The sequence below is a fragment of the Tabrizicola sp. genome (assembly GCF_030694085.1).
Classification (GTDB): domain Bacteria; phylum Pseudomonadota; class Alphaproteobacteria; order Rhodobacterales; family Rhodobacteraceae; genus Tabrizicola.
On the sequence record NZ_JAUXZE010000032.1, the window covers coordinates 109,084 to 150,535 of the forward strand.

Below are 41,452 nucleotides of genomic sequence, written 5' to 3' on the forward strand. Positions count from 1 at the left end.
AGCTGTCCACTTGCGCCAGAAGCGAGGTTGGCAGCTGCACGAAACGCACGCCCCGGCGCAGAATGGCGGCGGAAAAGCCCACCAGATCGCCGATCACGCCGCCGCCAAGTGCCAGGACCACGTCCTTGCGTTCCACCTTCTGTTCCAGAAGCCATTCGGTGCAGCGGGCCAGGTTTTCCCAGTTCTTCGTCCCCTCGCCCGGCGGCAGTGCCAGAGCGGTCGAAGCGATGCCTTCGGCCTGTAGCGCCGATTGCAGCGCAGGCAGGTGCAGGGCCGCGACGGAATCTTCGGTCACGATGGCCACGCGCTGCCTTCGCAGAAGGGGCGCGATCTCGGTCCCGGCACGGGCCAGGAGGCCATGACCGATCCGCACCTGGTAGGAGCGTTCGCCCAGGTCAACCGCAACAGTGTTCAAGATCAGACCTCCAGCACGTCGGGCCGTGTTTTCAGCGCCTCGACCACGCGGGTCGCCATCTCGTCGACGGACCGTTCGGCAGCACTTTCCACCACGATGTCGGCCATCGCATAAAGCGGCTGGCGGGCCTCGTAAAGCGCGCGCAGCGTCTCGCGCGGGTTGGCGGTGCGCAAGAGGGGCCGTGTCGTCTTGTGGCGGACGCGCTGCCAGAGCAGTTCCAGGTCCGCCTTCAGCCAGACCGAAACACCGACGTCATGGATCAGCGTGCGATTCGCAGGCGCCAGGAAGGCCCCGCCCCCGGTCGACAGCACGCAGGGCGTTGCGCGCAGCAGGCGGTTGATCACTTCGCTTTCTCGGGCACGAAAGAAGGGCTCGCCGTCGCGTTCGAAGATCTCGGCGATGGAACGGTTGGCGGCGCGGACGATCTCTTCATCCGAATCCTTGAAGGGCACGCCCAGCTGTCGGGCGACCGCGGTGCCGACTGCGGTCTTGCCGGCCCCCATCATTCCCACAAGAACAACCGTCTTGACCAATCGCATGGCACACCGTTCCTCTGGCCCCGCGGGCAAGGACTTGCCGACGGGAAAACTTTCCCCCTCAATGGCGTGAAGTCTTCCCCAATGCTATATAGATTTGCAATGGCATCTGCCGCGCCGGGGCCATAACCGGGCGTGCGCAGCAACAATAGCCGGGCGGAACAAGCCGTCCGGGACGTTCGAGGAAGGGCTAGGCGATGGGTCGGATCATCAAGGCGTTGGTGGTGCTGGTGATTTTGGGCTTCATCGGCTTGACGGGCTATGCCTATCTGGGCGATCTGTCGCCGGTTCAGGGCGAAGTGAAGAAGCCTGTGGTGTTGAATGCGGACTAGTGCGGCGGGGGTTCTTTCGCTTCTGATGCTGGGGGGACCGGCGGCAGCCCAGGATACGGGCGGCCCGCTTTCGGCCATCGACTGGCTGTCGCAGTCCGTCGCCACCCCTGCCACGGCAGGCACTGTCGCCCCGTCGCTCGACGAGCCTCCGGTCACCGAAGCGGGCGGCGCGCTGCCCGCGACGGTCACGACGTCGTCGCTGGACGGCCCCTCGCCCGACGGGGTCGGGCTGATCGCGCCTGCCGTGTCCGGGCTGCCGAAGGACCTTTGGGGCGCGGGCCTGACGCGCGAGATTGCCGAGCGACTGGTCACCCATCCAGACGACGACCTGCCCGCGTTGCGCCAGTTGTTCCTGACGATGCTTCTGGCCGAGGTCGCCGCCCCGGTCGATGCCGGGGGCCGGGGCGAGCTGCTGCAGACGCGGATCGACAAGCTGCTTGCGATGGGCGCGCTGGAGCAGGCGGCGGCGCTGATCGAGGCGGCGGGGGACACAACGCCGGACCTCTTCCGCCGGTCCTTCGACGTGGCGCTGCTGACCGGCGCCGAGGACCGCGCCTGCGAGTCGATGGCGAATGCGCCGCACCTTGCGCCCACCGTCCCGGCGCGGATCTTCTGCCTGGCGCGGTCGGGCGACTGGGATACGGCGGCGCTGACGATACGGACCTCGCGCGCCTTGAACCAGATTTCCGCGGATCAGGAGGCCCTGCTGTCGCGGTTTCTGGACCCCGACCTCTTCGAGGGCGAGCCGGTGCCCCCGGCGCCAAGCCCCGTCACTCCGCTGGACTGGATGATCTATGCCGCCATCGGAGAGCCCTTGCCGACCGAGGGGCTGCCCATCGCATTTTCCTATGCCGAGATCGGTCCCCGCGCCGGCTGGAAGGCCCGGATCGAAGCGGCCGAGCGGCTGACCCGGGCCGGGACCATCCCGCCGAACGTGATCCTGGGGCTTTACACAGAACGCGATCCTGCCGCCTCGGGCGGGGTCTGGGACCGGGTGGCGGCCTTCCAGGCCTTTGATGCGGCGCTGACGGCGGGCGATGCGACGCGGGTCGCGGCCGCTCTGCCCGTGGTCTGGGAACGGATGCAGGAGGTCGAGCTTGAGGTGCCCTTTGCCACGCTTTTCGGCAAGGCGCTTCAGGAGGTGCCACTGACCGGCGAAGCGGCGGCCATCGCCTTCCGGGTCGGGCTACTGTCGCCGCAGGCCGAGATGGCCGCAAGAAGACACAGCCCCGTCAATGCCGAGGACGCCTTCCTGATGGCGCTGGCGGTCGGCGACGCAAAGGAAGCGGTGCCACCTGACAGCCTGGCGCGGGCGATCCAGGCCGCCTTCCGCGAACCGACTCCGTCAACCGAAGCGCAGGCGCTTCTGGACGAGAACCGCAAGGGCGAGGCGATCGTCGTTGCCATCGACAACATTGCGCGCGGGGTCCAGGGCGATCTGCGTGGCGTCACCGAGGGCCTGTCGCTTTTGCGGGTTGCGGGCCTGGAGGCGGTCGCGCGGCGCACGGCGCTGGAGCTGATGATCCTGGAACGGCGGGGCTGAGGCATGGCGGATGCCGAGGCGAGCCGCTGGATCTCGACCTTCCTGGACGCCTGTGCTGCGGAACTGGGGGCAGCGCGGAACACTCAACTGGCCTATGGCCGCGACCTGGTGGATTTCGCCGACTGGCTTGCGCGGCGCGGCATGGGTTTTGCCGAAGCCGGTCGCGAGGCGGTGGAGGATTACCTGGTTCACTGCGACGCGCAGGGCCTGTCCAAGGCGACCCGCGCCCGGCGGCTGTCGTCAATCCGCCAGCTTTACCGCTTTGCCTTCGAGGAAGGCTGGCGCCAGGACAACCCTGCCCTGCGGCTGACGGGTCCGGGCCGGGCCCAGAGCTTGCCGAAAACCCTGACCGAAGCCGAGGTCATCCGGCTGATGGAGGCCGCCCGTACCCGCGGCCGAAATCCGGTGGACCGGCTGCGGGATACGGCACTGTTCGAGTTGCTCTATGCCACCGGCCTGCGGGTGAGCGAGTTGGTGGGACTGCCCGTCGCCGCAGTGCGCGGCAATCCCCGGATGATTCTGGTGCGCGGCAAGGGCGACAAGGAACGGATGGTGCCTTTGTCCGGCCCGGCGCGCACGGCGTTGGCCGACTGGCTGGCGCAGCGGGACGCCGACGACGATGCAGGCCGCAAGGCGGGCCGGACCCCGTCGCGCTTCCTGTTCCCCGGCGAGGGGCGTGAAGGTCATCTGACGCGGCAGCATTTTCATAGCCTGGTCAAGGACGTGGCCGTTCTGGCCGGGATTTCCCCCGCGCGCGTGACGCCGCATGTCTTGCGCCATGCCTTCGCGACGCATCTTCTGGCCAATGGCGCGGACCTTATGGTGATCCAGACGCTGCTGGGCCACGCCGATGTTGCCACGACCGAGATTTATACGCATGTCCTGGATGACCACCTCAAGGACCTGGTCCTGACCAAGCACCCCCTGGCCCGCAAGAGCTGAACCCCGGAAAGACCCGATGCCCGACTCTGCACTTGATACCGCCTTCTGGCTGACCGTTGCCGCGATCCTGGCGCTGCTGGTGATGTCCGCGTTCTTCTCGGGCTCGGAAACGGCGCTGACGGCCGCGTCGCGCGGGAAACTGAAAGCGCAGGCCGACCGTGGCTCACGCGGGGCGAAGGCTGCGATGGTGGTGACCGAGGACCGCGAGCGGATGATCGGCGCGCTGCTTCTGGGCAACAACATCGTCAACATCCTGTCGGCCTCGCTGGCGACGGCGCTGTTGACGCGGGTCTTCGGCGACAGTGGCGTGGCGCTGGCCACCTTGGGGATGACCGCGCTGGTGCTGGTCTTTGGCGAGGTGATGCCGAAAACCGTGGCAATCACGTTTCCTGAAGGATTTGCGACCCGCGTCGCCCCGGTCATCGGGGTGCTGATCCTGATCTTCTCGCCCATCGTCGCACTGGTCCGGCTGCTGGTCCGTGGGATGCTGCGGCTGTTCGGGCTGAAGACCGAGGAGGGAAGCGCGATGCTGGCGCTGCGCGAGGAGATCGCCGGGGCCATCGCGCTTGGCCATTCCGAGGGCGCGGTGGAGAAGGAGGACCGCGACCGGCTGCTGGGTGCCCTGGACCTGTCGCACCGGACGGTGGACGAGATCATGCGCCATCGCCGCCAGATCGAGATGATCGACGCCGACTTGCCACCGGGAGCGATCATCACCCGGGTCCTCGCCTCGCCCCACACCCGGCTGCCGATCTTCCGGGACAGTGACGACAACATCCTGGGCGTGGTGCATGCCAAGGACCTCTTGCGCGAGGTGGACCGGCTGGTCCGGGGCGAAGAGGGTCTGGGGATCGAGGCGCTGGACATCGTGAAGGTGGCGATGAAGCCCTATTTCATCCCCGACACGACGGCTCTGGACGAACAGATGCGCGAGTTTCTTGCCCGCCGGACCCATTTCGCGCTGGTCGTCGACGAATATGGCACGCTGCAGGGCCTGATCACGCTGGAAGACATCCTGGAAGAGATCGTCGGCGACATCACCGACGAATTCGACGTGGTGCGCAAGGATTCAGGGTTGACCCAGACAGACGACGGGGCCTGGCTGATAGACGGGGCGATGACCATCCGCGACCTGAACCGGGCGACCGACTGGCGGCTGCCGGACGAAGAGGCGAACACACTGGCGGGCCTTGTCATCCACGAAGCGCAGATGATCCCCGCCGAGGGCCAGGTCTTCAGCTTTCACGGTTTCCGCTTCGAGGTCGTGGGCAAGCGCGAGAACCGGATCACCCGACTTAAGCTGCGCCGCCTTTGACGCGGGGGGAGACGCGGGGGGACAGGCCCGCGACCCAACCGTCCAGCGTCAGGACCAGGGCCGCCCAGTCGGTGTATTCCTTGTCCTTGCCAGGGTCGACCTGTTCGCCCTTCTGATCGGCGATCCGCCGCATCGCCCAGGCGCGGAAGAAGTCGTATTCCGAGAACCTGAACGCCCCCGCGACATGTTCGACACGTCCCGGGGTCCAGCCGGTGTCGGCCTCGAACTCGGCCAGGCAGCGGCGCAGGCCCGCCCAGTCGTCGGGGTCGTTCCCGGCAGCGGACAGCGAGACGGCCAGAAAGAGCGTCGGCATCAGGGCCAGAGCGGCGGCCTGATCGGTGGCGAAGCGGGCAAGCGACTTCTGATAGCCTCCGGCATGAAGCGATCCGGCAAGGACCGCACCATCGAAGCGGGCGAGGTCAAGGCCTTCGGTGTCCTGGGCGTCCAGCAGTTCGACGGAATGGCCGGTGGCCGCCAGTCGGTCGGCGGCGAAGCGGGCAATCTTGCGGGTCTGGCCGTCCGTGGTGGCATAGACGATGACGAGATACATGGGCGCCTCCTGTCTGGGTGGTGCCCGTCTATCGCAAAGGACGGACAGCCGCCCTGATCCGTGTCAACTCAGGCCGACCGCGCCATCGCCGCCGGGCGCTTGCCTTCGGCCCAGGCGGCCACGGCTTCGCCGAAGGCCTGAAACAGCGGCCGCGAGACGGGATCGTTGCCTGCGTTCCATTCCGGGTGCCACTGGACCGACAGGGTGAAGCCCGGCGCGTCCTTGACATAGATCGCTTCCGGGGTGCCGTCGGGCGCGTGGCCGTCGATCACGATCCGGCATCCGGCGCGCGCGATCCCCTGGCCGTGCAGCGTGTTGGTCATCACCTCGCGCGCGCCCATCAGCTTGTGAAAGACCCCGCCCTCGGTGAAACTGACGGTGTGGCGAAGCGCGAAACATTCCTCCAGCGTGCCCTCGGGCGGCATGCGGTGGTTCATCCGGCCGGGAAGGTCGCGGATTTCGGGGTGGAGCGTGCCGCCAAGCGCGACGTTCACCTCTTGAAAGCCGCGGCAGATGCCAAGGAAGGGCTGGCCCCGGTCGACACAGGCGCGGATCAAGGGCAGCGTGATCGCATCGCGGCCCCGGTCGAAGGCGCCGTGGGCGGGGGTTTCCTCCTCGCCGTATTCGCTGGGATGGACGTTGGGGCGGCCGCCAGTCAAGAGGAAGCCGTCACAGAGGTCCAGCAGTTCATCGACCGCGACATAGCGCGGGTCCGATGGGATGATCAGCGGCACGGCGGCTGCAACCTCGGCCACCGCAGCCGTGTTCATCGTCCCGCTGGAATGGGCGGGATAGCTGTTGTTGATCAAGTAGCTGTTGCCGATGATCCCGACGACGGGACGGTGCCGCTTGTGCTTGGTCACCTGCACTGCCTGCCTTTCCTGCGTAAGTCACGCAAACATACGCCCCCGCCCCCCGGTCGGAAAGGGGGAGAAGCCGCCCCGTGCCGCACAGATCGGCGTCCGTCGTGCACAGATGGGGAACAATGGGCAGGCTGCTGCATTTCCGCTCACGCCGAAATGAGTTTCCTTCCCCGATGGGAAGGTGGGATCACGGTCGCGTCTGAATAAGGAGACATACCATGTTGAAGCACCTCATCCTCGCTGTCAGCCTTGCCAGCCCCCTGCCCGTCCTTGCGCAGGAAACCGGGCACGAGGGACATATGATGGGCGACAAGAGCCCGGCCTCGATGGCCTTCATGGAGGCCAACGACCGGATGCACCAGAACATGATGATGGAGTATACCGGCAATGCCGATGTCGACTTCATCAAGGGCATGATCCCGCATCACCTGGGAGCGGTCGAAATGGCGAAGATCGTGCTGGAGCACGGCACCGATCCCGAGGTGAAGAAGCTGGCCGAGGAAATCATCGCGGCGCAGGAAACCGAGATCAAGTGGATGACGGAGTGGCTGGCCAAGAACGGCGGCTGATCCGCTTGGCTTTGGGCCGGTGATGTGGTCCCCTTCCGCGCAAACGGAGGGGACCCATGCATATCCTGATCCTTGGCGCGGCGGGCATGCTGGGCCGAAAGCTGACGGCGGCGATCACGGGTGGCGCGCTGGCCTTTGACCGCCTGACGCTGGCGGATGTGGTTGTGCCCGCCTCGGTCGTGGGCGGGACGTCGCTGGCGGTGAACCTGACCGGGGCCGGGGCTGCAGAGCAGCTGGTGCAGGACCGGCCGGACCTGATCTTCCACCTTGCCGCCGTCGTCTCGGGCGAGGCAGAGGCGGACCTGGCCAAGGGCTATGCCACCAACCTTGACGCCTCGCGCGCCCTTTTCGATGCCATCGCGGCGCAGCCCGGCTACTGCCCGCGCGTGGTCTTTGCCTCGTCGCTCGCCGTCTTTGGTGCGCCCTTCCCGAAGCTGATCCCGGACGATTTCCACCTGACTCCGCGCACAAGCTATGGCACGCAGAAGGCGATGACCGAGCTTCTTCTGTCAGACTATTCGCGCCGGGGTCTGCTGGACGGGGTCGCGCTGCGCTTGCCCACGATCTGCATCCGGCCCGGCGCGCCGAACCGGGCGGCCTCGGGGTTCTATTCCTCGATCCTGCGCGAGCCGTTGAACGGGCTGCCTGCCACGCTCCCCGTCCGCGATTCCTTAAGGCACTGGTTCGCCAGTCCCCGCGCGGCGACGGGGTTCTTCCTGCGGGCGGCGACGCTGGACACTTCCGCCCTTGGCCCCTCTCGCGCGCTAAGCATGCCCGGCTTGTCCGCCAGCATCGCCGAGATGATCGAGGCCCTGCGCCGGGTCGCCGGGCAAAAGGCGGTGGACCTGATCACCTACGCCCCGGACCCGGTGATCCAGGCCATTGTCGAGCCCTGGGCCGAGGCCTGCGCCGCCACCCGGGCCCGTTCCCTGGGCTTCACCGCCGAGACCAGTTTTGACCAGATCATCCGCATCTACCTGGAAGATGACCATCCCGGAGGTCTGTCCTGACCGCTCTTGTCGGGAAGCCCGCGTCCGCACGCCCGCTGGTCGGCGTCGCCCTCATGCTGGCGGCGATGGCGATCCTGCCGGTGATCGACGTCTTTGCCAAGAAACTGGGCCAGGCTGGGCTGCCGATCCTGATCGTGGTCTGGGCGCGGGCACTGTTCGGTGGGCTGATGACGCTGCCCTTCGCGCTGCGGGCCGAGGGCGCGCAGGCGTTCCGGCCGGCACAGCCGCTCCGCCAACTTGCCCGCGCGGTGCTGCTGTTCGGGGCGACGTTCCTGTTCTTCCAGGCGTTGAAACACCTGCCCATCGCCGATGCGCTGGCGATCTTCTTCGTCAACCCGCTGGTGATCGTGATCCTGTCGGCACTGGCCTTGCGGGAAAAGGTCGGACCCCGCCGCTGGGCCGCCGTCGCGGTGGGCTTCATCGGCACGCTGGTCATCATCCGGCCCGGCCTGGTCGAGGTGAACCCCGGCACGCTTTACGCCTTGGGGGCCGGGGTGGCGCTGGGGTCCTATTTCGTGATGACGCGGGCGATGGCCGGCGTGGCGGACGCGATGGTGCTGAACTTCCAGACCTCAGCCATAGGGGCGGCGCTGATAACGCTGGCGCTGCCATTCCTCTGGATAAGCCCAACCCTTCAGCAATGGGCGATGCTGGCAGCCCTGGGCGTGATCGCGACCCTTGGCCATGTGCTGATCACCAAGGCCTATGAACACGGCGAGGCCTCCCTGCTGGCGCCGCTGGCTTTCACCGAGATCATCATGGCGACGCTTCTGGGCTGGTGGTTCTTCGGCGATCTGCCCGACGGATGGACCGTGCTGGGCGTCACGATCCTGATCGCGTCCGCAGTCTACATCTCGGTCCGCGAGCGGCAGGTGAAGGCGTAAGGCGGCGCTACAGCGCACCTTTGGCCACCACCTGCGCCGCCGCTGCCAATGCCCCCTGACCATGCGGGATGGCCAGCGCGGACATCCCCGCCTCCATCACCGCCAGCGCGCCAAGGGTCATGTGGGCGTTGACGTGCCCCATATGTGCCACGCGCAGGAAGCCGTGGTAGGCCGGATCGGTCGAAGGTGCCATGCCAAGGCCGATGCCCAGGGTGACGCCGGCCTGTCTCTCGCACCATTCCCGCAGACGCGTGGCGTGGGGGGCACCGAAGCGGGCCGCCGTCACCGACCAGCCGCGATGGGCGGGCTCAGCCACGTTCATCCCGATGGCAGGGTTGCCCGCAGACCAGCAATCGAAGGCGGCCCAGACTGCCGAGGCAAGCGTGTGGTGGCGCTTCCAGACGTTCGGCAGGCCCTCTTCCCCGATCATGTCCAAGGCCTCGCGCAGCCCGTAAAGGTGCGAGGTCGGCGCGGTGCCGTCCCAGATCTGCCAGAACTCCTCGGGCTCGGCACGTGGCCCCCAGGCCCAGTAAGGGGTGGCAAGGTCCGACTTGCCGCAGCGCAGGCGGGCGGCTTCACTGAACCAGACGAAGGCCATGCCGGGAGGCGTCATCAACCCCTTCTGGCAGGCCGCGACCATGACGTCGACGCCCCAGTCGTCCATGCGGAATTCGTCGCAGCCCAGCGAAGCGATGCAGTCCACCGCCAGCAAGGCCGGATGCCCCGCTGCATCCATCGCCGCACGCAGAGCCGGGATGTCGGTCCTGATCGTACTGGCCGTGTCGACGTGAGTCGTCAGGACAGCCTTGATCTTGTGGCCGGTGTCGGCCCGCAACGTGGCCTCGACCCGGTTCATGTCAACGGGAGCGGACTTGCCGAAGTCCAGCACCTCGACCTCGATCCCCATCGCGCGGGCGCTGTTGGCCCAGGAGAGGCCGAACTGGCCCACGGCCAGCACCAGCGCCTTGTCGCCTCGGTTGAAGAGGTTCGCATTCGCGGCCTCCCACCCGGCATGGCCGTTGCCGATGTACATCGCCACATGGCCCGTCGTCCCCGCCACGGCGCGCAGATCGGGCCAGAGGCTGGCCACCATGTCGATCAGCGGACCTTCATAGATGTTGGGCGAGCCCTGGTGCATCGCGCGCAGCACCCGCTCGGGGATCACCGAGGGACCGGGGATGGCCAGATAGGGGCGACCGTTGGCAAGGCTCATGCGTCTCTCCTTCACTTGCCCGTCATGGCTAGGCCCGAGAGCAGGCAGCGTCAATCCGGCGCGGCTTGAGGGTTGCGGCCTTTCGGGCTAAACCCTGCCCATGCACGACGAAAGCCACGCATCGGACACCGACCGTCCCTATTCCTCGCGCGAGCTTTTCCGGCGCTATTTCGGCCTTTATCTGCGGCCGCATCTGGGGCTGATGCTGCTGACCTTCCTGATCATGATGGTCGAGGGATCGACGCTGGGGCTTCTGTCCTACATGCTGAAGCCCCTGTTCGACGTGGTCTTCGCCGAAGGCGGATCGGGCCTCTTGATCTGGGTGGGCCTGGCGATCCTGGGCCTGTTTGTCGTTCGGGCGACCACCTCGGTCGTGGGTCGCTGGCTCTTGACGCGCGTCAACCAGCATGCCGCCGGGGCGATGCAGGTCGATCTGGTGCGCCACCTTCTGACGCTTGACGCAAGCTTTTATCAGCAACATTCGCCCGGCAAGCTGATCGAGCGGGTCCAGGGCGATACGATGGCAGCACAAGGGGCTGCGGTGCTGGTGATCGGCGGGGTCGGGCGCGATGTGGTCTCGCTGATCGGTCTTTTCCTGGTGGCGATCTGGATCGATCCCTACTGGACGGCCGCCGCGATGGTCGGCGCGCCTTTGCTCTTGTTTCCCGCCTACCTGCTGCGGCGCTACCTGCGTCGCAAGGCTATGCTGACGCGCGAACAGTCCGGCCTGCGCGCCACACGGCTGGACGAGATCTTCCACGGCATCCAGTCGGTCAAGCTGAACCGGATGGAGGATTACCAGACCTCGCGCTTTCAGCGCATCATCAACACCATCGTCCGCGCCGAGGTGAAGACCGCGCTTGGCCGGGCAGCGATGCCCGCGCTGGTCGACATCATCACGGGATTGGGCTTTTTCGCCGTCCTGATGCTGGGCGGCGCCGAAGTCGCCAGCGGCGAGCGCACGACGGGCGAGTTCATGTCCTTCTTCACCGCGATGGCGCTGACCTTCCAGCCGATCCGCCGTCTCAGCGATCTGGCGGGCCAGTGGCAGGTGGCCGAGGCCAGCCTGGAACGCGTCTTCACGCTGTTCGACACCCTGCCCGCAGGCACGCGCCCTGCGCAAAGCCGCGCAAAGCCGGCCCCGGGCGCACCTGAAGTCCGGTTCGAGAACGTCAGCTTCACCTACCCCGACCGGCCCGTTCTGGACGGGCTCAGCTTCACGGCCGAGGCCGGCAAGGTCACTGCCCTGGTCGGGTCCTCGGGCGCAGGCAAGTCCACGGTGTTCCAGCTGATTTCAGCCCTGATCGAGCCTCAGTCGGGCCGCATCCTGATCGGCGGCGTGGATGTCCAGGACCTTTCCCTGTTCGATCAGCGCGCGCTTCTTGCCGCCGTGTCGCAGGACGCTGCACTGTTCGACGAGACCTTGCGGGAGAACCTGCTTCTGGGCCGTGACGACCGCGACCCGGCCCGCCTGGTGCAGGTGCTGGACGATGCCGAGGCGTCGGGCTTCGTGGCGGCGATGCCGCTTGGTCTTGACACCCACGTCGGGACCCGTGGTTCGGCGCTTTCGGGCGGGCAGCGGCAACGCGTGGCGATTGCCCGGGCGCTTCTGGCCGACGCGCCGGTCCTGCTCTTGGACGAGGCGACCTCGGCCTTGGACACGCGGACCGAGGCAGCTGTCTCGGTGGCCCTTTCGCGCGCCCAGAAGGACAGGACCACGCTGGTCATCGCGCACCGGCTGTCCACCGTGAAAGGGGCCGACAAGATCATCGTACTGGATCGCGGCCGCCTGATCGAGCAAGGCACGCATGACGAGCTGATGGCGCGCGGCGGGCTTTACGCCCAGTTGCAGGAGGCACAACTGCGTGACTGAGACTTCCGCGCGCCCGGCCCTGCCCCTACACTGCCCGACATGACCCAGGCCGACCGAACCCTCTGGACGCTTTCCGGCAAGGACGCGCTGACGTTCCTGCAGGGCGTGGTCTCGAACGATCTGCGGCCGCTTGAGACGGGTCCCGGCATTGTCTGGGCCGCCCTACTGTCGCCGCAGGGCAAGTATCTGGCCGATTTCTTCGTGGTGCGTCTGCCGGAGGGGCCGCTGCTGATCGACATCGCCGAGTCGCTTGCAGCCGACACCTTGCGACGCCTGACCCTGTACCGGCTGCGCGCCGATGTTCAGATTCTGCCTGCATCGGTGACCGTCAGCCGCGGCCTGGGCGCACCCCCCGAGGGCGCCCTGCCCGACCCGCGTCATCCGGCCCTTGGCTGGCGGCTTTACGGCACCGCCGCAGTGTCCGAGGTGGCGGTCGACTGGGACGCCATCCGCGTCCAGCACCTGATCCCTGAAAGCGGCATCGAGCTGGTGCCGGATGACACCTACATCCTTGAAGCCGGGTTCGAGCGCCTGCACGGAGTCGATTTCCGCAAGGGCTGCTACGTCGGCCAGGAGGTCACCGCCCGGATGAAACACAAGACCGAACTGCGCAAGGGTCTGGTGCGAGTCAAGGTCGCGGGCACGGCTCCTGTGGGGACCGAGATCCTGGCCGACGGCAAGCCGGCCGGCACGCTTTTCACCCAATCCGAAGGCAGGGCCATCGCCTATCTGCGCTTCGATCGCGCCGGACAGTCCATGCAAGCCGCCGGCGCCCAGATTCAACTGGACGACTGACCGACCAGCGGGCTTGACCGCGCGGATGGGCAAGAAAATGTTAACCAAAGGTTGAAAGACTGATGGTCCCCCCCATATGTCGCTTTGTCCGGGAGATCGAGACGACTATATACAGTATAGCCCTGACTAGGCTATGCACTGGACGCATAGCAGTCATTCCAAAAGCGGTCAGCCCGAATCGTGACCGAACCGTTACAACCCACGAACGCCGCGAAAGACAAGAGCAAGAAAAAAGGAAAAACCGATGCGTGACACCATCGACAGCACCGCCTTCAACTTCGAGCAGGGGCAGCGTGCACGCAAACTTTTTGCCGCCGTGGTTCTGGCGGCCCTGGACGACGCCATCGCCGACGACAAGAAGTACGGCAACGGCCCGGACCAGATCGCCCGCTGGGCGCGTTCGCGCGACGGCCGTGAAGTGCTGTCCTGCGCCGGGATCGACCCGAACGAGCGTGTCGTGAAGGGGCTGATGGAGTTCGTCTCGAAGGGCGTGCGCACCTCGGTCGCGCTGAGCCGCGAAGAATCCGAACGGCGTCACGCACTGGAGCTGGAGCAGGCCGAAGCGGCCTGATCCTTGTTGCCACAACGACAGACGCGCGCCCCGACGGGGCGCGTTTTCATTTTTGCTTCGGGGGTTTAGTCCAGGTCCCGCGCCATCAGCGCGCGATTGATCTCGGCCCGGACCAGCTTGCGGACATTGCGCGTGATCCGCTCGCCCAGGTCGCCCTGCAGCTCTTCGCGGATCATCTGCCGCACGATGTCCTGCAACGCCGCCTCGTCCAGGACGGCAAGCGGCGTCCCGTCGGCGTCAATGATCTCGGTCGGCATCCGCTGCGACAGGCTGTCCTGGGTCGTGGCGGGGTCAGGGGTTTGCCCAGGAATGTGCCCGGAGATGAACGGCGCGGCGTCGGTCACCGTATCTGCGTGACGAGCCAGCTCTGGCTTTGGCGTCTGGAACGGGGTGTCAGCTGGCAGGGATTGCGTCGACGCGAGGGCGGCCTGCAGATCGTCCGTCGGTAAAGGCTGTTCAGCGGCGCTTGCGTCCAGAGCTAAGTCGGCAAGGGCCGGATCGGTATCCTCTTGCCGCTCGTCCACCATGCTTCCAGCGGCGAGACCGGCGGCTGGAATTTCAGCCCGGTGCCGAAACGTCGCAAACGGGATCGGCTCAGCCAGTCCGGCTTGGACTTCGGCTTCGGCTTCGACTTCGGCTTCGGCTTCGATCCCGGGTCCCGCCAAATCATCCGTCGGGGCAACCAGCAGGTCGTCCCCAGCGTCGATCGGAACCAGCACCTCGGCCTCTTCGACGCCAAGCGCGACCTCGCCCAGCGGAACGGCTTCGGGCGCTTCCCAGATTTCGTCTTCCCAGTCTGCTTCGATCAGCTGGACGGAATCATCGACCGGGGGATCCGCAGCCGGGGGTGGCGCGGGCTGGATGAGCGCCGGATCCTCGACCTTTTCGTCAAGCACAAGCGGGGCAAGCGGACTGATCTCAGAGACCACACGCAGCGATGGGGTCAGAAGCAGACGGTCGGCGGCAAGGTCGCGGCTGTGACGCCGCGGTGACAGCTCGTTCGAAACAAGCCGCCTCACCGAGGAGACAACATCCTCGATTTCCTCCGAGCTTAAAGGTCCCGCCATCAGGAGCGTCCGCTTGCTTGCGTTTCCTTGGATGTCAACTTAGCGCGCCAAGCCCAAGCAAGGCAACAGAAAACCTGGATTGGCACCGGCGCTGGATCAGTTGCCGATCTTTTCAAGGATGCGATCCAGCTTCTTGCCCTGCGCCGAATGTGCCGGGGCCTTCTCGACCGCGCCGTAATAGGCTTCGGGATCGTAGGTCGGGATGCCCAGTTGCAGATGCTCGACGGTCAAGAGTCCCATCGTCGCCAGCACCTGATAGACAGCGACATAGCGCTGTGCCTCGGCCTCAAGCCGGGCGTTGCGGGCATCCAGAAGCTCCTGCTCGGCGTCCAGCACGTCCAGCGTCGTCCGGGTTCCTGCCGCCGCTTCCTCACGCACGCCGTCGAAGGCTGCCTGCGCGGCACGGATCTGAAGGTCGGAGGCCTGGATCGAGGCGGCGGCGACGGCCAGGTTCGCCCAGGCCACGCCGACATTCTGCAGGACACCCACGGCCGTCTGCTGCAGCCCTGCCCGCGCCGAATCCTTGCCCGCCAGCGCGCGGCGCTGCAGGGAGGACAACCGGCCACCAGCGTATAGCGTCTGGTTCATCGTCAGGCCCAGCGACTGCGACTGCTTGTCCTCGTCATCGGTGCGCAGCGTCGCGCCAAGGCCGATGGTCGGTGCGCGGCCCGCGACGGCCAGATCGACCTGCAGATCGGCCACCGTGACCTGATGCTGCGCCTGGCGGATCGACGGGTGCGTGCCCCGCGCCACCGCCTGCGCTTCTTCCATCGTGCGCGGCAGGGCCGGAGCCTTGGGCAGCGGTGCCAGGTTGCGAGGATAGGCGCCGGTCGCGGCCTTGTAGGCCTCACGCGCGATCATCAGCTGACCCTCGGCCGCCGCCAGAGCCGCGCGGGATGCGGCCAGACGCGCCTCGGCGATCGACACGTCAGTGCGGGTGATCTCGCCCACGTCGAAACGGTCCTGTGCCGCGCGCAGTTCCTGGGTGATGAGCCGCAGGTTGCTTTGCCGCAGCGCCACGACCTCTTGCGCGAGGCGGACATTGACGTAGGACTGCACGGCAAAGAGCAGCACGTTCTGTTCCACGTCGATCAGCGCCTGGCGGGTCGCCAGCACGCTTTCCCGGGCAATCTCGATGCCGATCTGGCGGCGTCCAGCGTCCCAGATCGTCATCTCGGCGCTAAGAGCAAGCGAGGCTGACAGCCCTTCGCTGACCGAAGGCCCAAGAAGCCCCATCACATCGGCCCGCTGCCAGGCCCCCTGCAGGGTGTAGCCCACCACAGGACGCAGCGCCGAGACCGCCTCGGCCACGCCTTCATCGGCGGCGCGCAGGACCGCGCGGTTCTGGTCCAGAAGGTTGGAGTTCTTGTAGGCGGCAATCAGTGCATCGGCCAGCGTCTCGGCCCGTGCCCCCTGTGGTGCCCCAAACCCGACCAGAACCACCACCAACGACAGAAGCCATCCACGCATCTTGTCCTGCCTTGCATATGCCCTGGACCATTGGCCCAGCGAGCGTTTCCTGTGGTCCGTATGGGCGTCAGGCCCAGGCCGGACAGGGCCGCGAGCGGCCTAAAGCGTAAAGCCGCGCGGCTTCGAAAAGCCTGGAAGGACCGGCGCCGCGGCGTTGAAGATCGAGCGCCAGGTCATCTGTCCCGCGGCCTTGTAGCCGATGCGGGCGGTCCCCACCGCATTTTCCATGAAGATCGCGCCAATCCGACCGCCGTCCTTGAGCTGCGTCAGGATCGCCGCCGGGATCTCTTCGACGCCACCTTCGATGGTGATCACATCATAGGGCGCGCATTTCGCCGAACCCTCGGCCAGCGGGCCCGTGACCGTGACGGCATTGTCTACGCCCTCTTCGGACAGGATGCGCTGCGCGTCGGCAGCGAGCCCCTCATCCTCTTCCAGGGCGACGACCGTTTCGGCCAGCCGTGCCATGACCGCAGCCGAATAGCCAAGCCCGCAGCCCACATCCAGCACCAGTTCGGTCGGCTGAATGTCCAGCGCGTCCAGTAGCTTGGCCAGCGTCCGCGCCTCCAGCACCACGCGACCGGGTGCCAGCGTCAGGTTCTCGCCGACATAGGCCGCTTCACGCTTGTCGTCGGGCACGAAGGTTTCGCGCGGGACCGACAGCATCGCGTCGATGATCGGAAACTTGGTCACGTCCGAGGGGCGGACCTGCGTATCCACCATCATCACGCGGCGGGTGGCGAATTCGGCCATTCTGAACTCATCGGTCTGATTGGTTTCTGGGGTCAGTCTTGCCACAGAAGCAAGGGTGCCGCAACCGGCCTTTGGTTCGTTTTCATGCATTTGCCTGTGGTCGGACAGCGCAGGTCAGGCGTCCTGCGCCCCGCCTGCGCGCCAGCTCAAGGCGCGTTCGCCAAGCTGTCGGAACTTGTCCGAAACCTGGGTCAGCCGACCGCGCCATTCCGGCAGGGGGTCCTGATCCTGGGTCAGGCGAAGATGAAGCTGCAGCATGCAGGCCATCGCGAAGGGATCATAGAGCGCGGCCTTTACCGCCCAGCCGAAGACCACCGCCACAAATGGCCCCCCCCACGGGACCCCAGGCAGGACCGCAGCCAGGAACGTCGCTGGCGACAGTGCGGCAAGCGCCACAAGGCCCGCCAGCGCCCAGCCGACCAGCGACAGCCAGACGGCGTTGACCATCAATGGCCTTGCGTTCTGCGTGTAAAGCACCAGACCGTCATGCGCCGCCTCCCATGCGTTTTCCGAGCGGGTTCTGGTCGCATGAGCCAGGACGACGGCGTCGATCAGGCCCAGCGTCAACCGCAGCTCGGTGCCTGAGGCCCGGGCTAGCCGGTCCAGGGCCGTGATCGGCAGGACGTCGACAAGCAGGCCATCCACCAGCGCCGTAGCGGTGCGAATTATCCCACGGACCAGAGTGTCAAGCGCGGACAGGGCCGGAGCGTCACCGAACCGTGTCGCCACAATCGCCCTCGCCAGCGCGACCTGACCACGCCCGAAGGGCAGCGGCCGACGATCCAGCGCCTCGACCAATGCGGCAAGATGCGGTGCCGTTACCCGGTGCAGAAGCCGCCCGCGCAAGGAAGGGACCGCAAGCGCCGCCAGCAGCAATCCTGCGGCCCCGCCCCAGATATCCGCCGACACCCCGACCGGTTCCCCCCAGAGACCCGCGAGCGCATGTCCAGCCACAACCCCGGCAGCCGCTGCCACGACAAGAACAAGCGCCATCACAAGATAGATCGCCGCCCGAAACAGAATGAATGGCCAGGTTCGGATCATCAGACCCAGAGCCCGGAAAATGCTGAACTCCCACATGGCTCCCACCTTGCAAGCCGTTTCAGGGTGCCCCCGGCAGGTCAGCAAGACAAGCCACCAAGACAGAAACAATCTGCTTTCGTTCTGTCACTTAGCAAAGTCTTCAGGAATCGAGTCGATGCTGGCCAAACAGAACAAAGGAGGACCATGATGGCCGCTTCCCGCCTCACACTCGCCGACGAACTCTCCGATATCCGGGCCGAGATTGCCCGCCTGCAGCAGCGCGAAAGCCGTCTGCAGGCCCTGGCCGATGACCTGCCGGTGATCCCGGTCTTCCGTCGCGGCTGGCCGATGATCCGCAAGCAGCCGACCGGCACCACCGTCTCGGCCTGAGGGGCGCCAGACCGCGATCAGACCCCGATCAACCCTCGATCAGTCCACGGACGCGGGCCACGCCGTCAGCCACCAGGCCCGCGTCCCCTCTCGCCTCGACGTTCAGCCGCAGAAGCGGCTCGGTGTTCGAGGCGCGCAGGTTCAGCCGCCAATCCCCGAACTCAAGGCTTAGCCCGTCCGTCCGGTCCGCGGACCGCGCCAGCGGCGCAAGTTCCGCCTCGACGCGTCCGACAACCGCAGGAAGGTCCGTGACACGGAAGTTGATTTCTCCAGACGAAGGAAAGTCTCGCCGCAAGGCACCGACCATCTCGGTCAGGCTGCGCCCCGACTGACTGACAAGGCGGGCCACCATCAGCCAGGGGATCATCCCCGAATCGCAGGCCATGAAGCCGCGGAAGTAGTGGTGTGCGCTCATCTCGCCGCCGTAGACCGCGCCCTCGCGGCGCATCGCGGCTTTCAGGAACACATGCCCGGTGGGCGCAAGGACCGACCGGCCGCCCCCCTTTCGCACGGCATCCTGCACGGCCCAGATCACACGCGGGTCGTGGATGATCGTGGCGCCCGGTTCGTCGACCAGATGCGCCGCCGCCAGCAGCGCCACGACATGTTCGCCATCGACAAAGCCGCCTTCACCGTCGAACAGGAAGCAGCGATCGAAATCGCCGTCGAAGGCCACCCCGAAATCCGCGCCTGCCGCCCTGACCGCCTCGGCCGTCACCGGGCGATTTTCCGGCAGGAGGGGATTGGGGATACCATTCGGAAAGCTGCCGTCCGGGTCATGGTGTATGCGGACAAGGTCCAGCCGCGCGCCTTTGGCCGCAAGCCCCTCGGTCAGCGCATCCAGCGTCGGGCCCGCAGCGCCGTTTCCAGCATTGACTACCAGCCGCAGGGGGCCGATCCCCTGCCCCACCAGTCCCGCGACGTGGTCCACATAGTCCGCGCGCACGCCCGAGCGATCCTCCCGCGATCCGCCGGGGGCGGCCGCAAACGCCTCGCCGCTTTCGGTCAGTGCCCTGATCCGGGCGAAGTCGGCGTCCGGCAGTGGCACCGCGCCACGACCCACCAGCTTCATCCCGTTGTATTCGCGGGGATTGTGCGAGGCGGTCACGCAGATCCCGCCCCCTGCCCCCAGATGCGCGGTGGCGAAATACATCTCCTCGGTCCCGGCCAGCCCGAGATCAAGGACCCGCACGCCCTGCGCAACCAGCCCCGCCGCGACTGCATCGGCCAGCGCAGGCGAACTTTCCCGGCAGTCGCGTGCCAGCACGACGGCATCATCCCCGGTCACGGCGGCAAAGGCCCGGGCGATCCGGTGGGCGATGGTTTCGGTCAGGTCCGTCCCGAGACGGCCACGGATGTCATAGCTCTTGAAGGCGCTCATGCCGGCAAAGGATCATCCTCGCGCGCCGTAGTAAAGCCCCACGACATGCTCGGCCTCGGCGAAGAACAACCAGCGGGCGGCAAGTGCGCCGGCGAGGTGCAAAGTGGTGGCAAGCGCGATCCCCCAGACACCCAAGGGCAGCAGCAGGATCACCGCCGGAAGCACCGAGGCCAGAACGAGCGCCAGCTTGCGCAGCTTCGCGGCATGCTTTCGGCCTACCACGAAGATCATCCCGCGCTTGAGGTAGTTCCCCGCCGTATGCGCGGGGTCCAAGACCGAGGGCACGCCCAGCCGGTCCAGGCCCGTGGCGGTCCCCATCGTCTGCCCGGCGCGCGCAAAGGCGCCATCCCCCACCTGCCAGACCGCCCAGAGCACGACCGCCACCGCCAGAAGCAAGACCGGCGCAATCCGCATCCCGGACAGCATCGCCCCCCCCGCCAGCGCAAAGGTCAGGAACATCACCGGCGTCAGCCAGTGGTGCCAGCGCGGGACGGCCTTGATCTGGGTATAGATCATCGCCGTGGTCAGGACCGTGACCAGCGCCAGAACGCCGCCGATCTGTCCGATCAGGCGCGGCTGGCCAAGGCCGAAGATGTCCGACAGCGCCATCGGGGCCAGGATCAAAAGGGTGACGACCGAGGCCCAGGCCTCGCGGCTCAGCCAGCTTGTCCGCCACTGGGTGAAGGCCTTCAGCGCGTTCTTCGGATTGCCGAGATGGAACGCCGAGGCCATCAGCCCCGCCACCGCCAGCCCGTAGCCCAGCGCCCAGAGGAAGAACGCAGCCCAGCCTGACGGCTGCAGCGCCCCCCAGCCAAGCAGCGCGAGGAAGCCGAAACCCAGGCCAGACAGTGTGGAAAACAGGATGACCGATGGGGCAGGATGCATCTCAGATCTTCCCCAGCATCCGGTCGAGCCAGCCGGCAACTCCGGTGGCCTGTACGTCCAGCAAAGGCGTCAGAGGGTTGGCCGTACCCGGCCCCTTGGCCCGCGGCGGCAGATACTTGTTCACCGGCTTCGTCCCCATGTCCGGCATCAGGTCATAGCCGCCCCGGTCAGCCACCAGCCTTGACACCGTACTTCCAGGGTCCGCGAGATCGCCGAAGTGGCGGGCATTGGTCGGGCAGGTGCGGACGCAGGCGGGCTCGCGGTCTTCTTCCGGCAAGGTCTCATTGTAGATCCGGTCGACGCAGAGCGTGCATTTCTTCATCACCCCCTGATCCGCATCCATCTCGCGCGCGCCGTAAGGGCAGGCCCAAGCGCAAAGGCCGCAGCCGATGCAGGCGTCCTCGTTGACCAGCACGATCCCGTCTTCGGCCCGCTTGTAGCTGGCCCCAGTGGGGCAGACGGTGACGCAGGGCGCATTATCGCAGTGGAGACACGAGCGCGGGAAGGTCACGACCTGCGCGGGGCCATCGGGGACGGCGACCTGATAGGCATGGACCCGGTTCAGGAATGTCCCCGACGGATCGGCGCCATAGGGATCCTGGTCGCTGAGGCCGATCCCGGCGTCATTCCAGCCCTTGCAGGCGGTAACGCAGGCCTGACAGCCGACGCAGGTGTCGAGGTCGATCACCAACCCGAGTTTCTTTTCTGTGCTGCGCGGCAAGGCTGTCATCACTCGGCCGCCCCGCCGGGGACCAAAAGTTTTCGAAAACTTTTGGCAAAATTCTTCGAAGAATTTTGGACCCGGCCGCCACCGGCACGCGGGGGATCGGGAAGGCGCTCAAACATCGGCTCCACCGTCCCGCGCGGGTGATCTTTGGCCGCCACACGCTCGACCCGAACCCGCTGGTCGAACCATGCCGCCTGACCCGTGACGGGATCAGAGTTCGACAGTCGCACGCCGTCCCGGTCGGGCAGCAGTTCCGAGATCAGGTGATTCAGCAAGAAACCCGTCGTCGCCTCGGGTGCATCGGCATCCAGCGCCCAGGCCCCCTTGCGCTTGCCGATGGCGTTCCAGGTCCAGATCGTGTTCTCGTTCAGGGCCGCCATATGCGCCACGGGCACCACGATGGTTCCCGCACGGGAGGAAACCCGCGCCCAGTCGCCATCTTCAAACCCCTGCGCCTGCCAGATCTTCGTGGGCAGGTAGAGGTAGTTCCGCCCCTTGATCTGCCGCAGCCAGGCGTTCTGGCTGCCCCAGGAATGGTACATGTCCATCGGCCGCTGGGTCAGGGCATGGACCGGATAGCCGAAGGCCGCATCCTCGTCGCCGAAGGGGGCGTACCAGATCGGCAAGGGGTGCATCGCCTGTTTCAGGCGGTCTCGCAGGTGGTCGGGGGGCTGGCGGGGGCCGAAGCCCTCGGCGGCCAGTTGAAAGCGGCGCATCGGCTCGGACCAGATGTTGAAGAGATAGGGCTGCGGGGTCTCATACAGCCCCAGCTTGACCGCCCAGTCCTGATAGGCCGCGTTCCAGGGTTTGTAGAAGCTCGCCTCGGCTGGCACATGCGCCTGATAGAAGGCCCCGTTCTCGATGTAGCGCTGCATCTGTTCTGGGTTGGGCGCGCCCCGCCCTTCCACCTCGCCGTTCCCCCGAAAGCCCATCAGCGGCCCAACGCCCGGTCGGCGCTGGTGGTTGACGATATAGTCGGCGTAGTCCTTGAACTTAGGGCTGCCGTCCTCGTTCACCATCCCCGGCAGGCCCAACCTTGCGCCAAGCTCCAGCAGCACCGACTGGAAACAGCGCACATCCCGGTCCGGCTCCAGCACCGGCCAGCGGATCGCATCGCCCGCCGCATCGGGTTCCGAAATCGGGCGGTCCAGCAGCGAAATGCAGTCGTGGCGTTCCAGATAGGTCGTGTCGGGTAGGATCAGGTCGGCATAGGCCACCATTTCACTGGCATAGGCGTCGGAATAGATGATCCGGGGGATCAGATATTCCCCGTCCGGTCCCGTTTCCGTCAGCATCTCCATCACGCGGGCGGAGTTCATCGACGAATTCCACGACATGTTGGCCATATAAAGGAACAGCGTGTCGATCTTGTAGGGGTCCCCGGCGTGGGCATTGGGGATGACCATATGCATCAGCCCGTGGGCCGAGAACGGATTTTCCCAGGAAAACGCCTTGTCGATCCGGGCGGGGCTTCCGTCCGGCAGCAGGCAAAGGTCATCCGGTGACCGCACATAGCCCAGATGCGGGCCGGTCAGGGGCTTGCCGGGCGTCGTGACGAAATGCGGCGTCGGATGCGCCTCGATGGGCTTGGGGTACGGCGGCTTCAGCCGGTAGCCGCCGGGGGTTTCCAGGGACCCGAGGATGATCTGCAGCAGATGCAGCGCGCGGGCGGTCTGAAAGCCGTTGGAATGGGCCGAAATGCCGCGCATCGCGTGGAAACTGACCGGGCGACCGGGCATGTTCGGGTGTTCGTTGCCGCGGAAATCCGTCCAGGGCTGGTCCAGCGTGATCGCCTGATCGAAAGCCACCTGCGCCAGTTCCGCCGCCAGCGCCCGCATGCGGGTCGCCGTCACGCCACAGCGCGCCTCCACCGCTTCGGGCGCATAGTCCGGCTTCAGGTATTCCTCGACCATATGGCGGAAGACCGTCCGGCTGCCTTGCCATTCGGCCCCAAGGTCCGGCTGAACCCCCTTGCCGTCCCACGGGGCCGGGTGGCCCGAGGTCTTGTCGATCACGAAAGGCTGGCTTTCGGCATTGCGGACGAACAGGCCTTTCTCCGCCCCTTCGGCATCGTTGATCAGAAGGGGCGCGTTGGTCCATCGGGCCAGGTAGTCAAGGTCGATCTTCCCCGCCTCCAGCAGGCAATGGATCAGCGACAGGATCAGAAGCCCATCGGTTCCCGGCGTGATCCCGATCCAGTCATCGGCCACCGCCGAATAGCCGGTGCGGATCGGGTTGACCGAGATCACCCGCGCGCCGCGGGCCTTCAGCTTGCCGATGCCGATCTTGATCGGGTTCGAGTCATGATCTTCGGCTACGCCGAACATCACGAACAGCTTCGTGCGGTCCCAGTCCGGCTGGCCGAACTCCCAGAAGGCGCCGCCGATGGTGTAGATGCCCCCAGCGGCCATGTTGACGGAGCAGAAGCCCCCGTGCGCGGCATAATTCGGCGTCCCGAAGTTCTGCGCCCACCAGCCGGTAAGGCTTTGGCTCTGGTCGCGACCCGTGAAGAACGCCAGCTTCTCCGGCGCAGTCTCCCGCAAGGGCTTCATCCAGGCGACAGCGGTAGCGAGGGCCTCCTCCCAGGAAATCTCCTCGAAGGCCCCTGATCCTCGGGGACCAACTCGTCGAAGCGGCGCGCGCAGGCGGCTGGGCGCAGTGACCTGCATGATCCCGCTCGCCCCCTTGGCGCAGAGCACGCCCTTGTTGATCGGATGGTCGCGGTTGCCCTCGATATAGGCGACCTTGCCCGACTTCAGATGCACGTTGATCCCGCAGCGGCAGGCGCACATGTAGCAGGTGGTCTGGCGGATCTCGTCGCCGACCTCCCTCTGAGTCTCCACCCTTGGCTGGTTCACGCGCCCTCCCCGGCCATCCCGGCCTGCGCCTCGCCAGACATGACGGCCTGCGCCTCAAGCGCAATCTGCCGTTCCTCGTCGGCGGGCACAACAAGGATAACGACACGGCTTGTCGTATCGTGCAGCACGGTTTCGTTCCGGGCATTTGCGGAGTGGTCGGGAGATACTCCCAGAAACGAAAGGCCGGACAGGATTTCCTTCCGCATCCAGGCGTCGTTTTCACCGATGCCACCGGTGAAGACCACGGCGTCAAGGCCGCCCATCGCGGCGACCATCGACCCGGCATGGCGCACCGCCCAATAGGCGAAATGCCGAAGCGCGAACCGCGCCGCGTCGCTGGTTGCCGAATGAAGCGCACGCAGGTCGCTGGCCCCGCCAAGACCCAGAAGCCCGCTTTCCCGGTTCAGTATGCGGCTTGCCCGTTCGATCCCGTGAACTTCGGCCAGCCGCAGCACCGCATTGCCGTCGATTTCGCCCGTCCGCGTGCCCATCGTCAGCCCGTCCAGCGGCGAATAGCCCATCGTCGTCGCAACCGAACGTCCGTTCACAATCGCCGCCAGCGAACAGCCATTGCCCAGATGACAGGCCAGAAGCCGCTCTGGCAACGGCCCCCGCGCGCCAAGCATCCGCACCAGCGCCGCATAGCTGATCCCGTGAAAGCCATAGCGACGCAGGCCCCGGTCGCGTTCCAACTGCGGCAGGGCATAGGCCACGGCGACCTCGGGGTTCGTCGCATGGAAGGCCGTGTCGAAGGCGGCATATTGCGGCAGGCCCGGGGCCAGCTTTGCAACAGCCTGAATTCCCACCAGATTGGCCGGATTGTGCAGGGGGGCAAGCGGCACGCAATCCTCGATCTGTCGCAGGACGGGCGGCGTGACCCGGCATGTCGCCGTCAGCCCCGCCCCGCCATGCACCACCCGGTGCGCGGCCGCCGTCAACCGCGACACCGACACCCCGGCCTGGGCCAGCCCCTCGGCCATCGCGGAGGCGTGACCATCGGGCCCGATCTCACCGACAAAGGCCTTCGCCACCTCTCGCCCTGCGTCAAAGAGCTTCAGCTTCAGCGATGATGAACCGGCGTTCACAATCAACCACATCAGATGATCGCCTTGCCCAGACCCAAGGCCGCCAGCCCCGCCAGCAAGAGGATCGCAAAGCGGCGGAACTCTTGCGGATCGGTGCCAAAGAAGTGCCGCCCGCCAAGCCAGTTGCCGAAAAGCGTGACTGGCAGCGCGATGAGCGAGGCCCAGAGCGTGTCCCAGCTTACCAGACCGGCCAGCCAGTAGAGCGGTGCGGAATACACGTCCAGCAGCGGGAAATAGGCGATGAGCGTCGCCCGGAACACGCTTGCCCGCATCGGTTGCGCGGCAAAGAACGCCGCGACCGGCAACCCGCCCATCCCCGGCGCGTTGGCCAGCCCCGAGATCACCCCGGCCACCCCGTTCGGCGCGCCCACCACCTCGCGCGACAGGCGCCATCCGGCCAGAAGCACGACGCACATCAAGAGCACGTAGCCCGAGATCACCGCCCGAGCCGTGTCCTCGGTGACGCCGGTCAGGATCCACAGGCCCAGCGGCAACCCGATCGCGGCCCCGCCAAGAAGCCAGCCGACCCGCTTCCAGTCGACATCCGGCCCAGCGCCCCTGGCGTGTTGCACAGACATCACCGTTTCCAGAATGACAACAACCGCGACAAAGTTCAGCGGATTGGTCACAAGACTGGATGCCGCGATCAGCAGGGCCGAAAAGCCGAACCCGGAATAGCCCCGTACAAAGCCCGCCACCAGACAGGCAACCGCCAGCCAGATCAGCGCCAGCGGCCCCAGGTCAAAGGGCATCAGACGACCTGCGGCCGCATGTCGGCTTTCGAGATACCGGCGACCTCGACCGGCTTCTTCATCGCGTCGCGGCGGAACGGTTCGCCGAGTTCCTGGTTGATCAGCGCCTCGATCAGCGTGGTCTTGCCGTGGTGCATCTGATCGTCGATCGCCTTGTGCAGGGCCGCCGTCAGTTCCTCCATCGTCCGGGCCTGCACGCCCTGCAGCCCGCAGGCCTTGGCAATCCCGGCGTAAGAGACGCCCTCGTCCAGCTCGGTCCCGACAAAGTTGTCGTCATACCACAGCGTCGAGTTCCGCTTCTCGGCCCCCCACTGGTAGTTGCGGAAGACGACCATGGTGATCGCGGGCCATTCCTTGCGGCCGATGGCGGTCAGTTCCGTCACCGCGATGCCAAACGCCCCATCCCCGGCGAAGCCGACGACCGGGGTGTCCGGGCAGGCGATCTTGGCCCCGATGATCGACGGCAAGCCATAGCCACAGGGACCGAACAGCCCGGGGGCCAGATACTTTCGCCCCGCCTCAAAGCTGGGATAAGCGTTGCCGATGGCGCAGTTGTTGCCGATGTCCGACGAAATGATCGCCTCTTTCGGCAGCGCCGCCTGGATTGCACGCCAGGCCATTCTCGGCGACATCCACTCCGGCTTGGCATCCCGCGCGCGCTGGTTCCAGCTGGTGCCGGGATCATCCTGTTCGTGGTCCATGGACGACAGTTCCTGCGCCCAGGCCGATTTCTTCTGCGCGATCAGCGCCTTGCGTTCCGCCCGCCCGGCATCGCCCGCCGTCTTCGACAGCCGCGCAAGGATGCCCTCGGCCACTTTCTTCGCATCGCCCACGATGCCCACCGTTACCGGCTTGGTCAGCCCGATCCGGTTCGGGTTGATGTCGACCTGGATCACCTTGGCCTCCTTTGGCCAGTAGTCGATCCCATAGCCCGGCAGGGTCGAGAACGGGTTGAGCCGCGTCCCGAGCGCAAGCACCACATCGGCCTGCGCAATCAGCTCCATCCCTGCTTTCGACCCGTTATACCCAAGCGGCCCCGCAAACAGCGGGTGGCTGCCGGGGAAGGCGTCGTTGTGCTGGTAGCCGACGCAGACCGGCGCGGTCAGGCGTTCCGCCAGCGCCATCGAGGCCGGGATCGCGCCGCCGATCACCACGCCCGCGCCGTTCAGGATCACCGGGAACCTGGCGGACGACAGCAGCTGCGCCGCCTGTGCGATAGCGTCTTCCCCGCCCGAGGGCCGCTCGAACTCCACCACCGCCGGCAGGGGCACGTCGATGACCTGGGTAAAATAATCCCGTGGCATGTTGATCTGTGCCGGGGCTGACTGGCGCTTGGCCTGCAGGATGACGCGGTTCAGCACTTCCGCCACGCGGGAGGGATCGCGGACCTCCTCCTGGTAGCAGACCATGTCCTTGAAGAGCGCCATCTGCTCCACTTCCTGGAACCCGCCCATCCCGATGGTCTTGTTCGCGGCCTGCGGAGTGACCAGCAGCAAGGGAGTGTGGTTCCAGTAGGCCGTCTTGACCGCCGTGACGAAGTTGGTGATGCCGGGTCCGTTCTGCGCGATCATCATGCACATCTTGCCGGACGCGCGGGTAAACCCGTCGGCCATCATCCCGCCCGAGCCTTCATGCGCGCAGTCCCAGAAATGGATCCCGGCCTTGGGGAAGATGTCAGAGATCGGCATGAAGGCCGACCCGATGATCCCGAACGCATGCTCGATCCCATGCATTTGCAGGACCTTCACGAAGGCTTCCTCGGTTGTCATCTTCATCGCGCCACTCCATGTCACATGCGGCCATGCAAGGCCGGCTGCCCGCACCCTATCGCCGCACCGCACCCAACCTTAGGGCCAGTTGCCCCAGCCTGCTATATCCAAAAAGACCCTCCTCGTTCGACTTCGTCTCCTCGTCGGAAGGACGTCCGCGAGGAGTGCCGAAGTCACGGCCGAGCCAGCCCGCTGGCGATCCGCGCCACACCTTCGGGTATGCGTTGCGGCGCGATCGACGAATAGGCGAGGCGGTAGAAGTTGCGCGGTCCGTCACCCGCAAAGAACGCCCGTCCCGGTTCGATCAGCACGCCGTCGCTCCGCAAGCGCAGCGCGAGAGCCTCGGTGTCCACCTTTTCCGCCGCGCGCATCCAGAAGCTCGATCCGCCAAAGCCGCCCTGCCCCGCGACCTCCAGCCCCTCGGCCGCAATCGCCTCGGCCATGACCTGACGGCGGCGGCGGTAGGCATTCTTCATCCGGTTGACCAGCGCGTCGTAATGCCCAAGGCCCAGGAAATAGGCCATCGTCCGCTGGATATGGCCGGGCGGGTGCTTCAGCATCAGGCCGCGCAGCGCCCGTGCCTCGGCGATAAAGCCGGGCGGGCCGACCAGATAGCCAAGCCGAAGGCCGGGAAAGACCGACTTCGAGAAGGACCCCGCGTAGATCACTCGCCCTCCGCGGTCCAAAGACTTCAGCGCCGGCGCAACGGGCTTCAGAAAGGACATCTCGAACTCATAATCGTCCTCGATTATGACAAAGCCTTGCGTGTCTGCCGCTTCCAGCAGGGCCACCCGGCGATCGACGGGCATGGTCGCATTGGTCGGGCACTGGTGCGAGGGGGTGGTGAAGACCACATCCGCCGCAAGGCCCTGCACCGGAAGGCCCTGCGCGTCGACGTCCACCGGCACCGCCGTCGCCCCAGACGCTGCGACAATTGCGCGCCAGGCGGGGTAGCCGGGGTTTTCAACCACGGCCCGGCGTCCCGGCCCCAGAAGCGCCGTGGCCGCGATCCAGAGCGCGTTCTGCGCCCCCAACGTGAGCAAGACCTCATCCTCGCGTGCCGCGATGCCCCGGCGGGGAAGGATGGTGCGCAGAAGCTCCTGGATCAGCAGGGGATCGTCGCGTTCATAGTAGTCGGTGGTCAGCGCCGCAAAGTCGCGCTTGCCCAGGGCCCGCAGCGCGCATTGCCGCCAGTTCTGGTGATCAAAGAGCGTGGGATCGGCCTGGCCGTAGATGAAGGAATAAGGGTAGCGGTCCCAGTCCTCGGGCCGCTCGACCTTGGGAACAAGCGTGAAGCGGCCTCCGGTCAAGCCCTTGAAATCTATCGCTTCCGCACGGGATTCTGCCTGGGGAAACTCGGGTGCCAAAGGTGCCGTGTCCGAAACGAAGTAGCCCGACCGACCGGCCGAAGTCAGGTAGTCCGACGACACGAGGTCCGCATAGGCAAGCGTCACCGTGATCCGGCTGACGCCCAGATGTTCGGCCAGACCGCGGGACGAGGGCATCCGGCTACCCGGCCGGAACCGGCCCGCAAGGATGCCTTGTGTCACCATCGCCCGAATCTGCTGCTGCAGCGATCCCGCCGCTCCGGGGGTCAGGTAGAAGGCTTCGACGGGGATGGCGGCCATGACACCACGGGCTTGATCTGCCCGGATCAAGCGGCATCCGCCCGGCCAGAGTCAAGCGGCTCGGACCTGGGCAGATCGCCGGGACGTGAGCGTCCTGTGCATCAATTCTGTTGATCTTCGCGCCCGCGTCGCCTAACCCGGAGCACGCCTGATGTATGCGCGCCCGCGCTTTAGTGACGAAGGCCAAGCCGACCCCGCCGCGGCACAGCCGGCGGGAATACTACAGGCCCCGATGCCCGAAACGAATTCTGACCGCCCAGCCCGCGACTGGCTGACAACCCTCGCCCGCTACCGCGAGCCATCGACCCGCCGCAGCCTGTGGGAACTGGCCGCGACCCTGGTGCCGTTCCTGGCGCTTTGGGTCCTGGCCTGGATGGCGCTGTCCGTCAGCCCCTGGCTGGCTTTGGCACTTGCCATGCTGAACGGTGGGTTTCTGGTCCGCATCTTCATCATCCAGCACGATTGCGGCCACGGCTCCTTTCTGAAGAACCGTATTGCGCAGGACTGGCTGGGTCGGGTGCTGGGTGTGCTGACGCTGACGCCCTATGCCGTCTGGCGGCGGACCCATTCGATCCACCATGCGCACCACGGCGATCTTGACGCCCGGGGGATCGGCGACGTGCTGACCCTGACCATCGACGAATACCGCGCGCGCGGGTGGTGGGGTCGGCTGATGTACCGGCTGTATCGCAACCCGGTCGTGCTGTTCATTCTTGGCCCCAGCTATCTGTTCTTGCTGCAAAACCGTCTGCCCTTCGGCCTGATGAATTCCGGCTGGCGCTACTGGACTTCTGCGATGGGCACCAATGCGATGATCGGCATCGCCGTGGGCCTGATCATCTGGTTCGGCGGCTTCTGGCCCGTGCTCCTGATCTACCTCCCCACCTCGCTGATCGCGGCGACGCTGGGGGTGTGGCTGTTCTACGTGCAGCACCAGTTCGAAGAAACGCATTGGTCAAAGGGCGAAGACTGGCAGCTGCACGACGCCGCGCTGGAGGGGTCGTCCCACTATATCCTGCCGCAGCCCCTGCGCTGGTTTTCCGGCAACATCGGCATCCACCACGTCCACCACCTCTATTCCCGCATCCCGTTCTACCGCCTGCCCGAGGTGATCCGCGACCACCAGACGCTCGCCGAAGCGCAGCGCCTGACGGTCCGCGAGAGCCTGCGGTCGGTGAACCTGCACCTGTGGGACACGGTTGAGGGCAAGCTGATGAGCTTCAAGGAAGCCCGTCGCCGGTACGGGGTGGCGTAGGCCTGCCTGCGTAGGGTGCGCTACAGCGCACCTATCTTGAAACCACATAGGGCAGAGCCCGACCGTCGGGTGGGCGAGCGACGACTGAGTTGGGCGCTTTATGGTGCCAAGTACATCTGACGTGGTTCTTGCAGGCTGACGCTGCAAAGCGCCCGCCCGAGGGGGCGGTCGGGCGCTGCCCGGCGGGCTTTGCCCTTGATTCCGGGCAAGTGAGTAGGCAGTTTTGAGCGGCATCTGACTTGGTGCCCACCAAGTCGAAGAATAGTATTCCCGACGCGAGGGTAGCCCGTGATTTCCGTTAAAGTTGCAGTCTTGGCGATACTATTTGTGGTCACCGGTGGTGCAGTGTTCTCGGATTGGTTCCGCCGAAACAAAGCGCTAGCCGCTTGTGCTGGGATAGTCGCAATTGTCGGTTCGTACTCTCTTTGTAGGAATTCTAGAGGACCTGCGCGATGAAGCGACAAAGGTAGAGACAAACTTTACAGAGGATCAAGTGCGGGCCGCTGCCGTTAATTTTCTACTTGGAGACCCGTATGGGCGTACGGACGAAGAGGTACATCATAACATCGCCAGCATCGAGTATTTTCAAAAGGGACTTTGCGGATTTGGGCCAAACTGGGTCGTTACCGTGTTTGTGCCTCAAGGTGATGAGCTGAATAATCAATCCATTAAGGGAACGTTGCACTTCGATGACGTCAACGGGCAGTTCGCCTGTTGGAATCTTCCATTCCTAGACTGATCTATTCGTAAACAATGGCAAAAAGGGCGCCCCTCCCGGGACACCCCCTCAACCCGCAAACGGCCTCAGCCCCTACCCGAACACCCGCGTCAGCGCGCCATCAATCGCCGTGGTGATCTCGTCGATATCATCCTTCGTCGCGATCAGCGCGGGGCTCAGGCACAGCGTGTTGTTCAGACCCGGCAGGCTTCGGTTCGTGGCGCCGATGATCACCCCCTGCGCCATGCAGTCTGCGACGACGGCCTGGACCTGCTTCTCGTCCGCAGGCTCCTTCGTCGCACGGTTCGCCACCAGCTCTGCCCCGAGGAACAACCCCTTGCCACGGACGTCGCCGATGACCTTGTGCTTGTCCATCAGCGCCGCGAGGTTCCCCAGGCAGTACTCGCCCATCGCGAGGGTGTTGGCCAGAAGCCCCTCGTCCTCGATGATCCGCATGTTCTCCAGCGCTGCGGCCGGGCCGCTGGTGCAGCCGCCAAAGGTCGAGATGTCGCGGAAATAGCTCAGCGGGTCCGAGGGATCGTCCTTGAACATCTCGAAGACGGCTTCGGTGGTCACGGTGCAGGAAATCGCGGCGTAGCCAGAGGCGACGCCTTTGGCCATCGTCACGAAGTCCGGCTTGATGCCGTAGTGCTGGTAGCCGAACCAGGTGCCGGTGCGGCCCACGCCGCAGACAACCTCGTCAATCGCCAGCAGGATGTTGTATTTCTTGCAGATTTCCTGCACGCGGTCCCAATAGCCCTGGGGCGGGACGATGACGCCGCCGCCTGCCGTTACCGGCTCCAGGATCAGGCAGCCGACCGAATCCGCGCCTTCCCGCAGGATCACTTCCTCGATGGCATCAGCCGCGCGCTCGCCGTAGTTTTCCACCTCCCACTGCTTGCGGTATTCCAGGCAATGTGGCACGCGGACAAAGCCGTCCGGGAACGGCCCATACTGCATGGCGCGCTGGTCCTGTCCGGCGCTGGCCAGGGCGGCGATGGTCGTCCCGTGATAGTCGCGGTCGCGGTACAGGATCTTCCACTTCTTGCCGCCGTGGTGACGATGCGCGATCTGGCGCACCATCTTGTAGACCTTCTCGTTCGCCTCGGACCCCGAGTTCGAATAGTAGACCCGGGTCATGCCCGGCATCTTCTCGATCAGCCGCTTGGAGAAGACCGCACCGGGGATCGAACCTGCCGACCCGGCGAAATAGTTCAGCTTGATCAACTGGTCGCGGACCGCGTTGGCGATGCTTTCGCGGCCATAGCCCACGTTCACGGTCCAGACCCCGCCAGACACGGCGTCGATATGCTCCTTGCCCTTGGCATCCCAGACCCGCATCCCCTTGCCCTCGACGATGACGCGGGGATCGACGCCCGTGTCATACTGCTTGTGCTGCGAGAGGTGGTGCCAGACATGGGCGCGGTCGGCTTCGACCACTTGCCCGATGTCGTTCAATCCTGCGAAGCCTTCCATGGGGCCGTCCTTTCGAATACGTTTCGCGCGGCATCATCAGGGAAACGGCGGCCTGCCCTTAGGACCAGACACCTGCCGCTGATAGGACCAGTCAGACCCGATAATACGCGCGGTACCAATCTACAAAGCGGCCAAGGCCGGTGGCAAGGTCCGTCTCGGGCTTGAAGCCGGTCAATCGCTCCAAGAGCGAGCAGTCGGCCCAGGTCGCAGGCACATCACCGGGCTGCATCGGCAGGAAGTTGCAGATCGCCTTGCGGTCGAGAAGGGTTTCCAGCGTCCCGATGAACTCCATCAGGTGAATCTTGTCGCTGTTTCCAACATTGACGATCCGGTGGGGTGCCACGGGGCTTAGGCTGTCGCCTTCCACCAGCGTCCCCCGAGCAGAGGGAAGCGGCGGAGCCAGCGGGATCAGGCGGCCCACGCCTTCGACCAGGTCCTCGACCGCCGTGAAGTCACGCCAAAGCTCGCCGTGGTTGTAGACGTCGATGGCTTCGCCTTGCAGGATCGCACGCGCGAATTTGAAATAGGCCAGGTCCGGGCGACCCCATTCGCCGTAGACAGTGAAGAAGCGAAACAGCGTGACCGGCAGATCCCAGAGATGGGCGTAGGAATGTGACAGCGCCTCGACCGCCTTCTTGGTAGCGGCGTAGACGGTCAGCGGATGGTCCGTGCGGTCGGTCTCGCGGAACGGCATTTCGACATTGGCACCATAGACCGATGAGGTGGAGGCGATCAGCATGTGCTTGACGCGGCACCGCTTCGCCAGCTCCAACACATTGAAACTGCCGGTGAAATTGGTCTCGATGTAGGACCGGGGATGCGTGAGGCTGTAGCGGACCCCAGCCTGGGCGGCAAGGTGGATGATGACGTCGGGCGCGAAGTCGGCACCGATGCGGTCCAGCGTCGCCACATCTTCGACCATCGCTTCGGTCGCGGTGAACCCTGGCAACGCCTTCAGGATCGCATGGCGCTTTTCCTTCAGCGTGATGTCATAATAGGCCGTCATCCCGTCGTAGCCGTGCACGTGGTGGCCAGCCGCCAGAAGGTGCCGCGCCAGGTGGAAGCCGATGAAACCCGCGCTTCCGGTGATTAGGATTTTCTGCACGCCGCCCTGCACCCCGCCAGATTGCGGCGGACAATCACCGTGGCCCACCCCCAAGTCAAGCCTGCGACCGGGACGGAGGACCCCCTTGCAGCCGCCCGCCCGATCCGCTATCCCTCCCCCACCTTCGCGGCGGGTTGGCGGAGAGGTTACGCACCGGATTGCAAATCCGTGAAGACCGGTTCGATTCCGGTACCCGCCTCCACTTCCCCTGATCGCGCCGCAAGGATTGCCTGCCTGCCACGGTGGCGGCAACTTGTTGAGCAATTGCAGAAAAACGCGTGAAGCCCGCGATGCTGCGGGCTATAGTGCTGCAAGTCGGAAGAACGGCGCCGGATAAACGGGCGATCCGACCGGGGGCGCAGGGTGCGTCCACGCAAGGGTCGCAGAGGCGTAAAAGCTGGAGGCAGCAGTGGTCGGCAAATTCCTTTTGGGCATGGTTTCGGGTGGCCTTGTGGTATCGGGTGGCCTTGTCATCGCGTCGGCGCTGTTCCCGGTCGTACCGGCCAACGACAATGCCCCCGCAGCGGTGGCAGAACCGATAGCGGCGCCCTCGACGGTCGATGCCGGTCCGGCTGTCGCCGAGGACGACGAGCCCGCCTTGGCCCCCAGCGTTGAACCGGAACCGCAAGCCGGGCCGGAAAGCGCCGAAGTCGAGCCGCCCGAACCTGCGACCGAAGTCGCGGCAGAGCCCGAGATTGCCGCCACCGCGCCGCCCGTGACCATCGACGCGGCACCCGCCGTCGACACCAGCGCCGTGGCACCCGCAGCTGTGATCGCCGAAGTGGCCGAGCCGGTTGCCCCGGCGGCTGCAGAAGTCGCTACGCCCCAGACCCTGGCCGAGCCATCGAAACCCGCCGCGACCGTCGCCGATGCGGCGGCAGAGGCCCCCGAAGCGCCCGCCGAGGCCCAGCTTGCAGAGGCTGCGACAGCGGCGGCAGACGTGGCGGTGCCCGAACTGACGAGCGAACCCGCTCCCAACCCAGTGCCCGCCGAAGCCGCGCCCGAAGCTGCGCCGACAGATGCTGCGCCGACCGAAACATCGACAGCGGAACCTGTCCCGGCTGAATCTGAAGCGGCCGCAGAAACCGTTCTTGCGGAACCGGCCGAGACGGAAGCCGTGGCAGAACCCAACGCGCCGCAAACCGCGCTTGTCGAAGCTGCTCCCGGCGCCGACCCTGTCCCTACGGACGAATCTGTGGTCCAGGACACTCCCGCCGCAAGCGAGGAAACCCTCACTGCAGAGCTTGCACCTGAACCCGAGGTTCCAGTCTCGGAGGCTCCTGCCACCGAGACGATGCCCGCCGAAAAGCCAGCCGAACTGATGCCAGCCGAACCGGCGGCGACAGATGAAACGGTGCCGGCAGAAGCGTTGCCCGCCCCGGAAACCGATGCAGACCCGACCGATCCTGCGGTGGGGGCGACGGAACCGGCCATGCCGGGCAACCGGCCTGCGCCGCTTCCGGGCGAGACCCCCGAAGCCGAGGCGGAAGCCCGCAGTTCTACCTTCAAGCCCGCCCCCGGCCTGCCCCGCGCCAGCGGGACGGGTGAGGCGCCCACTCCAGATCCGGCAGCAACCGACCCGGCTGCGGCACCGATCGACCCGCGCCCGCTGGCGCAGTTCGCCGCGACCTTCGACAATCCCGAGGCCAAGCCCCCCTTCGCCATCGTGCTGATCGATGACGGCAGCCCCGACCTGGACCGCGCGACCCTTGCCGCCCTGCCCTTCCCGGTCAGCTTTGCGCTGAACCCCCTGGACCCCGCCTCGGCCCAGCACGCCGCGACCTATCGCGCGGCGGGCAAGGAAGTGGTGATGCTGGTGACCGGCATCGCCGAGGGCGCGATGCCTGCCGATGTCGAGGTGGCGTTCCAGTCGATGGAACAGGGCCTGCCCGAAGCCGTGGCCGTGATGGACTTGCCGGTTCCCAGCTTCCAGAACCGCCGCCCGCTGGCCGCGACGGTGGTGCCTATCCTGAAGGCGCAGGGAAGGGGTCTCTTGACCTGGGACGCTGGCCTCAACGCCGCCGATCAGGTCGCCCGGCGCGAGGATCTTGAAGCCGCCGTGATCTTCCGCGACATCGGCTCGACCGGGGCGGACGCCGCAGCGATCCGCCGACTGCTGGACCGGGCCGTCTTCAAGGCCGGCCAGGAAGGTCGGGTCAGCGTGGTGGGAAATGTCGATCCGGCGACGGTGGCAGCCCTTCTGGAATGGACGGTCGAGGGCAAGGCTGCCACCGTGGCGCTGGCCCCGGTGACGGCGGTTCTTGCGGTCGAGTGACGCGCGGCCCAGGGGGCTGCTCGTCGATGACTTCGTCACTCCTCGCGGGGCAACCCCGACGAGGAGACGACGTCGAACGAGGAGGTCCGCTTAGGTGTTGCCGCGTCCGGCAAAACGGCCCGCATCTTCGGCCGCGCGGCGCAGGGCATTGGATTTATTGACAGTTTCCTGGTATTCTGCTTCCGGGTCGCTGTCGTAGACCACGCCTCCGCCCGCCTGGATGTAAAGTTGGCCGTCCTTTACCACCGCCGTCCGCAGCGCGATGCAGAAGTCCATCTCGCCATTGGCTGCGAAATAGCCGACGCCGCCGCCGTAGATGCCACGCTTTTCGGGTTCCAGTTCGTCAATGATCTCCATCGCCCGGACCTTCGGCGCGCCGGACACCGTGCCTGCGGGCAGTCCCGCCAGCAGCGCCGACAGCGCGTCCTCGCCTTCCGCAATCTCGCCCACCACGTTCGACACGATGTGCATGACGTGGCTGTAGCGTTCGATGATGAAGGTCTCGGTCGGGCGGACCGTGCCGACCTTGGCCACCCGGCCCACATCGTTGCGGCCAAGGTCCAGCAGCATCAGATGCTCGGCCCGTTCCTTGGGGTCGGCCAACAGGTCCAGTTCCAGCGCCCTGTCCTCTTCGGGAGTTGCCCCCCGCTTGCGGGTCCCGGCGATGGGACGGACAGTGATTTCGCCGTCGCGGAGGCGCACCAGGATCTCGGGCGAAGCGCCAACCACCTGGAAGCCGCCAAAGTTGAAGAAGAACATGAAGGGCGACGGATTGGTCCGCCGCAGGCTGCGATACAGCGCGAAGGGCGGCAGTTCGAACCGCTGCGACCAGCGCTGCGACGGCACCACCTGGAAGATGTCACCCGCGCGGATGTAGTCCTTGGCTTTCTCGACCGCTGCCTTGTAGCCGTCATGCGTGAAGTTTGATGTTGCTTCGCCGACCGGGGCCGTCTCGCCCAGGTCCCTCGCGGCCGAGGGCGCCCGGTCCAGGTCACGCAGCGCGTCCATCACCCGTTCCGCGGCCTGCGCGTATGCCGCCCGCGCTGAAAGACCACCGGCGACCCAGGCCGGAGCGACCACCGTTACTTCACCCTTCACCCCGTCCAGCACCGCGATGACCGATGGGCGGATGAGTTCGGCATCCGGCAGGCCCAGGGGATCGGGGTTCACGTCTGGCAAGTGTTCCGCCAGCCGGATCATGTCATAGCCGAGATAGCCGAAAAGCCCCGCCGACACCGCCGGCAGTCCCTCGGGCATCGCGATGCGACATTCGGCCAGAAGATCGCGCAGCGTCTGCAAGGGGTGGCCGGCAAGGTCGGAGAACGACTGCCGGTCAAAGCGCGCCTCGCGGTTGATCCGGCTTTTGTCACCGTGGCATTGCCAGACCAGGTCCGGCTTCATGCCCACGATGGAATAGCGCCCCCGAACCTCGCCGCCGGTGACCGATTCCAGCATGAAGGTATCGGCGCGGGCATCGCCCAGCTTCAGCATCAGGCTGACCGGAGTATCCAGGTCCGCCGCCAGCCGGGCCCAGACGATCTGGTTCCTGCCTTGGGTCCAACCCGCCTCGAACTCGGCAAAACTGGGCGAAAGCTGCATCAGGGCAGGCTCGCGTGGACGGCGTTGATCGCGGCCTGGTCCAGCGATATGCCAGCCTCGGCGGTCAGCGCGTTGGTGAAGGCGGCAAAGGCGTCCCGGGAGATGGCCTGGCGGGCCTGAGCGGCCAGCGCGTCGCGCATGCCCTGGGCGTCCTCACCCTCGGTCGCGGCGGGCAGGATGCGGTCCAGCTTGACCACGGCGATGAAGCCGTCCGCCTCGATCACCCGCGCTTCGCCCTCGGTCATCTTGAAGACGTCCGCAAGCAGCGTCTCGGGCGTGTCGGCGATGAAGCCCGAGCGCGCCGTTTCGGGCGTCACATCAACAATGCCGAAGCTGCCGATGGCGGCCCCACCATCAATCGCCACCTTGATCTCGCCTGCCCGGACAGTCAGTGCCTTGGCAACGGCGTCGCGGCGCCAATCCTCGGTCACCAGGTCCTTCACTTCGTCAAAGGGGATCGGCGCGGCGGGGACGATTTCGTCCAGGCGCAGCGCAACGACCCCGCCGTCATCAAGCACGATCGCTTCGGGGAAATCCCGCTCTTGCACGGCATCAGCGGCGGCGCGGAAGGCCGGGTAGCCTTCGATGCTGTCCTCACCCTGCTGGCCCGGAACGTGATCCAGAGTGGCGATGACAAGTCCCATTTCCTTGGCGAGGTCCTCCAGCGTCGCCCCCCCAGCAAGAAGATCGTCGATTTCTTCCACGCGGTCGGCGATCAGGCGGCGCGCGGCGTCGGTCTGGATCTCGATCGCCAGCGTCTCGCGCGCCGCGTCGAAGGTGGTCTCCTCGGCGGCCAGAACCGACACCACCCGATAAAGCGCGGGGCCAAGGTCACTGTCCAGCGGCCCGGCCACCTGGCCCTCGGCAGTGGCGAAGATCGCGTCGCCCGCGGCACCCAGTTCGTCCACCGAGACATCCCCCATGTCGATGGCGTCCAGTGACAGACCCCGCTCGGCCACGAGGTCCTCGAACGAGGTTCCGGCGTCAAGCCTGGCTTTCCCCGCCTCCGCCGCAGCCTGGTCGGGATAGACCAGACGCTCGAGGATGCGGCGTTCGGGAATCACGAATTCGGAGATCCGGTCCTGATACATCTTCTGCAGCATGGCATCATCGACCGGCTGATCCTTGGCGATGGCCTCGGGCAAGAGGGCCGCATAGGTGATGCGCTTGGCCTCGGGCCTGGTGAAGCGGTCGATGTTGGCGTCGTAATGCGCCTTCAGCTCCGCCTCCGTCGGATCGGCCACCGCCCGGGTCAGATCGGCCTCGTTCAGGCGCAGCATGGAAAAGCCCCGCCGTTCCGCCACCCAGGCGTAAAGCGTGTCGGTCAGCGCCGCAGGGGCCGCAAAGCCACCGGCGACCGCGCCCTGCAAGAGTTCACGGCTGATGTCGCGACGCAGGTTCGTCTCGAACTCGGTTTCAGACAGGTTGTTGCGGTTCAGCGCAAATCGATAGGACTCGCGGTCGAAGCTGCCCGAGACGCCCTTGAAGGCATCCATCCCCATGATCTCGGTCGCGACCACGTCGTCCCCGACCGAAACCCCGATGCGCTGCGCCTCGTTGTCCAGCGCCGCGCGCGTCAGCACGTCCTGCAGCACCTGCTTGTCGATCCCGAAGGCCAGGGCCTCCTGCATCGAAAGCTGCTGGCCGAACTGCTGACTGAAGGCGTTGACCTGGGTCTGCAGCGCGCGGGCATAGTCATCGGTGGTGATGTCGATGTCGATGTCGCCGACGCTGCCGACCTTGGTCACCCCGCCCGAGAAGCTGGTGACACCGAAACCTCCAAGCCCCAGGATCAGCATCCCCAGCATCGTCCAGACGGCCACCTCTTTCACCGTGCTGCGCGGGCGCTTGCCGTCTTCTGTCGGGGTCTTCGCCATGAGTTCGGGCCCTCTGATTGGTTATGGATCAGGTGCATAGTGGGAACCCCGCAGGGGGGCAAGATCAAGATCGCCCGCCTGCAGGGTCGCGCCCCCTGTCAGAGCCTGAAGGCCTGCAACCGGTGGATCACCTCGGCGATGCCTTTTGCATCGACGTTGGCAAAGGCGATGCGGATCTGGCGCTTGCCGGCCTCGGACCCCTCGGGCTGGAACATCGTCCCCGGCAGCATCAGCAGCGAGGCTTCGGTCACCAGCCGCTTGCACAAGGCGTCGCTGGAGATGTCGAAGGGATGCTCGACATAGGCGAAATAGGCGCCGCAGCCCAGAAGCTTCCAATCCGGCAACGACTTGAAGCCGTCGACCATCGCGTGCCGACGGGCCAGGATCTCGTCGCGTTCCCCCGCAAGCCACTGGCCCAAATTCCGCATGCCCCAGAGGGCACCGATCTGACCCAACTGGCTGGGGCAGATTGCCACGGTATCCAGGAACTTCTCGGCTTCGGCCAGCCGGGCGGCCCCCGCTACAACGGCCCCCACCCGATGCCCGGTCAGCCGGTAGGCTTTGGAAAAGCTGTACAACTGGATCAGCGTGTCGGCCCAGTCGGGGTCCTTGAAAAGGTCATGCGGCGCCCCTGGCCGGCTGTCGAAATCGCGGTAAGTCTCGTCCACGATCAGCGCAAGGCCCTTGGCACGGCAAAGGTCGCGGAAGGCCGCCAGCGTTTCGGCCGGGTACTCCACGCCTCCGGGATTGTTCGGGCTGACCAAGACGATGGCCCGCGTCCGGTCGGTGACAAGCTGCGCTGCCGCTTCGGCCGAGGGGATGAGGGTCGGCCCGGTGTCCAGCGGAACGGTCTTCACCGACGACATGTCCAGCCACATCTTGTGATTGAAGTACCAGGGCGTCGGCAGGATCACCTCGTCCCCCGGCCCAGCCAGTGTCGCCATGACCGTGCAGAAGGCCTGGTTGCAGCCCTGCGTGATTGCCACCTGCGACGGGCTGATGGCCCCGCCGTAGATCGCCGACCATTGCGTCGCGATCTCCTCGCGCAAGCCGGCAAGCCCCAGCACCGGGCCGTAAAGATGCGCGTTGGGGTCGTTCAGAGCCGCATCCGCCAGCGCCTGCCGCAAGCCCAGCGGAGGGCTTTCTACCGGGGCGGCCTGGCTGATGTTGATCAGCGGCCGGGAGGCCGGAAAGGACACACCTTCGATCCAGCGCCGAGCCTCCATTACCGGGGGCGGTTCTGTCGCGGCGAAGGCGGGGTTCAGTGGCAGGGTCACGGACAAACTCCTCGTGCACTTCGCTTCTCGTCGTGGTGGCGCGCCCGACGACGAGCGCATGAAAGGCGACGAAGAGCGGTCAGTCAGCCCCACGCATGGGCTGGACGTATTGCAGCGCCATGTCCCAGGGGAAGAAGATCCAGGTGTCCTGGCTGACACTGGTGATGTAGGTGTCGGCCTGCTTTTCACCCTCGGGCTTGGCATAGACACAGGCGAAATGCGCCTTGGGGTACAGGCCCCGGATCAGTTCCAGCGTCTTGCCGCTGTCGACCAGGTCATCGACGATCAGGATGCCGGTGCCGTCGCCCATGATCTCGGCCTGCGGGGCCTTGATGACCTGCGCCTCGCGCCGCTGGTCGGCCTTGCCGCCGCCCGAGTGGTAGGACTTGACCGAAATGCTGTCGACGACCCGGATGTCAAGTTCACGGCTGACGATCATCGCGGGGACCAGCCCCCCGCGCGTGATGCCGACCACTGCTTTCCAGGTCCCGCCCTCGCCCGGCCCCTTGCCGTCCAGCCGCCAGGCCAGCGCGCGGGCGTCGCGGTGGATCTGGTCCCAGCTGACGTGAAACCCTTTTTCATGCGGCAGGCGGTCAGCGGACATGGGGCCCCTCCTTCAGGTGGCGACGATCTTGACGCCCAAGAGGGCAAGTGCTGCCCCGAAGCAGCGG

General features: G+C 66.1%; 37 protein-coding genes and 1 tRNA gene (1 of these 38 cut by a window edge). 15 read left to right on the forward strand and 23 right to left on the reverse strand.

Features of this window, described 5'->3' with window-relative positions; genetic code table 11:
• On the reverse strand, positions 1 to 418 hold the 5' end (the start) of the coding sequence (gene aroB, locus Q8M85_RS04745; protein ID WP_371135199.1) for a 3-dehydroquinate synthase. Its footprint begins 692 nt before the window's first position; only the first 418 of its 1,110 coding nucleotides appear in the window; its start codon is at positions 416 to 418; the stop codon falls past the left edge of the window.
• Entirely contained in the window at positions 418 to 984 is a 567-nt protein-coding gene (locus Q8M85_RS04750; RefSeq protein WP_305540917.1) for a shikimate kinase, read from the reverse strand. The genes aroB and Q8M85_RS04750 overlap by 1 nt, the downstream gene beginning before the upstream one ends.
• 164 nt (positions 985 to 1,148) lie before the next feature.
• Between Q8M85_RS04750 and Q8M85_RS04755 the strand changes: the two genes are divergently transcribed.
• Genes Q8M85_RS04755 through Q8M85_RS04770 form a run of 4 tightly spaced genes read left to right on the forward strand, consistent with a single transcriptional unit; the run spans position 1,149 to position 5,083 of the window.
• Positions 1,149 to 1,283 carry a hypothetical protein gene (locus Q8M85_RS04755; protein ID WP_305540920.1) on the forward strand — a complete coding sequence of 45 codons (135 nt, stop codon included), beginning with the start codon at positions 1,149 to 1,151 and terminating at the stop codon, positions 1,281 to 1,283.
• On the forward strand, positions 1,273 to 2,826 hold the full coding sequence (locus Q8M85_RS04760; RefSeq protein WP_305540923.1) for a hypothetical protein: 1,554 nt from the start codon (positions 1,273 to 1,275) through the stop codon (positions 2,824 to 2,826). The genes Q8M85_RS04755 and Q8M85_RS04760 overlap by 11 nt, the downstream gene beginning before the upstream one ends.
• Before the next feature lie 3 nt (positions 2,827 to 2,829).
• Entirely contained in the window at positions 2,830 to 3,768 is a 939-nt protein-coding gene (locus Q8M85_RS04765) for a site-specific tyrosine recombinase XerD (protein WP_305540926.1), read from the forward strand.
• Positions 3,769 to 3,784: 16 nt separating this feature from the next.
• Complete coding sequence (locus Q8M85_RS04770) at positions 3,785 to 5,083, forward strand: HlyC/CorC family transporter (RefSeq protein ID WP_305540929.1); 1,299 nt, start codon at positions 3,785 to 3,787, stop codon at positions 5,081 to 5,083.
• Here the strand turns inward: Q8M85_RS04770 and Q8M85_RS04775 are convergent.
• Positions 5,064 to 5,633 carry a flavodoxin domain-containing protein gene (locus tag Q8M85_RS04775; protein WP_305540933.1) on the reverse strand — a complete coding sequence of 190 codons (570 nt, stop codon included), beginning with the start codon at positions 5,631 to 5,633 and terminating at the stop codon, positions 5,064 to 5,066. The two genes, Q8M85_RS04770 and Q8M85_RS04775, sit on opposite strands and share 20 nt — an antisense overlap.
• Before the next feature lie 68 nt (positions 5,634 to 5,701).
• The gene (locus Q8M85_RS04780; protein WP_305540936.1) at positions 5,702 to 6,496 is read right to left on the reverse strand and encodes a gamma-glutamyl-gamma-aminobutyrate hydrolase family protein; all 795 of its coding nucleotides are present in this window, start codon (positions 6,494 to 6,496) and stop codon (positions 5,702 to 5,704) included.
• 218 nt (positions 6,497 to 6,714) lie between these two features.
• Between Q8M85_RS04780 and Q8M85_RS04785 the strand changes: the two genes are divergently transcribed.
• The 3 genes from Q8M85_RS04785 to Q8M85_RS04795 are packed head-to-tail and all read left to right on the forward strand — an operon-like array spanning position 6,715 to position 8,959.
• Entirely contained in the window at positions 6,715 to 7,065 is a 351-nt protein-coding gene (locus Q8M85_RS04785) for a DUF305 domain-containing protein (protein WP_305540939.1), read from the forward strand.
• Positions 7,066 to 7,121: 56 nt separating this feature from the next.
• On the forward strand, positions 7,122 to 8,075 hold the full coding sequence (denD, locus tag Q8M85_RS04790; RefSeq protein WP_305540942.1) for a D-erythronate dehydrogenase: 954 nt from the start codon (positions 7,122 to 7,124) through the stop codon (positions 8,073 to 8,075).
• A gap of 35 nt (positions 8,076 to 8,110) precedes the next feature.
• The gene (locus Q8M85_RS04795) at positions 8,111 to 8,959 is read left to right on the forward strand and encodes a DMT family transporter (RefSeq protein WP_305541030.1); all 849 of its coding nucleotides are present in this window, start codon (positions 8,111 to 8,113) and stop codon (positions 8,957 to 8,959) included.
• Positions 8,960 to 8,966: 7 nt separating this feature from the next.
• Here Q8M85_RS04795 and Q8M85_RS04800 read toward each other — a convergent pair whose 3' ends face one another.
• Positions 8,967 to 10,172, reverse strand: coding sequence for an alanine--glyoxylate aminotransferase family protein (locus tag Q8M85_RS04800; protein ID WP_305540945.1), 1,206 nt, complete (start codon positions 10,170 to 10,172; stop codon positions 8,967 to 8,969).
• A gap of 100 nt (positions 10,173 to 10,272) precedes the next feature.
• On the opposite strand from Q8M85_RS04800, the gene Q8M85_RS04805 reads away from it, so the two are divergent.
• From Q8M85_RS04805 to Q8M85_RS04815, 3 genes are all read left to right on the forward strand, one after another.
• Entirely contained in the window at positions 10,273 to 12,045 is a 1,773-nt protein-coding gene (locus tag Q8M85_RS04805) for an ABC transporter ATP-binding protein (protein WP_305540948.1), read from the forward strand.
• A 30-nt stretch (positions 12,046 to 12,075) separates the two neighbouring features.
• Positions 12,076 to 12,840, forward strand: a complete 765-nt coding sequence (locus tag Q8M85_RS04810) for a folate-binding protein YgfZ (protein WP_371135201.1) — start codon at positions 12,076 to 12,078, stop codon at positions 12,838 to 12,840.
• A 244-nt stretch (positions 12,841 to 13,084) separates the two neighbouring features.
• Positions 13,085 to 13,411: a DUF6280 family protein gene (locus tag Q8M85_RS04815; protein ID WP_295077574.1), complete on the forward strand. Its 327-nt coding sequence runs from the start codon at positions 13,085 to 13,087 to the stop codon at positions 13,409 to 13,411.
• A 65-nt stretch (positions 13,412 to 13,476) separates the two neighbouring features.
• Here the strand turns inward: Q8M85_RS04815 and Q8M85_RS04820 are convergent, their stop codons facing one another.
• From Q8M85_RS04820 to Q8M85_RS04835, 4 genes are all read right to left on the reverse strand, one after another.
• A complete protein-coding gene (locus Q8M85_RS04820; protein ID WP_305540956.1) occupies positions 13,477 to 14,430 on the reverse strand; it encodes a hypothetical protein in 954 nt (317 codons plus the stop codon).
• Positions 14,431 to 14,574: 144 nt separating this feature from the next.
• The gene (locus tag Q8M85_RS04825) at positions 14,575 to 15,948 is read right to left on the reverse strand and encodes a TolC family outer membrane protein (protein WP_305540958.1); all 1,374 of its coding nucleotides are present in this window, start codon (positions 15,946 to 15,948) and stop codon (positions 14,575 to 14,577) included.
• A gap of 99 nt (positions 15,949 to 16,047) precedes the next feature.
• The gene (locus Q8M85_RS04830) at positions 16,048 to 16,701 is read right to left on the reverse strand and encodes a protein-L-isoaspartate O-methyltransferase (RefSeq protein ID WP_305540961.1); all 654 of its coding nucleotides are present in this window, start codon (positions 16,699 to 16,701) and stop codon (positions 16,048 to 16,050) included.
• A gap of 114 nt (positions 16,702 to 16,815) precedes the next feature.
• Positions 16,816 to 17,781, reverse strand: a complete 966-nt coding sequence (locus Q8M85_RS04835; protein WP_305540963.1) for a hypothetical protein — start codon at positions 17,779 to 17,781, stop codon at positions 16,816 to 16,818.
• A 150-nt stretch (positions 17,782 to 17,931) separates the two neighbouring features.
• Here Q8M85_RS04835 and Q8M85_RS04840 point away from each other — a divergent pair, with 150 nt between their 5' ends.
• Entirely contained in the window at positions 17,932 to 18,114 is a 183-nt protein-coding gene (locus Q8M85_RS04840; RefSeq protein WP_305540966.1) for a hypothetical protein, read from the forward strand.
• A 28-nt stretch (positions 18,115 to 18,142) separates the two neighbouring features.
• Here the strand turns inward: Q8M85_RS04840 and Q8M85_RS04845 are convergent, their stop codons facing one another.
• The 8 genes from Q8M85_RS04845 to Q8M85_RS04880 all read right to left on the reverse strand — a co-directional run bounded on the left by Q8M85_RS04845 (position 18,143) and on the right by Q8M85_RS04880 (position 29,229).
• On the reverse strand, positions 18,143 to 19,495 hold the full coding sequence (locus tag Q8M85_RS04845; protein ID WP_305540969.1) for a phosphomannomutase: 1,353 nt from the start codon (positions 19,493 to 19,495) through the stop codon (positions 18,143 to 18,145).
• A 12-nt stretch (positions 19,496 to 19,507) separates the two neighbouring features.
• Positions 19,508 to 20,380, reverse strand: coding sequence for a DmsC/YnfH family molybdoenzyme membrane anchor subunit (locus Q8M85_RS04850; protein WP_305540972.1), 873 nt, complete (start codon positions 20,378 to 20,380; stop codon positions 19,508 to 19,510).
• Position 20,381: 1 nt separating this feature from the next.
• On the reverse strand, positions 20,382 to 21,110 hold the full coding sequence (locus Q8M85_RS04855) for a 4Fe-4S dicluster domain-containing protein (protein WP_305540974.1): 729 nt from the start codon (positions 21,108 to 21,110) through the stop codon (positions 20,382 to 20,384).
• Positions 21,110 to 23,965 (reverse strand): molybdopterin oxidoreductase family protein, encoded by a 2,856-nt coding sequence (locus Q8M85_RS04860; protein ID WP_305540977.1) that lies wholly within the window; start codon positions 23,963 to 23,965, stop codon positions 21,110 to 21,112. The genes Q8M85_RS04855 and Q8M85_RS04860 overlap by 1 nt, the downstream gene beginning before the upstream one ends.
• Entirely contained in the window at positions 23,962 to 25,062 is a 1,101-nt protein-coding gene (locus tag Q8M85_RS04865; RefSeq protein ID WP_305540980.1) for an acetate/propionate family kinase, read from the reverse strand. The genes Q8M85_RS04860 and Q8M85_RS04865 overlap by 4 nt, the downstream gene beginning before the upstream one ends.
• Positions 25,062 to 25,802, reverse strand: a complete 741-nt coding sequence (locus Q8M85_RS04870; RefSeq protein ID WP_305540983.1) for a sulfite exporter TauE/SafE family protein — start codon at positions 25,800 to 25,802, stop codon at positions 25,062 to 25,064. Before Q8M85_RS04870 ends, Q8M85_RS04865 begins: the two co-directional genes overlap by 1 nt.
• Positions 25,802 to 27,577, reverse strand: a complete 1,776-nt coding sequence (gene xsc / locus Q8M85_RS04875; protein ID WP_305540985.1) for a sulfoacetaldehyde acetyltransferase — start codon at positions 27,575 to 27,577, stop codon at positions 25,802 to 25,804. Before xsc ends, Q8M85_RS04870 begins: the two co-directional genes overlap by 1 nt.
• Positions 27,578 to 27,744: 167 nt before the next feature.
• A complete protein-coding gene (locus Q8M85_RS04880) occupies positions 27,745 to 29,229 on the reverse strand; it encodes a PLP-dependent aminotransferase family protein (protein ID WP_371135196.1) in 1,485 nt (494 codons plus the stop codon).
• A gap of 202 nt (positions 29,230 to 29,431) precedes the next feature.
• On the opposite strand from Q8M85_RS04880, the gene Q8M85_RS04885 reads away from it, so the two are divergent.
• Together Q8M85_RS04885 and Q8M85_RS04890 are read left to right on the forward strand one after the other, a co-directional pair.
• Positions 29,432 to 30,454 (forward strand): fatty acid desaturase, encoded by a 1,023-nt coding sequence (locus Q8M85_RS04885; RefSeq protein ID WP_305540988.1) that lies wholly within the window; start codon positions 29,432 to 29,434, stop codon positions 30,452 to 30,454.
• A 406-nt stretch (positions 30,455 to 30,860) separates the two neighbouring features.
• The gene (locus Q8M85_RS04890) at positions 30,861 to 31,193 is read left to right on the forward strand and encodes a hypothetical protein (protein WP_305540991.1); all 333 of its coding nucleotides are present in this window, start codon (positions 30,861 to 30,863) and stop codon (positions 31,191 to 31,193) included.
• A 72-nt stretch (positions 31,194 to 31,265) separates the two neighbouring features.
• On the opposite strand, the gene tpa is transcribed toward Q8M85_RS04890, so the two are convergent.
• A complete protein-coding gene (gene tpa, locus Q8M85_RS04895) occupies positions 31,266 to 32,648 on the reverse strand; it encodes a hypotaurine--pyruvate aminotransferase Tpa (RefSeq protein WP_305540994.1) in 1,383 nt (460 codons plus the stop codon).
• Positions 32,649 to 32,739: 91 nt separating this feature from the next.
• Positions 32,740 to 33,753 carry an SDR family NAD(P)-dependent oxidoreductase gene (locus tag Q8M85_RS04900; RefSeq protein WP_305540997.1) on the reverse strand — a complete coding sequence of 338 codons (1,014 nt, stop codon included), beginning with the start codon at positions 33,751 to 33,753 and terminating at the stop codon, positions 32,740 to 32,742.
• 128 nt (positions 33,754 to 33,881) lie between these two features.
• Between Q8M85_RS04900 and Q8M85_RS04905 the strand changes: the two genes are divergently transcribed.
• Both Q8M85_RS04905 and Q8M85_RS04910 read left to right on the forward strand, forming a co-directional pair.
• Positions 33,882 to 33,955 (forward strand) — tRNA-Cys (locus Q8M85_RS04905).
• 207 nt (positions 33,956 to 34,162) lie between these two features.
• Positions 34,163 to 36,028, forward strand: a complete 1,866-nt coding sequence (locus tag Q8M85_RS04910) for a divergent polysaccharide deacetylase family protein (RefSeq protein ID WP_305541000.1) — start codon at positions 34,163 to 34,165, stop codon at positions 36,026 to 36,028.
• A 90-nt stretch (positions 36,029 to 36,118) separates the two neighbouring features.
• On the opposite strand, the gene trpE is transcribed toward Q8M85_RS04910, so the two are convergent.
• The 4 genes from trpE to gpt form a co-directional block, all read right to left on the reverse strand.
• Positions 36,119 to 37,627 carry an anthranilate synthase component I gene (gene trpE / locus Q8M85_RS04915; protein ID WP_305541002.1) on the reverse strand — a complete coding sequence of 503 codons (1,509 nt, stop codon included), beginning with the start codon at positions 37,625 to 37,627 and terminating at the stop codon, positions 36,119 to 36,121.
• The gene (locus tag Q8M85_RS04920; protein ID WP_305541005.1) at positions 37,627 to 39,504 is read right to left on the reverse strand and encodes a peptidyl-prolyl cis-trans isomerase; all 1,878 of its coding nucleotides are present in this window, start codon (positions 39,502 to 39,504) and stop codon (positions 37,627 to 37,629) included. The genes trpE and Q8M85_RS04920 overlap by 1 nt, the downstream gene beginning before the upstream one ends.
• A gap of 98 nt (positions 39,505 to 39,602) precedes the next feature.
• Positions 39,603 to 40,781 (reverse strand): aminotransferase, encoded by a 1,179-nt coding sequence (locus Q8M85_RS04925; protein ID WP_305541008.1) that lies wholly within the window; start codon positions 40,779 to 40,781, stop codon positions 39,603 to 39,605.
• 79 nt (positions 40,782 to 40,860) lie between these two features.
• Entirely contained in the window at positions 40,861 to 41,385 is a 525-nt protein-coding gene (gene gpt, locus Q8M85_RS04930) for a xanthine phosphoribosyltransferase (protein WP_305541011.1), read from the reverse strand.
• Between the last annotated feature and the right edge of the window lie 67 nt (positions 41,386 to 41,452).

Bases quoted from the DNA above. Each gene is read 5' to 3' on its own strand.
- Q8M85_RS04770 (WP_305540929.1), top strand. From the start codon at position 3,785: ATGCCCGACTCTGCACTTGATACCGCCTTCTGGCTGACCGTTGCCGCG.
- Q8M85_RS04865 (WP_305540980.1), bottom strand. From the start codon at position 25,062: ATGTGGTTGATTGTGAACGCCGGTTCATCATCGCTGAAGCTGAAGCTC.
- Q8M85_RS04885 (WP_305540988.1), top strand. From the start codon at position 29,432: ATGCCCGAAACGAATTCTGACCGCCCAGCCCGCGACTGGCTGACAACC.
- Q8M85_RS04760 (WP_305540923.1), top strand. From the start codon at position 1,273: ATGCGGACTAGTGCGGCGGGGGTTCTTTCGCTTCTGATGCTGGGGGGA.
- Q8M85_RS04775 (WP_305540933.1), bottom strand. From the start codon at position 5,633: ATGTATCTCGTCATCGTCTATGCCACCACGGACGGCCAGACCCGCAAG.
- Q8M85_RS04840 (WP_305540966.1), top strand. From the start codon at position 17,932: ATGGCCGCTTCCCGCCTCACACTCGCCGACGAACTCTCCGATATCCGG.
- Q8M85_RS04835 (WP_305540963.1), bottom strand. From the start codon at position 17,781: ATGTGGGAGTTCAGCATTTTCCGGGCTCTGGGTCTGATGATCCGAACC.
- xsc (WP_305540985.1), bottom strand. From the start codon at position 27,577: ATGAAGATGACAACCGAGGAAGCCTTCGTGAAGGTCCTGCAAATGCAT.
- Q8M85_RS04815 (WP_295077574.1), top strand. From the start codon at position 13,085: ATGCGTGACACCATCGACAGCACCGCCTTCAACTTCGAGCAGGGGCAG.
- Q8M85_RS04805 (WP_305540948.1), top strand. From the start codon at position 10,273: ATGCACGACGAAAGCCACGCATCGGACACCGACCGTCCCTATTCCTCG.
- Q8M85_RS04920 (WP_305541005.1), bottom strand. From the start codon at position 39,504: ATGGCGAAGACCCCGACAGAAGACGGCAAGCGCCCGCGCAGCACGGTG.
- denD (WP_305540942.1), top strand. From the start codon at position 7,122: ATGCATATCCTGATCCTTGGCGCGGCGGGCATGCTGGGCCGAAAGCTG.
- Q8M85_RS04830 (WP_305540961.1), bottom strand. From the start codon at position 16,701: ATGGCCGAATTCGCCACCCGCCGCGTGATGATGGTGGATACGCAGGTC.
- tpa (WP_305540994.1), bottom strand. From the start codon at position 32,648: ATGGAAGGCTTCGCAGGATTGAACGACATCGGGCAAGTGGTCGAAGCC.
- Q8M85_RS04850 (WP_305540972.1), bottom strand. From the start codon at position 20,380: ATGCATCCTGCCCCATCGGTCATCCTGTTTTCCACACTGTCTGGCCTG.
- gpt (WP_305541011.1), bottom strand. From the start codon at position 41,385: ATGTCCGCTGACCGCCTGCCGCATGAAAAAGGGTTTCACGTCAGCTGG.
- trpE (WP_305541002.1), bottom strand. From the start codon at position 37,627: ATGCAGCTTTCGCCCAGTTTTGCCGAGTTCGAGGCGGGTTGGACCCAA.
- Q8M85_RS04755 (WP_305540920.1), top strand. From the start codon at position 1,149: ATGGGTCGGATCATCAAGGCGTTGGTGGTGCTGGTGATTTTGGGCTTC.
- Q8M85_RS04870 (WP_305540983.1), bottom strand. From the start codon at position 25,802: ATGCCCTTTGACCTGGGGCCGCTGGCGCTGATCTGGCTGGCGGTTGCC.
- Q8M85_RS04845 (WP_305540969.1), bottom strand. From the start codon at position 19,495: ATGAGCGCCTTCAAGAGCTATGACATCCGTGGCCGTCTCGGGACGGAC.
- Q8M85_RS04785 (WP_305540939.1), top strand. From the start codon at position 6,715: ATGTTGAAGCACCTCATCCTCGCTGTCAGCCTTGCCAGCCCCCTGCCC.
- Q8M85_RS04765 (WP_305540926.1), top strand. From the start codon at position 2,830: ATGGCGGATGCCGAGGCGAGCCGCTGGATCTCGACCTTCCTGGACGCC.
- Q8M85_RS04800 (WP_305540945.1), bottom strand. From the start codon at position 10,172: ATGAGCCTTGCCAACGGTCGCCCCTATCTGGCCATCCCCGGTCCCTCG.
- Q8M85_RS04825 (WP_305540958.1), bottom strand. From the start codon at position 15,948: ATGCGTGGATGGCTTCTGTCGTTGGTGGTGGTTCTGGTCGGGTTTGGG.
- Q8M85_RS04855 (WP_305540974.1), bottom strand. From the start codon at position 21,110: ATGACAGCCTTGCCGCGCAGCACAGAAAAGAAACTCGGGTTGGTGATC.